Source organism: Ruegeria sp. K11 (assembly GCF_056531905.1).
In genome coordinates, this window is record NZ_JBQFMP010000012.1 from 1 (window position 1) to 57,671 (window position 57,671).

The following is a 57,671-nucleotide window of genomic DNA, read 5'->3' on the forward strand; positions in this document are numbered from 1 at the left end:
CTGCGCATCCGTCAGCCAGAAAAGATCAGACATGGTCACCGCTCGGTTTTCAAACCGTGAATCATGCCGAACCACTGATATCAATGGGTCCTGAGCCTAGAAGGTTGTGGAGTATTTTCTGTGGAGGTATGGATTGTCTATCCCGTCCAATACGTCTTGAAAATAGAGACGCACACAAAATTTGAGGGCAGAGACACACATAATTGCTGGTTATCGGCCTTGTGAGGTGTTTTAAGTTATTGTAAATAAAGAGATATACCTTACCGCGCCAAATTACTCGATCTTCGCAACCCGCACCACTCTGATGTGTCACCACAAATTGGACTATGTTTGCACGGTTTAAGCCGTATATCCGGTGTTCGGCATTCACACCGACGACTCAGTGACCTTCGCGCCTTGGCGGTTCGGTGCAGCGTCATTGCCCAACGGCCGACACGCTGTTGCCCGGATCAAGGTTGACACGCTTATGACAATTGGATGACGTCTCTCTATCTCAATTCCGGAGGGGTCATGCGGATCGCGACCAGATACCCTAGGCGCAGTATGCATCGGGTTTTTGTGCTCGGTTCTTTGCGGGCTGCTAATAAAGCCGCCAGCGGGCCGACCACCATGCAAAAAACACGCATGGCCTTCTACACTCTGGCTCGGGACATCGGCGAATGAGAGGGTTCACGCAAGCAGAGTTTGAGGACAGGACCCGACGCGCCCAAAAGATGATGGAAAGGGCCGGTATATCCGCCCTGTTACTGACGACAGAACCGGACCTGCGCTATTTCACCGGATATTTGACCCGCTTCTGGGAAAGCCCGACGCGTCCATGGTTTCTGATTGTCCCGCTGGCCGGAAAACCCATTGCCGTCATCCCGTCTATCGGCGCTGCCCTGATGGCACAGACCTGGATTACCGACATCCGGACCTGGGTTGCCCCTGATCTGTGCGACGACGGGGTCTCGCTATTGGTTGATACGATACGGGAAAAGACACCTTCTGACGGGGTGATCGGCGTGCCTGATGGCCACGAGACCCACATTCGTATGCCGTTGGCAGACTTGACACGTGTGCGAACGGCACTTGGCGCGCGACTCATCGACAGCGATCAGGGTATTTTGCGCCAATTGAGGTTGGTCAAGTCCGAGGCCGAAATCACCAAAATCAAAACCGCCTGCGATATTGCGGGCCGGGCTTTTGCACGCATACCAGAGATTGCGGCCAAAGGAGTCGCTCTGGACAACGTGTTCCGCAAGTTCCAGATTCTATGCCTTGAGGAGGGTGCCGACTGGGTGCCTTATCTGGCCGGTGGCGCCGAGCAGGGTGGATATACGGATGTAATCTCGCCTGCCCGTCCCGAACCTTTGAGAACGGGCGATGTCCTGATGCTCGACACCGGTCTGGTCTGGGATGGTTATTTCTGCGATTTCGACCGTAACTGGTCTGTTGGCCCCCCCGCGCCGACCGTGCGCGACGCGCATTCCAGATTGATCGAAGCCTCGGACGCCGCGTTTGAATTCGCCCGACCCGGAACAACGGCAGCAAATCTGTTCGAGACAATGAATAAGGTTCTGACGGATGGCAACAGCGGAACGGACGCCGGACGCTTAGGTCATGGACTGGGAATGTCATTGACCGAATGGCCCTCTTTGATTCCAACCGATCACACGGAATTGCAGCCGGGAATGGTACTGACCCTCGAGCCGGGAATTGAAGTGAACGGAAAGATCATGGTGCATGAAGAGAATATCGTGATCACAGAAACGACCCCTCAATATCTCAGCCCGCGTTCTGAATCGGAGATTCCTCAAATATGACCATGATGCCTTATCGTCTGGACGAAAATGACACGCACCCCAATCCCATGGGGCTGATCGTATTGCAGGCTGACGAAACCATTGAACCCGAATTCCGAACCTGGTTCGGCGATGGTTCGGACCCGCTCTATGTCACGCGGATACCCAGCGGCGCGAATGTCACGACCGACAGTTTGTCCCGGATGGAGAAAGACTTGCCCCGGGCGGCGGACCTGCTGCCCAAGTCCCAACCTTACCGGGTTGTAGGATATGCCTGCACATCGGCGAGCTCTGTCATTGGTTCTGACCGGGTTGAAGAAATGGTCAAGAAAACCTGCAATGTGCACACGGTAACAAACCCGTTGCGCGCGGCCGTCGCCTGTGCAGCCGATCTGGGGGTGTCGCGATTTGCGCTGTTGTCACCCTATGTGGAAGAGGTCAACACACCCCTGCGTCAAGCCTTTGCGCAGCAGGGTGTTTCCATGGATATCTTTGGCACATTTGGAGAATCTGAGGAAGCCAAAGTCGCCCGCATCACCCCCCAATCAGTCCTCGAAGCTGCCGTCGCGCTGGGATCGGATCCTTCAGTTGAAGCTGTTTTCCTGAGTTGCACAAACCTCAGGACTGCCGCAATCCTTGCACAGGTCGAGGCGCGGCTGGGCAAACCTGTCTTGTCAAGCAACCAGAGCCTTGCCTGGCACATGACACGTCTTAACACGCTAAAAAATTAGCAGAAATTCATTTCGTTACCGGTAAACGAACAATTCCGTCTTGCCAGTTCCGCATTGCTGCGTCTTTAATGCAGGCCATGATCAATGAAATCCGGACCAAACCGGATCATAAATTGACGCAACAGGGGGTCTTGTGACCGACACGAATAATGATGCCGCGTTTGTTGAATTTCAACGCGTCCAAAAGTCTTATGATGGCGAGAACCTCGTTGTAAAAGACTTGAACCTGGCGATGCCAAAAGGCGAATTCCTGACCATGCTGGGGCCGTCCGGATCGGGCAAGACGACCTGCTTGATGATGCTGGCCGGTTTTGAAACTGCCACCCATGGTGAAATTCTGCTGGATGGAAGCCCCATCAACAACATCCCTCCGCACAAACGCGGTATTGGGATGGTGTTTCAGAACTACGCCCTGTTCCCGCATATGACCGTGGCCGAAAATCTCTCGTTCCCGCTGGAAGTTCGGAAAATGGACAAATCCACGCGCGAGGCAAAGGTCAAGCGCGCGCTGGACATGGTGCAGATGGGCATGTTTGGCGGCCGTCGTCCTGCACAGCTTTCCGGGGGGCAGCAACAGCGGATCGCGCTGGCCCGCGCACTGGTTTTCGAGCCCGAGCTGGTCCTGATGGACGAGCCTCTGGGCGCGTTGGACAAGCAATTGCGCGAACATATGCAGTTTGAAATCACCCGTCTGGCGCATGAGTTGGGCATCACCACAGTCTACGTAACCCATGACCAGACCGAAGCGCTGACCATGTCCGACCGCGTTGCGGTGTTCGACGATGGACGCATTCAGCAACTGGCCCCGCCGGATCAGCTTTATGAAGAGCCCGAAAACAGCTTCGTCGCGCAGTTCATTGGCGAAAACAACACGCTGGAAGGTGTGGTGAAATCCATCGATGGTGACACATGCCTCGTTCAGCTGGACGACGGCTCGGAAATCGACGCAGTGCCGATCAACGTGCATAATGCGGGCGATCGCACAAAGGTTTCGATCCGGCCCGAACGCGTTGAATTCAACAAGGATCGGCTGCATGCTGACGCGCATACGCTGAAAGCGACGGTCAAGGAATTCATCTATATGGGTGACGTGTTCCGCTTCCGCATGTCGGTGGCCGGCAATGACGAATTCATTGTCAAGACACGAAACGCCCCCGATGCCATCCGTCTGAAACCCGGCCAAGAGATCGAGATCGGCTGGCTCGCACAGGATTGTCGTGCGCTGGACGCATAGACCAAGCCGCGCAGGACAGATGCGGCTTCACTGAGGGACCGGCTGGCGAAAACCCGTGCGTCAGCTGACCATACAACAAACGGGAAGTACTGGGAGTAACACATGAAACCAACCAAAACACTGCTGACCGCAGCGGCCCTTGCGACGGCTGCTGGCGGCGTTTCCGCCGAAGAGATGACACTCGTGTCCTGGGGTGGAGCCTATCAGAAATCACAATCCAAGGCGTATGCTGAACCATTTATGGAGATGAATCCTGGCGTGACCATCGTCTGGGACGAAAGCTCGCCGGAAGCGGTCGCAAAACTGCGTGCGATGAATGAGGCTGGCAACATCACATGGGATCTGGTGGACGTCGTTGCGGCGGATGCAATCCGTCTGTGTGACGAAGGTCTCGCGATGGAAATTGATCCCAACGAGCTGCTTGCCGCAGCGCCCGACGGAACATCGGCAGAAGATGATTTTGGCGACTTGCTGGTCAGTGATTGCTTTATCCCCCAGATCGTCTACTCGACAACGGCAGCCTATCGCCCCGATTTGCTGCCATCTGGTGCCTCTGCCCCTGACTCGATCTGTGCAATGTTCGACCTTGAAGCCTACCCCGGCAAACGTGCTCTGGAGAAGCGCCCGATCAACAACATGGAATGGGCGTTGCTCTGCGACGGTGTTGCCAAGGATGATGTCTACGATGTGTTGGCAACAGAGGAAGGGCAGCAACAGGCGCTCGATAAGCTGGGCTCGATCAAAGATCAGGTTGTCTGGTGGGGCGCTGCGGCGGAACCTCCTCAGCTCCTGGCCGATGGTGAGGTTGTAATGGGCACGTCCTACAATGGCCGCTGGTTCTCGGCGATCGAAGAACAGGACCAGCCGTTTGCGATGCTGTGGGATGCACAGGTGTTCGATCTGGACGGCTGGATCATTCCGGCTGGGCTGAGTGAAGATCGCCTCGCCAAGGTCAAGGAATTCGTAAAGTTCGCTACGGATACGCAACGTCTGGCGGATCAAGCCGCTTACATTTCGTACGGCCCGGCCCGTGCTTCGTCGGCTCCGCTGGTCGGTCAGCATGCCGAACTGGGCATCGACATGGCGCCGCATATGCCGACCGATCCGGAAAACGCCAAGAACACGTTCCTGTATAACTACGAGTTCTGGGCCGACTACCGCGACGACATCGACGCTAAATTCCAGGCGTGGCTGGCGCAATAAACGTCTGATTTCATGATACAGTCGGGGGCGGTGCGCCGCCCTCGGACCAAAGAAAACCCAAGGGGCACCGATGACTGACGCAAGCCAAAACGCCGGACCTATGTTGGCCGCGGACGGAACGCCGCTCAAGCAATCGCTGGCACGTTCATTACGGCGGCAAAAGCTGCGCGCGCTGATGCTGGTGGCCCCACTGCTGCTGTTTGTCCTGTTCTCGTTCATCGTTCCGATTGCTTCGATGCTGTTCCGGTCGGTGGAAAACAGCATTGTGCAGGAAACCCTACCCCTGACGGTCGAAGCCCTGCAAAACTGGGATGAAACCAGCGGCGAGCTGCCGGATGAGGCGGTTTATGACGCCTTTGTCCGCGACATGGTTGTGGCGGTCGACAACAAGACACATACCCGACTAGGCTCGCGCCTGAACTACGAAGAGACAGGCATGTCCTCGATGTTCCGCCGCTCGGGTCGGAAAATGGGCAAGCTGGACCCCGAAACCGATGGACCATTCAAAGATCAGGTCATCGAAATCCACGAGGGTTGGGGCGAGCCGCAGACTTGGGCGGTGATCAAGACGCACTCTCCTGCCGTCACCAATGGTTACTTCCTGAACGCGGTTGATATGCGCCGCACGCCCGAAGGCGCGCAATCGCAGCCCGAGGACAAGCAGATCCTGATCAAGCTGTTCGGGCGTACGCTGTTCATGTCGCTGGTGATTACCGGGGCCTGTATCCTGTTGGCCTATCCGGTGAGTTATCTGCTTGCGACGCTGCCGATGCGGGTGTCGAACCTGTTGATGATCCTTGTCTTGTTGCCCTTCTGGACCTCGCTTCTGGTGCGGACCTCGGCATGGAAGGTGATGTTGCAACAACAGGGGGTGATCAACGAAACGCTGGTCTGGCTGGGGCTGGTGGCCGATGACGCGAGACTGGTGATCATCAACAACCAGATTGGCACAATCACGGCGATGACCCATATCCTGCTGCCGTTCATGATCCTGCCGATGTATTCGGTGATGCAGACCATACCCGAATCCTACACCCGTGCCGCTAAATCCATGGGCGCGACGAACTGGACGACCTTCTGGCGCATCTATTTCCCGCAATCCATCCCGGGCATCGGCGCGGGCTCGATCCTCGTGTTCATTCTGGCGATCGGCTACTACATCACGCCGGAAATCGTCGGCGGCACCAAGGGCGTCTTCATCTCGAACCGGATCGCCTACCACATCTCGTCCTCACTGAACTGGGGGCTGGCGGCTGCGCTGGGTACGATCCTGCTGGGCGTCGTGCTGTTGCTCTACTGGTGTTACGACAAGATCGTCGGCATTGATAACGTGAAGCTGGGATAATCGACATGGCCGCACTTACTCCGATATCCCGCAAACCTCTGTCGATGGTCCTGCCCAGCGTTGCGCTGGCAGGGGCCTTTGCCGGTATTTTCGTCGGCGCAGGCAACGGCTCGATCCTTCTGGGCATCATCGCCGGGGCCGCCCTGATCGCCGCGCTGGCATGGGTCTACATCACCGTCCTCAAAAACGAGACGCTGGCCCGCTGGATCACCATCCTTGGCTTTGGCATCTTGGGCTTCTTGGCGTCCGGCCCGATGGGCGGCGTTCTGGGCCTGCTGGGCGGCTGGTTCTTTTCGTGGTTCATCTATTGGCTGTACGAAGGCCGTTATCGCCGCAAACTGCTGCCCTATCTGACGCCGAAGCAGGTTTTCTATCACTACCTGTTCCGGGTCATCTGCGGCGCGATCTTTGTCTTCCTGATCACCCCGATCCTTGTGGTGCTGCCGCTGTCGTTCAACGCGCAGGACTTCTTTACCTTCACGCCGGAAATGCTGCGTCTCGACCCAGAGGGGTACTCGCTGAAGCATTACCGCGACTTCTTCACCAACAATGAATGGCAGCGCAGCTTCAAGAACTCGCTGATCATCGCCCCGATTGCGACGGTGATCTCGGTCTCGCTGGGCACGCTGGCGGCCATCGGCCTGAGCCAGAGCCATGTGCCCGGTCGCCGTGCCATCATGGGCATCCTCATCTCGCCCATGATTGTGCCGCTGATCATCTCGGCGACCGGCATGTTCTTTTTCTACAGCGACATCGGCCGCTTTTTGGAGGGCACGCTGGGCATGAACAAGAACTTCGTGGGCTATGTGAAAGTGATCCTCGCCCACGCTGTTCTGGGCATTCCCTTTGTCATCATCACCGTGACAGCAACGCTGGTGGGCTTTGACCGCTCGCTGACGCGGGCGGCGGCGAATATGGGTGCGGGTCCGGTGCGGACGTTCTTTTCAATCCAGATGCCGCTGATCCTGCCGGGCGTGATCTCGGGTGGCCTCTTTGCCTTCATCACCTCATTCGACGAGGTGGTCGTGGTACTGTTTGTCGGCTCGGCCAGCCAAAAGACCCTGCCGTGGCAGATGTTCACCGGCCTGCGCGAACAGATCAGCCCGACCATCCTGGCGGTGGCGACGATCCTTGTGGTGATCTCGATCGCGCTGCTGACCACGGTCGAATTGCTGCGCCGCCGGTCCGAGCGTCTGCGGGGGCTTTCCCCCGCTTGACGCAAGCGCAGGCCTGATCTAACGATTTAACCGTTCATCCCAGCCGCGATGGCGTCGCGGACGCACTGGAATGATCGGCTCTCGGACCCCGAGACCGCCTGTCCTGAACGCCGGGACAAGTGGCCGGGTTTGCCGCCCGGCAAAGATGAGAGACCAGACCATGACAAATCGCCCCGAATTCTTCACCTGCCACAATGGCGACAAGGCTCCTCTGCCGTTCAGCAAAGGCGAATACGACCGCCGTCTGGGCAAACTGCGCGCCATCATGGCAGCGCGGGATATTCCGGTGGTCCTGCTGACCTCGATGCAGAACATCGCCTATTACTCGGGCTTTCTTTATTGCGCTTTTGGCCGACCCTATGGCTGCGTGGTCACGCAGGACGCCTGCACGACCGTTTCAGCCAATATCGACGCAGGTCAGCCGTGGCGCCGTTCGGTCGAGGACAACGTGATCTATACCGATTGGAAGCGCGACAATTACTGGCGCGCAGTGGCCAGCTTGATTGGCAGCGCGAAACGGATCGGGATTGAAAGCGACCACCTGACTCTGGCCGCGCGGGACACCGCTTTGGCGATGCTGGGCCAGCCTGAACTGGTCGACATCGCGCCCGACACCATGGCTGCCCGGATGGTGAAATCCGCCGAAGAGATCGAGCTGATCAAAGGCGGTGCTCGCACCGCTGATGTCGGCGGGGCTGCCATCCACGCCGCCATCCGCGAAGGCGCAACCGAGATCGAGATCGCCATGGCAGGCCGCGACGCGATGGAGGCTGAGATTGCTCGCGCCTACCCAGATGCCGAATACCGTGACACATGGGTCTGGTTCCAGTCCGGCCTCAACACCGATGGCGCGCATAACCCGGTCACCAAACGCGCGCTGCAAAAGGGCGATATCCTGTCGCTGAACACTTTCCCGATGATCTCGGGCTATTACACCGCTCTGGAACGGACCCTGTTTCTGGGCGAGCCTGACGCCGAAAGCCTGCGCATCTGGAAGGCCAACGTCGCCGCCCACGAACTGGGCCTGAGCCTGATCAAACCCGGCGCGACCTGTTCCGGCATCACCGCCGAGATCAACCGGTTCTTTGAAGATGAGGGCCTGCTGCAGTACCGGTCCTTCGGCTATGGCCACTCCTTCGGCGTTCTCAGCCACTATTACGGGCGCGAGGCCGGTCTGGAACTGCGCGAGGATATCGACACGGTTCTGGAACCCGGCATGGTCGTGTCCATCGAACCGATGCTGTGGATCCCCGAAGGTCAACCCGGAGCCGGAGGCTACCGTGAGCATGACATTCTGGTGGTCGAAGAAGATGGGGCCGAGAATATCACCGGCTTCCCTTACGGTCCCGGCCACAACATCATCGGGGCGTAAGAGAACACGTAGGGATCAAGATCAGCCTTTTGCAGAAAGTCGAGCAGGCATAAGAAACAGGGCTCGGAGCGCATTGTCCGCTTCGAGCCCAAGTTGCAGAATGCTGCGCCGTGCATCAATGCCGGAAGTGCAGACTATAGCTGCTGTTGATTTTTCAATACCATTGGCAATCTAACGATCAAGTCGCAGCGTTCTGTGAGAAAGCCACCACTACACCATCTTCACTTTTTGGGTTGTGCTTTCGATCACAACGGGTGTCTCATACAAATTGTAATGTGATCATTGGATCTTAGCCGTGTTCGACGCATCGACATACCTCGCGATAACATCGATCGCAGTCATCGGCACTGTTCACGTCTTCTGCGTGTCTTTTTACCGGAGATTCCCTGCCCTAGCAGCCTGGCTTTCTGATTTTTCATCCGGGATCGGACTTGGCTATGCCTTCCTTTTCTTACTGCCAAAAATCGGTGAATTGTCGGCCGATTTGGCTGCAAATGGGAAATGGGAAAACTCGCTGTTCGGTTATTCGCTCCTAGGATTTCTCATTTACTACTTGCTGGAAGCCAGTCGCTACACGGGGGCCGATAACAGGTTGTCGCTTGGCTTGGACACAGTCGCGCTCGGAACCTATAATTGCCTGCTTGCCATTACCGTCATGCAAACAACGGGAACATCGCCTGAGCTCTACGCGATTGGAACGTTGGCCTATTCCTTGCATTTGTTTGGGGTGAATATCTTTCTCTATAAGACCCACCCCGGACACATGTCTGGATGGCTACGCGCATACTTTGTCGCGTCGCTTGCAGTCGGCATATTGATCGGTCTCAACGCAGACAAAAGTAGCATGATCTATTCAGTTGCGACTGGGTTGACAGGGGGTATGATCATAGCCCTGTCTCTTCGGGTTAAACTACCCAGCCTTTCGGCGGTGAATACAAAAGCTCTGTTGATTGGTGTGGTGTTTGCGGCGGTCGCGGTAGAGGTCACCCGGTACTAACCCGACGACCCTGTTAAGTCTTTCCGTAGTATTAGCCGAACCATTTGGCTCAGCTTACTAGATTAAGATAATCTGAAATTCATTTACTCAAAGTCTCTGCAATGCCTTTCATCGCAACCATCGAGTCCAGATACATAGGCGTATTTTGAACGTCTGGCTGGCTTGATAGCTTCAACATAACCACATTGGCTTTTTGGTTCACATACAACAGCTGCCCATAGACACCAATGCCGTAAAACGCACCTTTTTCTCTGTCTTTAACCCAGACTTGGTTACGGTAGTGGAAGCCCTCAAACACCTCTGCATATGCGCTTTTCTCATAAGCTGCGATGACGTCATCATTTGCTTGAATCGTGTCAGCTATCCAATCCGGAGGAATAACCTGAGTGTCGTTAACCTTTCCGTTGACCAGCATCATTATGCCAAATCGCAATAGGTCACGAGAGCTGGTAAATAACCCACCACTCGTTTGCACAATCCTTTTGGGCCCTAGTTCGCTATATGCAGGGTCCTGACCACCGATGTCCTGCCACAACTCGGCAAGTACATCCAGATAGCTTTCTCCAGTTGCCGACTCGATAACCATACCCAGCAGTGCAGATAGCACTGAACGGTAACTATAAACTTCACCGTCTTCCACCAAGGTCTCGCGATCACTCAGAGAGATCATGTACTCCTTGACGCCAGACTCTGTATCACAAACTTCTACTTTTTCTGAGAGGTCCTGACCAAACGCACAGAACAGATCACCGGCATCGTCTAAATAGCCGCTAGAAGCATCTTTCCAATCAACAGCAGCGGTCATATCAAGGAGGTGTCTAACCGTTGTATTTTTGAATGCTGGGCCTTCCAACTCTGGCAGGTATTCGGTGATCAGCTTCTTAGGATCTAATTCTCCCGCCTCAACCGCCAGCCCTGCTGCCATGCCCAACACTGTCTTGGTGATCGAGTGAATGCGGTGAGGCGTATCAGCTCTCATGCCATTGAAGTACTTTTCAGCGACCAATTTGCCATCGTGATAAATCAAAAAGCTATCGGTATGCGTTTGGTGCAACCAATCGTTGATGTTCTGTTCTTCATTATTGCTAGCTGTAAAAACAAAAGTCTCAAGCTCAGTTGGGTATGCCGTTTTTTCCAGAGTACGTACCCAATCTGACGGTGGAACTCGTGCCAATTCGCCAAAAACATTTGTGCCTTCAAATATCCAAGGGCTTCTATCCACAGACTCAACGGTTTCATCCCAGAAATACCCAGCCTCTGCGCTTGCTGGTTTTGTAGAAGCAGTAAATACCGAACCCGAGGCCAAAAGAGCGATAGTGGAAATCACTAACAGCTTGTTTGCATTACTTTTCATTTTGGGTATCTCCTCAGAGCAATGGAAGCACTACACAGTCTCTCTATATTTCAACTCCGGTGTTCAGTCACGTCGAGCAATCGTCGCTTGGTCCCGCGTTGCGGATATCCATCACCAAAAAATTCGCCCAAGGTGCATCACGAATTGCGAAAGGCCATTGCGACAAGCCCGCCTTTATCGTTTGGCGCGTTCGTGAAAGATGAACCCCAGAAAATTCAGCAACAGCTGGGCCGCCAGAATCTGGGTGCTTTCGGTCGGATCATAGGCCGGGGCCACTTCGACCAGATCGATACCCACAACGTCCCCGCGTTTGGCCAAGCCCTGTAGGATCTCAAGCACGTCGTAGTAGAGAAACCCGCCATGGTTGGGCGTTCCAGTGCCCGCTGCTATCGACGGACAAAACGCGTCGATATCTATCGTCACATAATACCGCGCACCTTGCGGGATACGCGCCAGTACCCCTTCGGTCCCCAGCTTGCGCACCTGCCGAACCGACAGGATATCCGACCCGCGTCGGCGGGCATCTTCGTACCCTTCTTTCGCAGTCGATGAGACATTTCGAATACCCAGCTGCGTCATGCCCGAGACATGATCTTTCTCGATCGCCCGTCTCATCGGGTTGCCATGCCCGGCAGTCACGCCGTGGCGCTCATCGACAAAATCCAGATGCGCATCTATTTGCACCACATGGATCGGCCCGTTCTGAGCACAATCCTCGGCAAAGGCGTTGATGCAGGGGATGTTGATCGAGTGATCTCCGCCAATGGTCACGGGCAACGCACCCGCTTGCAGGATTTTGCCTACACCATACGCAATGTTGGCATGGCTCTCTTCGGTCTTGGTGTGGATGATATCAGCATCACCCAGATCGATCATTCGCACCGAACCATCCAGATAGGTCGTGTCATCCTCGTGATCATAGGCTCCGGCATGGCCAAAACTGAACAGGGTCGAGGCCTCGCGTACCGCCCGCGGTCCGAACCGCGCACCTGGTCGCCACTGGGTGCCGAAATCAAACGGTGCGCCGAGAACGGCGATATCGGCATCAATACTGTCCCAATCTGCAAGGTATGGAGATTTGGCGAAGGTGGAAATGCCAACAAAGGGCAGATTCAGCCGCCCGGCCTTATACCCGTGATCCTGCAAAATGCTAATCTCCTGTTCACCCGATCAACCACGGCCAATACAATCCGTGTGGCGCCATCTTTGACACGCAAACCAGCCATGTCGAGAGGGGGCGTGTGGCCTGTTGAGACAATCTTATCCTGGGTGGGCGGACAAAACTCCTTCAACGCCACTCTGCCTGCACCAGCGCGCCACGCATCCAGTATATAAGGTAACTATGGCCAAATTCCGCCGCTGCAGTAGGACCTAAGGTGTACGATTACATAACCGCGCCGATTTGCCAGGGAACAAATTCAACCCCGCCAAAGCCAAGCGCCTCGCTTTTGGTTTTCTCGCCCGAGGCCACGCGGATCAGTATCTCGAACAATTCCTCGCCCTTGGCTTCGATACTGATCCCGTCAGTGACAATGTCGCCGCAATTCAGGTCCATGTCGTCGGCCATGCGCGCATACATCTCGGAATTTGTCGCTAGCTTTATGCAAGGCGTCGGCTGATAACCGGAAACGGACCCGCGCCCGGTGGTGAATACAATCAGGTTCGATCCCGAAGCCACCTGTCCCGTCACCGAGCATGGGTCAAACCCCGGACTGTCCATAAAGACAAAGCCTTTCTTGTCGACGATCTCGCCAAATTTATAAACGTCGCGCATCGGAGCAGTTCCACCCTTGGCAACCGCACCCAGCGATTTCTCGAGAATGGTCGTTAACCCGCCACGTTTATTGCCCGGGCTCGGGTTGTTGTCCATCTCGCCGCCATTGCGTTCGGTATAGTTTTCCCACCAGTGGATACGGTCGATGAGTTTTTTGCCCACATCAACGGTTTCCGCCCTGCGGGTCAGCAAATGTTCCGCACCATAAACCTCGGAGGTTTCGGACAGGATCGTCGTGCCGCCATGACGCACCAGCAAATCCGAGGCATAGCCCAAAGCCGGATTCGCGGTGATGCCGGAATACCCGTCCGAGCCGCCGCATTGCATGCCAACCGTGATTTCGCTGATCGGTGCGGGCTCTCGTTTCACGGCATTCGCCAACTCGGCGATCCCGCGAATTTCAGCCAGACCACGCTCGATGGTTTTGCGCGTACCGCCTTCATTCTGAATGGTCATGTAGCGCAGCACCCCGTCTGAACGAATGGGACGCCCTCCCACAAGATCGGCAACCTGCATCACCTCACAGCCAAGACCAATAAGCAAAATTCCAGCAAAGTTCGGATGCTGGGCGTAGCCCGCCAAAGTCCGGAACAATGTGGCATAGCCTTCGTCCTTGCCCGACATCCCGCAGCCTGTACCGTGCACTATTGGCACAACGCCGTCGACATTGGGGAAGTCATCCAGCAAACCGCTCTTTTCGGCGGCCTCAGAAATAAAACGCGCGACAGAACCCGAACAATTGACAGTTGTCAGAATGCCAACGTAGTTGCGGGTTCCGACCTTCCCGTCGGCCCGGTGAAATCCCTGAAAGGTTCGTTGTTGGGCAATTTCGGGCAGTGGTTTGTTTGCGCTTGCGTGGGCATAGTCCTGCTGATGCGCTCCCATGCCCAGATTATGGACGTGAACATGCTCGCTCGGCGCGATATCGGATTTTGCCTGCCCTATGATCTGGCCATATCGGATAACATTCTGACCCGCCGCGATCGGGGCAACGGCGATTTTGTGTCCGCGCGAGATTGCGCTTTGTAAACGCTCGGGCACACCGGATGGTTTTTCCCCTGCCGACAAATCACGCAGCGCAATGACAACATTGTCGTCCGGGTTCAATCGAACAACATCCCGGGTCGGCATCTCTGCGGCCCTAGTTCCCTGATCTGTTTGCATCTCATTCCCGCTAAATTGGCAGCAGTGCTAAACCGCCCCTCACCACTTGTCAACTAACATGTTAGTATGGTAACCGGCAGCTTATGAGCAAACCCCAGGACATCAACGCGCTTCTCCTCAGAGACATCTCTTCCGGTTCAGGATCGCTTGGTCAAAGGGTCTATAAAGCAATTAAGCAAGCCATTTTATCCCTGGACTTTGCACCCGGAGAAATCCTGAGAAAAGCCCCGATATGTGGGCGTCTCGGCGTGTCGCGCGCGCCTGTAGCCGAAGCGATTGCCCGGCTGGCCTCGGAAGGTCTGGTGGATGTTGTACCGCAGTCCGGAACGCGCGTGTCTTTTCTGTCGATGGCCGAAATTCGTGAAGGCATGTTCCTGCGCGAGGCGCTGGAATTGGCAACCGTAGCCAAGGTAACCCGCGATCTTACGGAAGACCAGAACGTCAAACTGAATCGCAACATGCGTCTTCAATCTCTTTTGGTCGAAGACCAAGACGTCCGGGGCCTTTATGAAGCGGATGAAGAATTTCATGCACTGCTCATGGAGTTTACGGGTTTTGCCCGTCTGGCGGATGTCGCGAAAACCGTGTCGTTGCAGGTCAGCCGCGCCCGGCTGTTGCTGTTGCCCACGCCCGGACGCGTCATCGAAACGCTGGGCGAGCATCGCGCAATTCACATAGCCATTCAGAACCGTGACGAGCACGCCGCGCAGGCGGCGATGCGGCGGCATCTTGGTCAGTTGTTGCCACGGATCGAGCTGTTGCAACAGGATCAACCCCATCTTTTCACCCAATCCACGCAACCGACCCGAGAGGCAGGATGACTGTTTTAAGCACCGAACTTCTGAACAACCGCACAATGCGCCCGGTTCCCCTGACCCGTATGGGATTTGGCGGTGCAGGGCTGGGGAATCTGTATCGAAAGGTCTCGGAAGAAGACGCACAGGCGGCGTTACAGACCGCCTATGATGCAGGCATCCGTTTTTTTGACACCGCGCCCCAATATGGTCTGGGCCGGTCCGAGACCCGCTTTGGCGATGCAATCCGGCGCTTTGGGCGCGAGAACATTCAGCTAAGTACCAAGATCGGGCGGTTGCTGTTGGACTGTGAACCCCATGAGGTGACGCCGGAATCCTTTGTGGACGTCCCGCAAAAGCGCATTGTGTTCGACTATACCTATGACGGTGTCATGCGATCATATGAAGCCAGCCGGGACCGCATCGGAGTGGCGAACGCAGATATTCTGCTGGTCCACGATGTGTGTGTCTTCAGTCAGGGCAGTCAAGAGATGTCGGACGCCAAGGTCCGCGAACTGTTTGACGGAGGCGGGTACAGGGCATTGGTCGAGTTGCGCGACGCTGGGGAAATCGCAGCCATCGGTGCGGGTGTGAATGAATGGCAGGTTTGCGAAAAACTTCTGGGGTTGGGTGACTTTGACGGCTTCCTTCTGGCCGGGCGCTATACTTTGCTGGAACAGGAGGCATTGGACAGTTTTTTGCCGCTTTGCGAAAAGCGCGATGTCGGCATTATTCTGGGCGGGCCTTACAATTCCGGCATCCTTGCCACAGGGGCCGTACCCGGTGCCAAATACAACTACACCGACGCGTCGGAGCAGATCCTTGATCGCGTTCGCAAGATCGAGACCGTTTGCGCCTCACATAGCACGCCCCTGATCGCCGCTGCCCTGCAATTCGTTCTGGGCCACCCCAGCGTCAAGACAGTGATACCCGGCGCCGTAAACGCCGCCGAGGTTCAGGCGAACGTGGCCTTGCTGAACCACGAGATTCCGGCTGACCTGTGGTCCGACCTGCGCAGCGAAGGTCTGATCCGCCCGGACGCCCCATTACCGTCGGAGGCCGCTCATGTTGCGTAACATTGATCCCATTCTGTCGCCGGAATTGCTTTTCACCTTACGGGCTATGGGCCATGGCGATGAGATCGTGATCGCGGATGCCAACTATCCGGGCTCCAGCACAGGTCCTACGTGCATTCGGGCGGATGGCTCGACAGCCAGCGATGTCTTGCACGCCGTGCTGAGCGTCATGCCTCTGGACCGATTTGTCCCGGACCCGGCCCTGACCATGCAGGTCGTCGGCGACCCTGACGCCACGCCGGATGCCGTAACCGATTTTCAGCGCATCATCCATGAAATGGCCGACAACCCGGTACAGATTCAGAGTTTGGAGCGGTTCGCATTCTATGACCGCGCCTCTACGGCTTTTGCAATTGTCCAGACAGGCGAGCGCAGACTCTATGGCAATATCATCCTCAAAAAAGGTGTTGTGGAATGAGACTGGATGCGCATCAGCATTTCTGGGCCTTGTCCCGCGGCGATTATGGCTGGCTGACCCCAGAGCTGGCACCTCTTTACAGGGATTTCCTGCCGGACGACCTAAGCCCTCTTCTGGCGAAAGCCGGGATCGAAGGGACTGTGCTTGTTCAGGCCGCCCCGACGCGGGCGGAAACCGAATTCATGCTGTCGCTCGCAGACCAAACACACTTCATCAAAGGTGTCGTCGGTTGGGTCGATTTCGAAGCCGCAGACGCTCCGGCGCGGATCGCGGATTTTGCTGCGCATCCCGCTTTGGTAGGGCTGCGACCGATGATACAGGACATCGCCGATCCGAACTGGATGACAAATGACGCGCTGGCACCCGCGTTTGCGGCCGTTCAGCACCATAACCTGACCTTTGACGCGTTGACCCTGCCCCAGCACCTTGCCCCATTGCGAAAGCTATTGGCGCGGCACCCTGAGATGACAGTTGTCATAGATCACGGGTCCAAACCTCTGATCAAGGACACCGTAATGGACGGCTGGGCAGACGACATGGCGGCATTGGCCCGAGACACGACTGCATGGTGCAAACTGTCCGGCCTGGTAACCGAGGCGGCGTCAGACTGGAAAACCGAGGATCTGACACCCTATGTTCAGCATCTGCTGGACACATTCGGGCCGTCCCGACTGATCTGGGGCAGTGACTGGCCGGTCTGTACACTGGCCAGCAGCTATGATCGCTGGGTCGACACAACGGATACGCTGCTGCGCGCCCTGTCGGACAGCGAGCGCCGCGCAGTGCTGGGCGGAAACGCTGCAAAAGCATACAACCTGAGAGATTGAAATGACTTCACTGAATCTGGAACCCGGCGGATTGTGGCTGGGCCGCATCGAACGCGCGGATATTGGCCCCTGCGTGGTAACACTGCGCGACGGCCAGATCATAGATATAACATCCAAGACAGCCCCAACCGTCCGGGACATTCTGGAAAGGGAAGACGCTGCGGAATATGTCCGCAATGCAAAAGGGGTCTCACTCGGGCCGCCGGACGCAGACCACCAATGGCTGGCGCCCTGCGATCTTCAGGCGGTCAAAGCCTGCGGGGTAACTTTCGCCCGCTCCATGGTCGAGCGCGTCATCGAAGAACAGGCGGCAGGTGATCCGGCCAAGGCCGAGGAAATCCGTGCCAGAATAGGCGCGCGCATAGGAGACAGCCTGTCGAACATCATTCCGGGCTCACCAGAGGCCGCAGCGGTCAAGGATGCGTTGATATCGGAGGGGCTGTGGAGCCCTTATCTGGAAGTTGGAATAGGCCCGGACGCTGAGGTTTTCTCGAAAGCACAGGTTCTGTCTTCCGTCGGCCATGGTGCCCTGATCGGACTGCACCCGATCTCGACCTGGAATAATCCCGAGCCCGAAGTCGTGCTGGTGGTCACGTCCAAGGGCGAAATCAAAGGCGCAACGCTGGGCAATGACGTGAACCTGCGCGATGTCGAAGGGCGATCGGCCTTGTTGCTGAGCAAAGCCAAGGACAACAACGCATCCTGTGCGATTGGCCCGATGATCCGGCTGTTCGACGACACGTTTACGCTCGACGATGTCCGATCTGCCGAGTTGACTTTGACTGTAACGGGGTCCGATGGTTTTGTGCTGAACGGGCATTCATCCATGTCTCAGATCAGCCGCGATCCCGTCGATCTCGTCAACCAGACCATTGGTCGGCACCATCAATACCCTGACGGATTCCTGCTGTTTCTCGGAACACTGTTTGCACCGACACAAGATCGCGACACGCCGGGCAGCGGATTCACGCACAAGCTTGGTGATATCGTCACGATAACCAATGACAAACTGGGCGCACTGACAAACACGGTACGCCTGTCGACCGAATGCCCCGAGTGGCAATTTGGGGCCTCCCACCTGATGCGAAACCTGACCGCTCGCGGCCTGATTTAAGAAAGACCTGTATATGTTGACCGGAAAACACCTGATTGCGGGAGAATGGGTAGATACAGACACCAAGTTTGCTTCCCAACCCGCCCATGGGCCAAGTCGCGAATTCTCGACAGGAACTGCTGCGCATGTCGATGCCGCCGTCAGAGCCGCAGAAGAGGCGTTTGTGTCATACGGGTGGTCCTCTCGGGCGGAGCGTGCCGCGTTCCTGCACAAAATTGCCGATGAAATTGACGCACGCGGGGACATCATCACCGAGATCGGTTGCCAGGAGACCGGACTGCCCGAGGCGCGTCTACAAGGAGAGCGCGGTCGAACCGTCGGGCAGCTTCGCCTCTTTGCGGATCATATCGAGCAGGGAGATTATCTGGACCTTCGTCGCGACCCGGCAATGCCGGATCGCGCGCCCCTGCCCCGTCCGGACCTGCGGATGATCCAGCGCCCGATTGGCCCGGTTGCGGTCTTTGGCGCATCGAACTTTCCACTGGCTTTCTCGGTTGCGGGTGGCGACACCGCTGCGGCACTGGCTGCGGGTTGTCCGGTCGTCGTCAAAGGCCACCCCGCCCATCCGGGCACCGGAGAGATAGTGGCACAAGCGATTGAGGCTGCGGTGAAAGCAACCGGGCTTCATCCTGGCGTTTTCTCGTTGGTTCAAAGCGACGGGATCGAGGTGGGAACCGCTTTGGCTCAACATCCGCTGATCCGGGCTGTCGGGTTCACGGGATCACTGCGCGCCGGGCGTGCGCTGTTCGATCTTTGTGCTCAACGCCCGGAACCCATACCGTTCTTTGGCGAACTCGGCTCAGTTAATCCGATGTTTGTTCTGCCCGAGGCCGCCCGGACCCGCGGTGCTGACATAGGCTCTGGTTGGGCTGGATCGTTGGCCATGGGAGCAGGCCAGTTCTGCACCAACCCCGGAGTTGCAATCATACTTGACGGAGATGGTGCCGAGGCACTCCAATCCGGCGCTCGGACGGCTCTTGAGGACATGGCCGAACAAACCATGCTGACCGAAGGGATCGCTGCGGCGTATCAGGCAGGTGTGGCCCGAATAGCTTCCGCATCAGGCGTTGCGCAAGTGGTTCGGATGGACAGCACTCCGCGCTGTGCCGCCCCCAACCTTTTTGTCGTTTCGGGCGACGACTGGTTGTCAGACTCCAATCTTCATGCAGAAGTCTTTGGACCCGTTGGGATCATTGTTCGTGTGCGAGACGCCGATCAGATGCTTGAGGTGGCCCGATCCATCGAAGGGCAACTGACTTGCACCCTGCACATGGACGATACCGACGCCGCGATTGCGAAAAAACTGGTGCCTGTACTGGAACGGAAAGCGGGCCGTTTGCTGGCCAACGGTTTCCCCACTGGCGTTGAGGTTTGCGACAGCATGGTTCACGGCGGCCCCTACCCCGCATCTACCAACTTCGGGGCTACATCGGTTGGTACCTTGTCCATTCGGCGTTTCCTGCGTCCGGTTTGTTACCAGAACCTGCCGACAGGCTTACTTCCCGAGGCAATGGGATAAAACGAAATATGGGTTGAACCCCGAAAAACCTGCGGTGTTCCGGCACCGCAGATGCCGGCTTGCGAGTATCTTCGGTACTCAATTGGGGCAGCGGCGCCGCCGCGCGCCAGTATTTCTTTGGGCCCAAGCTAGGTTTTAGTCGTGCAATGTGCAGGCGACTGGCTGTAACCTGTCCTGAATGCGTCTTTTCGGGAGGACAGGTCTTGTTGCAGAACTTTGATGCGTTGGGGCCAAACACGGCCAATTTCGTTCCACTTTCACCCTTGTCATTTCTGGCGCGTGCGCGCGATCTGCACGCAGATCGCGTGGCTGTCATCTATGAGGATGTGCGCCGCAACTGGTCTGACATCGTGGACCGCTCCTATGCGATCGCCAGCGGATTGCGCGCAATAGGGATCAAAAAAGGCGACACGGTCTCTGTGTTGTGCCCCAACATTCCCGAGCTGTTCGAGCTGCACTTTGCCGTTCCCTTATCCGGCGGGGTTCTGAACACCATCAACGTCCGTCTCGAAGCGGAAACAGTCGCCTATATTCTGGATCATGCCGACAGCCAACTGGTGATTGTCGACCGCGAATTTGTTCCACTTCTTTCACAAGTGTTCGAACGGATGGGACGTAAGATCCCGGTCATTGAAATCACCGACCCCAATATCGGATCGACCGAAACGCTTGGGGGCCGCGACTATGAGGATTTGGCAGCGGCCGCGCTTGATCCAACGCTCAGTGATTTACCCGAAGATGAGTGGGACGCAATTGCCTTGAACTATACCTCGGGGACATCTGGACGGCCGAAGGGTGTGGTTTACCATCATCGCGGCGCATATCTGATCGCGATGGGCACCGTTGCAGCCTGGCAGATGCCGCATTATCCGGTCTATCTGTCCGTGGTTCCGATGTTTCATTGCAACGGCTGGGGTCATCCCTGGGTCATGGCGATCCTCGGGGCAACATCCGTCTTTACGCGCATTCCCGCCGCAGATCGGTTGTTGAACGCGATCCGCACGCACGGTGTCACACATCTGGGGGCAGCGCCAATCATCCTCCAGATGATGGCTGAAAGCGAGGATGCGGGCGACGTGCCCTTTGATCCACCGATCAACGTTCTGACAGCGGGCGCACCACCGCCGCCCTCGATTCTGGAAAAGACCAGAGCAATGGGGCTCGACGTCATGCATGTGTACGGACTGACCGAAACCTACGGGCATATTTCGCAGTGTCTGTGGCAAGCTGAATGGGAGGACAAGGACCCGGCGGAACAAGCCCTGTTGCAGGCCCATCAGGGCATCGCGCTTCCGGTTGTCGAGGCCGTGACCGTCGTCGACGAGGCAACGGGAAAAGAAATTGCGCGGGACGGAGAAACGCAAGGAGAAATCGTCATTCGCGGCAATACAGTAATGAAAGGTTACTACAAGGACCCTGAAGCCACCAGCCGAGCCTTCAAGGATGGTTGGTTCTGGTCCGGCGACGCGGCGGTCATGAAGCCGAACGGTTATATTCAGATCAAGGACCGCTTGAAGGACGTGATCATTTCAGGAGGCGAAAATATCTCATCCGTTGAGGTCGAAGCTGTCTTGTACCGCCACCCCGCGGTGCAAGCTGCCGCTGTAGTCGCAAAGCCCGATTCCAAATGGGGCGAAGTGCCTTGTGCCTTTGTTGAATTGCGACCCGGGCACGAAGCCCGGGAAGAGGATCTCATTGCCTTTTGCCGCGACCATCTGGCTGGTTTCAAAACACCAAAGGCAGTCGTTTTCGCCGAGTTGCCCAAAACCTCCACCGGTAAAATTCAGAAGTTCCAGCTTCGAGAAATTGCCAACAGGACAACGACCTGAACCAGCGGCGACCGGACCAGACTGCTGGTCCGGCCAACCAGGCCAAAAGCACAGTTTCATGATCGGACTGACGGCACCCAAATACGCAAAATCTTAAGTATTAAGTATTAAGTTCCAACTTGTGCCTCGTGCATAACCGGGGCAATTCCCGTTTTCGCGCACTTAGCTTACTGTTTTGGTCTTACCCTCAAGCTCAATGCCAAGCACCATTGCCAGATAAGTCAGCACCTGCCTTTTTGATTTGTCGCGCGTGAACCTGGCTGGATACATCAGCATGTTCAGCCAAAGCCCGTCAAACATGCCCTCAAGCGTGAGTGCGACCTGTTCGGCATCCGCTGTGGTGGCTTTACCTTCAGCAATGATGTTGCCAATCAGGAACGTGCAGATGTCCTGCCGTTCCATGTCGATCCGCGAAGTGATCGCCCGGTAGGTCATGCGATGCCCTGCTTCGCCAAAGAAAGCAAACCAAACCGCCAACTTCTTTCGGGTACATATACGCGGGTGAAACTGCGCGGCGACGATCAAAGAGAGCTTGTCGATATCCGAAAGATCATTGCGCCGTGCCCCCTCCATCCACATTTCGCGATGTTCCGCAGCGAGGTGCTTAAGCGTTTCGGACAACAACGCTTCCTTACTTTTGAAGTGAAAATTGGCCAATCCAAGCGACAGCCCGGCTTCAGTTGCAATGGCTGTCAAAGTTGTCCCGGATATCCCTTTGCGGGCAATGCAGTTGATCGTTGCATCGATCAACTGCTTGCGGCGCACCTCTGGCGGTGCCGTTCGCTTTTTTCGAGGGCGCTCGTCCGGGGTCATTTTCTTTCTCTATTGAATGTTTATTCAATCAATAATTTGATTTTTGACCCTCGTCAAATGTAGGATTTGACCAAATCTCGATTCGCTTAGCGCCAGGAAAACCCGATGAACAAGCCCCTTCCCAAACATGCTCAGACAGTCATCATCGGCGGCGGCTCCATTGGCTGCAACACCGCGTATCACTTAACAAAACTAGGCATGTCGGACGTTGTTGTTCTGGAACGGAACCAGCTGACATCCGGCACAACCTGGCACGCGGCGGGCCTGATCGTTGCCGGTCTGCTACCGTCCGAGGCAGAGTGTGAAATCTACACGCATGGGCGAGATCTTTATGCCAGGCTCGAGGCCGAAACAGGTGTCCCAACGGGATTCCGCGACGTTGGCTATTTGCAGGTCGCCAGCAATCAGGAGCGCGTGCACGAGATGCGCAGGCTGGCCCCTTTCATGCGACGCCACGGTATCAATATCTACGAGGTTTCGCCCAAAGAAGCGGCTGATCTGTTTCCCATCGGGGACCTCAGCGACGTTCTGGCCGGATTTTATATCCCCGAAGACGGACGCGCCAACCCTGTGGACGTGACCATGTCATTGGCAAAAGGTGCTCGCATGGGAGGGGCGCAGATTTTCGAGGGGGTAACCGTATCAGATATTCTGACACGCAACGGCACCGCCACAGGGGTCCGCACGGCGGATGGGCAGTCGATAGCCGCTGAAAATGTGGTGATCTGCGGTGGAATGTGGTCGCGCCAATTGGGGTCGAAAGCCGGCCTGAACCTGCCGCTGCAGGCTGCAGAGCATTATTACCTTATTACCGAGAATATCGACGGGCTCAGCCGCGACCTGCCTGTTTTGGAAGACCCCTCAACCTATACCTATTACCGCGAAGAAGTGGGCGGACTAATGTTGGGCCTGTTCGAACCGGGGGCCGCACCATGGAAACTGGACGGTATTCCCGATACCTTCGCCTTCGGCGAGATTGAGCCCGATTGGGACCGGGTCGGCCCTCATCTTGAGAAAGCCTATTCCCGCGTTCCCGACGCGCTCAATGTCGGTGTTCGGAAATTGTTTTGCGGACCAGAGAGCTTTACCCCGGACCTTGCCCCGCTGGTCGGAGAAACCCCGGAACTGCGAAACTGTTTCGTCGCCTGCGGCATGAACTCATTGGGTATTTTGAACGGTGCTGGCACGGGTAAAGTACTGGCACAGTGGATTGTCGACGGCCATCCGCCGATTGATGTGACCGGTATAAATGTCAATCGCTTTACCCGCCATCAAGCAACCCGTGCGTTTCGCCGGGACCGTGGTCCCGAGTTGTTGGGAAAGATGTTCGGGCAACATTTTCACAACGAAAGCTACCACACCGCACGCGACTTAAAACGATCTGTTTTGCACGACCGGCTTGCAGCCAGTGGGGCGTATTTTGTGGAAGGACACGGCTGGGAAATGCCGGACTGGTTCGCGCCGGCACCTGGCGAGGCCAAGATCGAAAAATTCAGTTGGTTCCGCCAGAACTGGTTCGAATGGCATGCCGAAGAACATAGGGCCGCCCGCGAAGACATCATCATCATGGACATGTCCACAATGTCCAAGTTTCTGGTTGAAGGCCCCGATGCGCTTGCCCTGTTGGATCGCTTGTCCTGCAACGACATCGATGTTGAACCCGGCCGGGTGGTCTATACCGCTTGGGTCAACGCCAAAGGCGGATTCGAAGCGGACCTGACCGTGACCCGTCTGGCCCCGGATCAATTCATGGTGGTGGTTGGTGAAAACAGTCACGGGCACACTCTGATGCGCATGAGGCGGCACATTCAGACCGGTGAAACAGTCGTTATCACCGACCTGACGCCGGCCATAACGCAGATCAATATCCACGGGCCAAAAGCGCGGCTTTTGATGGAGAAGGTGACATCTGCCGATATGTCCAACGCGGCCTTTCCGTTCATGACCTGGCAGGATATCGACGTCGGATATTGGGTTGTACGGGCGTTGCGCGTCACCTTCGTGGGTGAACTGGGCTGGGAGCTTCAGGTTCCCTCCTACGCGGCCGTTCAGGTCTATGACCTGTTGAAAGAGGCCGGTCGCGATCTGGGTCTTCGGGACGCGGGAATGCAAACTCTGAACTCGCTGCGGCTTGAGAAGGCCTATCGGGATTTTGGTCTGGACGTGGACAACACCGACAACCCTATCGAGGCCGGGTTGGGGTTCGCTGTGAAAATCGACAAACTTGGCGGGTTCATCGGCCGTGACGCGCTGGCCGCAATCAAATCGCGGGGTGTTCCGAAAACAAGAATGCTGCAATTCCTTTTGATGGATCCCGAACCGCTGCTGTATGGCAACGAAATGCTTTATCTGAACGGCGCAGAGGTCGGGCATCTGCAAATCGGCGGCTATGGGCACAGTCTGGGTGGAGCCGTCGGTATAGGCTTCGTCGAACTCGACCAACCACTGACCCAATCCCGCGTTCAGGACGGAACGTGGGAGGTCGGAGTAGCGGGCCGCCGAGTTAAGGCCACAGCCTCTCTCAAGCCGTTATACGATCCCAAGATGACCAAAGTGAGATCGTGACCCGCGCTACAGGCATTGCTCAAAACAGTTGGGCCGCATCGCTGGGTCATTGAATACAGTTGAACCCGTGATAGGTCGCGCTAAAGTCACCATGTGGGTTATGGAACACTCGACATGTGTGGCCACTAGCTCAACGACCGAGGCGATTTCAGGCGGACGACCACGTCCAACGGTTCTGCATCAGTGAGAGCAATGATCGCCAATCGCGCGCGCCCAGAGCAGTTCCGAATTCCCGACCTGTAGGGATTCTAAAAGCTACGTTCAAAACGGTCGCAAGCAGGAATTGGACGTACTTCTCCATCTGAACGCCGTCACAAATGCAATTCTGGCATCATTTTTTGCTTCGAATAAGTCCATGAGACCAAAGCTCACACTTTCAATCACGGCCTACGCACGGTCATCTCGTTCGAACTTACCCAGTAATAAGGGACAGCCAACACAGGCTGTCCCTCGAGGATAACATGACGCTCATCTGATACCGCTGATTGGGCAATGCATGGCAGAACATGTGGATGGCGGCGTCCGGCGCAGGATTGAACCCTTCGCGAGCCAGAAGCACGACGTCAGACGTGCCCAGACAAACAAATCCGCCCCCTTCGTGTCTGAAAATCATAGGCGCTTTGACTACACAAACCCAGATATGACCAAGGGTTATTGCGAACAACTCTGTCCCACACTCCAATGGTGTCAATTGCGATCTTCGCGTCATTGGCACCGACACTCTCACGCAAATTGATGTATCTGAGCAAAAGCGCGGCTCAAAGATCAAGCTAGACGATGGGGTGTCAGGCCGAGCAAGACAACAGAACGGTTCGGGATACATGAAGGCACTGTAAGAAACTGCCGTGACATCCCGGACACCAAAATTAACGACATTTTGCCATCACTCATTGCTAACATCAGGGCACACGTGAACCCATTCAAGTGATGCTGAAATCAGCACCAGCTCCACTGATAGTGCCTATGTTTCTATGGGAAATTCGGTCTCGGACAATACCGCGCAGGGTCCATAATCATCGACACGTAAATGTCGTGCCGAGGCCGAGTCAAACTCTCTGCCACCGAGGCAATTCGTCTTTTCATCACAAAAAACCAGCCCCGAGTTGCAAGATGCAACTCGAGGCTGGTCGGTTGGTAAACCTGATCAATCGCCGTCGGCGACACCCTCGGCACGAGCCCGGGCGCGGCGCTGGCGGTAGCTCGGAAGAACCACCAGAACGACCGCGAGGATCAGCAAACCCAGGGTCATGGGGCGCTGCCAGATGAAGCTCATGCCATCGTAAAGCTGCATCGCACGTGAGAAGTTGTTTTCCAGCAATGGGCCCAGGATGAACCCGATCAGCAATGGTGCAAGCGGATAATCCGCAAACCGCAAGATCGTGGCGCAGACCCCGAACCCGACCAGAATAAGAAGCTCTGTCGAATTGTTCTGCCCGATATAGGCCCCCATCAGAGTGAAGAACAAAATGAACGGGATCAGGAAGTTGCGCGGAACGGCCAGAATTTTGGCGATGTAGGGAATGAGCGGCAGGTTCAGGATCAGCAGAACCAGATTGCCCAGATACATCGAGATGATCACGGCCCAGAAAATCTGCGGCTCGTCCACCATCAGACGCGGCCCGGGCGATACATTCAGCGCGATCAATGCACCCAGCAGGATCGCGGTTGTTCCCGAGCCCGGAATGCCGAGCGTCAGCAGCGGTACAAAAGAACCCGTGCAGGCCGCGTTATTGGCGCTCTCCGGTGCCGCGATCCCTTTGACCGAGCCTTTTCCGAACTGCTCTTGTTCTTCTTTTGAGGCGATGTTGCGCTCAACCGCGTAGCCTAGGAATGAGGCAATGGTCGCCCCTGCCCCGGGCAAAACGCCGATAAAGAACCCTTGGATGGACTGGCGACCGATCACCGGCGTGATTTTGCGAGCTTCTTCGCGCGTGATCCGCAGATCCTTGATCTCGCCTGCATTCTCGCCGTCACCGGTTTTGGAACGGTTGGGGTCCAGCACCAGATAGATCGCCTCGGGCAGCGCGAACATCGCCATCGCCAGAGTGATGAAACCAAACCCGGATTGCAGGTCCATGATCCCCATCGTGAAACGCGGCGCGTTGAACAGGACACCTTCACCGACGGTCGCCATGATCAGGCCCAGAAAGGTCATCAAAAGCGCCTTGCTGACCTGCCCGGTTCCTGCAAAGGCGGCAATCGCGGAAAGACCCACTACCATAAGCGCAAAATACTCGGACGAGTGGAACAGAAGGGCCACCGACGCCAGCGCCGGGGCGAAAATCATCAACAGGACAGCGCCGATACTGCCACCCGCAAAGCTGGAAATCGCGGCAACCGTTAGTGCTTTGCCGGCCTTGCCTTGTCGGGTCAAGGGATAGCCGTCAAAGCTCGTTGCCACGGTTGAGGCCACCCCGGGCGCGTTGATCAGGATCGATGAGGTCGAGCCCCCGAAGACCGCGCCATAATACACCCCCGCCAACAGGATCAGGGCGGCAGAGGGATCACCGATGGTGATGGCGACGGGGATCATGATGGCGATGATCGACATCGGGCCAAGACCCGGCAGCATGCCGATAAAAGTCCCGATCAGACAGCCGCCGATCACCATCAGGATATTCGTGAATGTAAAAGCCGTAGACAGGCCTGTCATAAGTCCTTCAAGCATCTCAACCTCCGTTCAGAAATGAAGGCAAAGGGCTCAGGAAGATGCCCAGCACGGCATCAACCAGATACCAGATGCTACCTGCAGCGATTGCCGCGACCACAGCCATCAGCACATAGCGGCGTTCCCCCAAAAGGAAGCTGCCACAGGTCAGGAACAAGAATGTTGCCGCCAGAAAACCCAGTGGTCTGAGCAACAGAGCATAGGCCACCATCAGACCCAACAGAGACAGGGCTTGCCCGACATTGTACTCTCCCAACCGGGACAGGTTGATGTCTGCAGCGTCTTCTTTTTTCTCGGTCTTTTCCACACCCAGCAAAATGGCCAGAGACAACAGAATTCCGCCCGCTGCGAGGACCTTAGGGAACGTAGACGGCCAAATCGGCCGCTGCTTCATGATTGGCGGCAAAAGCCCGTCCATTGTGAAATAGGCCGCATAGCCGTACGCAAGACACAGCAGCAGGATGACAAGCGCAATCCAGCGATCTATCGCCATCGTCCCCTCCCTCGTTTATCGTTGCTGCGTCCGGGCAAACCCGGACGCATGAGTGGTTTTTTGGAGCTTTCAGAGCGGGCTTACAGGAAGCCCAGCTGGCGCATCAAATCACCGATGACCTGTTCCTGGTTTTCGAGGAAGGTCTGGAAATCAGCGCCGGGGTTGTGGATGTTCACCCAACCGTTACGCGAACGAACCTCTTCCCACTCGGGGGTGTCGTACATCTTGGCAATTGCGTCCTGATAGGCCGCAAGCTGATCGGCCGGCAAATCCGGTGCCGCAAAGAACCCACGCCAGTTGACAAAAGTTGTGTCATTGCCCTGTTCGACCATGGTCGGCGCGTCCGGATATGCCTCGACACGATCCGAGGCTGTCACGCCGATGACGCGAACCTCACCCGCCTTGGCCAGTTCGACCGCTTCCGAGAACCCGGTCGACACGGCCTGAACCTCGCCGGACAGCAGACCAGCCATGGTTGCGCCGCCACCATCGTAGGGGACGTATTTCATCGCAACCGGATCAGCTCCCGCGGCCTGGAACACCATTGCCGCGACCAGATGGTCCATACCACCCGGCACCGAGCCTCCACCGACGGCAACACCGGACGGATCTGCGTTAAAGGCCTCGATCAGGCCATTCACATCCTGAATGTCGCTGTCCGCAGCCACAACCAGAGCCGCGTAATCGCCGATTGTCCCGGCCACCAGTGTCAGATCGCGGAAGCTTTGTGGAAACACCCCGGTCAGCGAGCGGATCACGATGGGGGTCGAGTTTACCATCAGCGTGCCGTGATTGCTGGCCGAGTTCTCGATCAGGTACCCGATGGCCTTGCCACCGCCACCACCAGACATATTCTCGTAGCTGGCCGTGCCCACGAGGCCGGACTTGGTCAGCGCCTCGCCGGTTCCGCGTGCAGTGCCGTCCCAACCACCACCGGCACCGCCGGGGATCAGAAAGTGGATACTGTCAACGACTTGCTTGTCATCCGCAAAAACCGGGCCCGCGAGACCCAGTGATGCAACGGCAGCAATTACGGCGCGACGGCCGAACTTGAATTTCATTACGATTTCCTCCCATTTGACAACGGCCGTTCTTGCCGCTCATGTTTTGGGACTTTGACAATCTAATCTGACACGGACCTGACACAGGCCCAGAGAGCCGAATCCGACGATGCGATACCTGCTGATCGAAGACAATGAAACGCTGGCCCGCGCCGTCGTGGACCGCCTGAGCCTGGACGGTCACGTCGTGGACCACGCTGCAGATCTGGCAACGGCACATGACTTCACGGCCACAACCGATTACGATTTGATTTTGTTGGATATTATGCTTCCAGACGGGGACGGGCGCACCTTTTTGGCAGGCCGCCGCGAAGCCAAATCCCGCACGCCGGTTATCGTGTTGACCGCGCGATCCGAGGTCTCGGACCGGGTCGGGTTGCTGGATCTTGGTGCCGACGATTACATGGTGAAACCGATCGACTTTTCCGAGCTGGAAGCCCGCTGTCGCGCCGTGTTAAGACGTCGGGGAGGTGAAGCCCGGAACGTGATTTCCTTTGGTGATCTGGAATATGATTCTCTGGCCGGAGCACTGAAGATCGGTGGTTCCGAGGTGCGCCTGCGCACCCGAGAGCTTCGCCTGTTCGAAGTTTTCATCAACGCGCCCAACCAGCTGTTTTCCAAATCCAAGCTGGTTGACCGGTTGTTTTCCTATGACGAGGAAGCCTCGGAAAATGCAATTGAGGTCTATGTCGGGCGTCTGCGCCGGTGTCTTGAGGGTTCAAACGTGGCCATCACGACTGTGCGCGGACTGGGCTATAAACTGGAACAGAGATGACGGCCCCGAAGACCAAAGGATCCATTCGTCGGCGCTTGTTGATCCTGCTGTTGTTCAGCGCAGCGGTGCTGGGGGTTCTTTTATATGTCGTGGTTCAATCGGTTGCCCGGCAGATCGCGCAGGAAAGTCAGGACAATATTCTGGCAGCATCAGCGATTTCGATACTCGATAGTGCACGCGTGACAGATGGCGAGGTCTCGATCGATCTTCCCTATTCGGCACTGTCGATGCTGGACAGCGTGACGGACGAAAAAGCCTTTTATGCCATGCGGCTAGACGATGAGTTTCTGTCCGGATATGAAAACCTTCCGAAATCCGGAGACTACGCAAGGGGCGATACGGCCTTTCGCTCGGCTTCATATCTGGGTGAGGACATCCGCATCGCATCCACCCGGCGTAGTTTCTCCACCGATGAAGGTCAGGCCTTTCTGGAAATATCCGTGGCTCAGACGCTGACCGGGCTGAACCGCACGTTGGCCCGAATTTCGCGTATTTCACTCGGCGTTGGTCTCAGCTTTTTTGCGCTGTCGACCGTGCTGGCGGTGTTGATTGCACGCAGCACCATTGACCCGTTGCACCGGTTGACGGCTTCGGTTTCGCGCCGGGGGCCAAGCGATCTGCGCCCGGTCGCGGCCCCAGTGCCCAGCGAAATGGCCCCGCTGGTATCATCGCTGAATACCCTGATGGGCCGTCTGCAACATTCCCTTTCCCGATCCGAGGATTTCATCGCCGAGGCCGCTCATCGTGTGCGCACGCCGCTTGCCATCGTGCGCACTCAGGCCGAAATCACACTGCGGCGGGTCGAGAAACCGGAAAACAAACAAGCGGTCCGCGAGATGATCCGGGCCATTGACGAAAGTTCCCGGACGGCGGGCCAATTGCTCGATCACGCAATGGTAACGTTCCGCACCGATGACCTGTCCAAAGAGACCATCCGCCTCGATACGCTGGCGCAGGAAACGGTCGCGCGTCTGCAACCGCTGTCCGAGATGAAAGAGGTTGAAGTCAGAACCGTCCGCCTTGATCCGGTCGTCATTCGTGGCGACGCCATCCTTTTGCAGAATGCAATGCACAATCTTCTGGACAATGCGCTGAAATACTCGGCCCGGGACAGCCTAGTCGAAGTTTCGGTTGAGAAGGGTCCATCGGACATTACCATTCAGGTATCCGACACTGGATTGGGCTTTCCCGATCTGGAAGTGGACAAACTATTGGACCGGTTTGCACGGGGTAAGAACGCGCAGGGCGTGGTCGGATCCGGGCTGGGTCTGACCATCGTTGACGAAGTGGTCCGCGCGCATGGCGGCACGATGAAGCTGACAAACAAAGCAGGAGGTGGCGCATGCGTGGTCTTATCATTTCCCTTGGAATGATCGTCTTGGCGTCGGCGTCCAGCGCCTTTGAAGTCGAGGATCACGCGACTTTCGGCAAAGAGGACGCCGACCAGGTTTTGCGGATCATTTCCACCGCCGATATCAACTTTTTCGAACCCATGATCCGGTCTTATCTGGCAGACCACCCCGATGTCGCCGTCGACTACACAGTGGCAAGTTCAACCGAGTTGATGCACGCCCTTTACGAGGAAGGTTTATCGTTCGATCTGGCCATATCCAGCGCCATGGATCTGCAGACGAAGCTCGCAAATGACGGGCTGGCACAACGCCACAGCTCGAACGAAACCGAGGATTTACCCGATTGGGCCGTCTGGAACGAAATGGTATTTGCATTCACACAGGAACCTGCGGGGATCGTCGTTTCAAACAGGTTCTTTGCAGATATGGACATCCCGCTGCCCGAAAACAGGCAGGAGCTGATCAATATCTTGCGCCAAAACCCCACGGCTTTCGAGAAACAGGTAGGCACCTATGACATTCGCGAATCCGGGGCCGGGTATCTGTTCGCAACACAGGATGCGCGGGCCTCGGACACCTATTGGCGCCTGACGGAAGTCATGGGAACGCTGGACCCCAAGCTTTATTGCTGCACGTCTGACATGATCGACGACGTCATCAACGGTGAGTTGGCAATCGCATATAACGTCCTCGCGAGTTACGCCGAGAAAACCGAGCAGTCAGATACCTTTACCATCGTTTTGCCGTCCGATTTTGCGCTTGTAATGCTGCGAACCGTTCTGATCCCCTCTACGTCAGAAAACCCCAGACTGGCAGCCGGATTTCTGGACTTCGTTCTGGCGCAAACCTTTCCACGAGGCACTTCACCGTTGTTGCAATCCACCATGTTGGAGGATGCGAACGAAAATGCGTTGCGGCGCATCAGGCTTGGACCGGGTCTTTTGGTGTATCTTGACCAATTCAAGAACCGAAATTTCATCGCGGAATGGGAACGTGCAATTCTACAGGACTGAGTAAGCGGGATCACCGCACACTCACCTCGGCGAACACGTTTTGGCCCGGGAATGCAAATTCGACACGAGCTTCCGTAAAAACTCGTTTGATTTCAAACGCAAGGTCGTTACGCGCGCGCAACTCAGCCTCCCACTCGTTCGCGCCCACGAAGCAATCCACAAGCAGCGTAATCCAGCAGTCTTCAACTGAGAAAACCGTCACGAAATTCTGCGTATCTGCATCTTTCTGGAATTGCGGGTTTGACTCGATAAAGCCAGAGATCCGGGTACACACCTCGCGGATGCGCTCTGGCTCTGTGTCAAATGGCACGCCGATCTTCCATTGCAGCCGGCGCGCTGTACGGGACGAGAAGTTTATCAGCGGGGCATTTGCCAGCTCTGCATTCGGGACATGAATGACCGAGCGGTCGAATTTCCGGATCACCGTCGATCTGAGCTGAAGTTTCTCGACAATTCCGTCCGTGCCCGCCCCGAAATTAACCCAATCACCCTCGGAAAATCTCTGTTCTCCGGCGATATTCACTCCGGCAATCAGATTACGGATCAGATCTTGTGCGGCCAAAGCCACAGCAGCCCCGGCAATGCCGAGACCGGTCAGGGCCGGTCCCAGATCAATGCCCCAGTTTTTCAGAAGGACAACGAGCATGAGAATGGCAAGCAGCAGTCGGATGAATTGCGGCAGCCAGGTTTTGCGGATGACTTGGGTTCCCGTTCCCAGATCGGAAACCTGCGCCAATGCACATTGGAGAAACGCATCAATCAGCCAAAAGACCGAGAACACCAAAAGGAGGCGCACAATGGTCTCCACCCAGCCCGCTAGCAGGCCCGGCAGCGTGAGTACCTGGAACGAAAGAAAAGCTGCTAGACAGACGCATAAGGCAGATGCCGCGGGCTTTGCGCCTTCCTGCACGTCGCGCGTTATGGAAATTTGCAGTTTCGAAGCTGCAAGCGCAACCAGACCGGTTGTTATGTTCGCAAAAACGCCGCGCATCAGCCAGACAGCCACCGGGAAAAGCAAAGCGGCAACTACAACACGCGGATCAGCAGAATCCCACCAATGTGCGAGAAGACCGATCTGATTTTGTATCGCTGCAACTTCCATCTGCCCCCGCACTTGATGACTGGATCTGGGATGCGCTAACGTTCAAGGAGACGGCGTCCGGCTAGTCGCCTGCGAATTGGATGGTGATTTTCTGGTTCAACGGCAATGAGATCGAGGCGCCTTCTGCTTTGTACGTCGCCACGATTGAAACGCATTCGGAATTCACAAGCTGAATATCCCCTTTGGCAAGTCCCGGAATAAACGCACCAGCACCGCCTTTGTAATGACCAATGAAGCTGTCCAGCGAGGTCATTCCATAGACTGTGCCTTCAATTTCCCCACTGCGTAATCCCCCTTCGCCCACCTTCAGACCGCGCGCGGTGAACGGAAACTCCTGCCCATTCTCTAGTTTCAGAATGCCTTCTCCCCATCTATACCCAGCGATGAAAGCCACCGTGTTTCCCGAGAATGTGAGCGTCGCAGATTTTTCCGGATTGGCAGGGCACTCACTTTGCGCCTGAACACCCCCGGGCGATATTGAAATCATGAAAGCTATCGCTGCGGCACACCATTGGGATCGCAAAATGCCGGACATGTATTTCTCCTTTTCCTTATTCCTTTTGTTTCAGCTTGACTTTGATCCCCGGTCACTGAGAACCCGGTGTCAAAACGTCCAGTGTCCCTTCGACCGTTACGGCAATCGTCTGACCCAGCCCCAGTTTCGGACCGTCGTTGAAGCTGGCCCCGGATTTGATGGACTCTCCTATCAATTGGACCACTTGCGGTGAATTCTTGAACTTGGAATGCGACAGGGAATCCGCGTCTTCCACATCGCTGAGGTCGATAGCTATGACCCCAAGTTCGGACAACTCGCTGACATCGCTCTGCCCCAGCCTCGAGACTCCTCCAGCCACACGTCGACTTGCACGCAGGGCTTTGTCGTCATTGGACACAAGTACAATTATGTTGCGCTGATTTTCCGGGATCAGCTTGATCTGCTCCTTGAACAGATCAATGTCGATGTCGGGCGCGGCCAGAATGACATTGTTCACCTTGCCGGTTGGATTCAGCCCGGTAGTCATGACGATTTGGCGCGAAGCTTCCATGACAAGAAAGGTTCCCATGGAATGTGCGACAACATCGTAACCCTGCACGGCGGGTATATCCATTGTCTGAAACATACTTACAAGGTCATCACGAGCGACCAGCGCACTATTCAGGTCGTAGACATACTTGAGCGTGTTTGCGCTTGACGCCCAGGTAAACAGCACCGGCACCCCGTCATAGCCGGTATCTTCGACGAACTGGGTAATCTGCAGGATCGCTTCGGTAGTATTGGTGTTGTAGCCGTGCACATACAGCAAGATCTCTCTCTGATCGGCGGGCCGCGCCCTCAGATAGGCTGCCAAATCCCCGCGAAATGCGTCACGTTCTTGGAACCGAACCGGGTCATCGATCACGAAATGCCTGGTCGGATCAGCAGGTGGTCGCGACGGCGTCTTGACCGACCCTGTCTTTCTGTTCTTTGGGACGGACACTTCGACCGCAGCAAACTGTAGTCCGCTGCCGCGCTGCCCGGAAAACAACTCATTTGGATCAGAAGACGCCGCTCGCGACGTTGCGATGAAAATGCGGTGTTTGTTGAGGTCAGGGGTGGTTTCGACCGGAACAGTCGTCTCAATCCCAACCAGATTTGGCGCCTTGCCGCACCCTGCAAGCAGAGCACAGGTCAAAAAAACAGTGACAGATTTTTCACACGGCCTGAGGAGCCCGCATCTCCAATTCCGCAGCGCCCCGGTCAGGTTTCTTGAAATGTCACGCAATGCGGTCCAGCTTTTCGATATCGAACGCATTGATACCCTCAGAAACTGTAGCCAAGTCCGATGAACGGTCCGTGCTGTTGGACATCATAGCCAAACAGCCCATCGGACCGGTTGGTCTCAAAATCCATGCTGTAATAGCGATAGCCTAACCGTATCGATGTCCGGTCGCTGATTTTCCCGCTGAATGCCCAACTGGCGCTGAAGGCCAGATCGTTGTCTTCGACACCAAACCCGCTGGCATCCAGAATGACTGCGGTCGTCCAGTCATCCGTCAGCGTCATGGCCGCACGCGCGCCTATCACCGGCTCGAACCAGGTCTCGGTTCCGCCCAGATCGATGGAATTTGACATCGGACCCGTGATCGATACTTCCTGGCGCAGGTAGTTGTACCTGACACCGGCCGAGACATCGAAGATATAGGACTGACCCGCCGCTGTAACGCCGCGCCCGAAACGGTAGGCACCCATCAGGCTCAGCCAATTCTGTTCGGTTTCGACATCCACATCCAGACCAGCGCCGACAGGTCCGGGCAACGTGACCGCCGCGTCATCCGAGATACTGAGGTGATTTCCTTCAACAATCAGGCCCCAGCTTTCGCTCCACCTTTCGTACCGCCCCGAAATCGTGAAATCGAGCACATCGAGGGCGTCTGAAAGGTTCAGGTCGATATCCGCACTCTGGCCTGCGACGGTCGACGTTCCAGTGGTCGATACAGGCGCAAAGAGATAAAGAGTCAATTCCGATGAAACCGTTCCGCTGTCGGAAAACACCGCCGTTTCTGCGATGGCCGTCGCGGGAGTCCACAGAACAATCGCTAAGCCCAAAAGGTAAGTACGCATCTTCTCTGCACCTTATCCATTTCGTTTCGTTGTTCTTCTGAACGGAATCTACTGCTGGACCGCAGCGCGCTTTACGTTGAACTGCTGGACTGCGGCTTGCGTTTCTGGTCGCAGATTCTCGATTCCCTCATATGGTACGTCTTTTGCGTTTTCTTCGTCCGGGAACTTCTGCTTCCGCGCCATGTGCCGCCCGAGGATGCGCACAAACTCCTGACCACCCCACGCGCCAACTTCTGTCGAAACGGGGTATTTCTCGTGCGTATCCCGGAAGATATCAAAGAAATCCGCGCCAATCGGATTCTCGCCCGGACCCGGCAAATTCAGTTTGAGCTTGTCTTTCACGATGGCCTTCGGAACGTTACCCGAGTAAACGATGACGCTGTCCCGGCGGGCCTTTTGTTCATCATTGAACAAAATCGTAGCCGACTGATCGACTCCATCGACAAGTCGGTCACGCGGGATGTAGTCCGTCGCGCCTGCCAGCCGCGCAAACGTGGTATAGAGATCCGAGACATGGATGATGCTGTTAAGGTTCGCGTCAGGCGCAATCATACCGGGCCAGCGAATAAAAGCATCCACACGAATTCCACCTTCGGTGGTGTCGCCCTTTCCCCCGCGATAGATCATCGGTGTGAACCCGGACTGGGGTGAGTATTTTGTAAAATGCCCATTGTCGCCCATGACAACAACAACCGTGTTGGATTCGAGGCCCAGCGTCTCAAGCTCGGCGAAAATCTCACCAAAATAGCTGTCGAGCAGTTGCATCTTGTCGACATAAAGCCCGCCATTTGCACTTTGCGGCCCGGTTCGACCGGCGCGGGTGTTGTCCAGCGGGATCATCGGCCAATATTGCAGGAAAAACGGCGCGTCCTCGGCGGCTAGACGGCGAAGTTCTTCAACGGTCTTGTCCTGAAACGCCTGGTTCATTTCATCGTATTTTTCCGCATTCCAGCGTTCGCCGGGCGTCATGCGGATTTCGTTTATGGGACCGCCCGCCTCGCCTTCAATGACCGTTGCCATGGCCGAGGCATCGGGGCGAAAAAAATCGTCAATCGTGTATTCGGGTGTGAAATCTCCGATGCCGACAGACACCTGTTCGCGAATGGCGTCATCGTTGAAAATGGTCAGCTGCCCTTGCTGGTGCACAGCGTGTTGAGCATAATCAAACCCCTGGTTCATCGCCCAGCTTTCGCGAATGTCGCCCATGTGCCATTTCCCGACATGGCTGGTGTTGTACCCGGCCTCTTTTAGGACCTCAGCCAGCGTGACTTCTTTGCCCGGAAGTCCGAAACCGGCAATATCAACGGCCGTGTCACCCATATTCATACGCACCGGCAACCGGCCTGTGGTGAACGCAACACGTGTCGGGGTGCATGAGGGCTCTGTATACATGCGCACCATCCGCATGGCCTCATCCGAGAAGGCATTGATGTTTGGTGTTTCATATCCCCTGACGGCGTTCAACTCGGGGATGCCCATATCTCCGAAACCAAGGTCATCGATCAGAAGATAAAGGATGTTTGGCGGCCTGCCGTCATTTCGCGACCGAAACTCTTCAAGGGCCGCATCGACAGCCGCATTGTCCGCAGCCCATTGATCTTGGTGCTGCGCTGCCAGGATATAGTACTCGGCATCATGTGAAATTGGATTTTCCTGAGCCGAAACAAACGCCGGTATAACCGCAGCGACAACTGCGGCAACGGTAAAACGATATACTTTTTTCAAATCGGAACCCCTCTCATTTCAGATGGCCGAATGGCCTTGGTCATGCTGAAACCGCACATCCGAAGCCTCGTTTGCCAGCACAGTTTCCCCGTACAGAAAGACCCGCAGATCGCTCTGGCAGTCGCGTGCCATGGTTCCGTTGCCGTTCTGCGGCATCGGATAACACTTGATTGATCTTGGCTGCCCCAGTTAACCTGCGAATTACCAAAGAAAATTGCCTCTAAGGGCAGCAGATCAGATTCAGATGGACGGAAGCATCAAAAATTCGCCAACTGAAGACTTCGCGCCGAATTTGTCGCGGCGTATGCTGTTGCGCCCGGAGCATCCCAACATGCTTGACAGGTTCACGCCATGGGATCTGGATTTCAGACAATTGGGACCGGGTGATCTGCGATCAAAGGTCGTTCTGCACGGCGTGGCCGACTGCATGGTCAGCAAAATCCAGATGAACTGCGCTGTCCATCAGACCGGCGCTCCTCCGCAAGGGTATCTGACCTTCGGAATTCCCGACACAGATGGCCTCGACAACTGGCAGGCACAGGAGATATCCGGCGATCCCTTGCTGACTTTTGGTTCTGTCACCGGGTTTGAGAGTAGCAGCAACGAACGCCACAAAGGCTTGAACCTGGTTTTTTCTGAAGCCATGTTCATCGACTTTGCCTATGCGATCGGACTGGACGTTCCGGAGCGTGTCATGTCCACAACTGCATTTGACCCGGACGAACAAACCAATCGGTTACGTTTTCTGAAACAACGGATCGAAAACCTACTGTCATCAGAAACCGTACTCTGGACGAAACCACTGATGGAAAGCCTGGCCCTTGACGTTTTGTCCATTTTATACGGTGGCGCAGCCGAGTATGACGACCGCCCGGTGCACAACCGCCGCTATGTCCTTGGCAAAGCAGTCGAACTGATGGCCCTTTCCGAGGAAGACATAATCCCGATTTCAGAATTGTGTCGCAAAGTCGGCGCATCGTGGCGCACCATCAACCGCGCGTTTCTAGAGGAATTCGGGGTTGGCCCAAAGGCGTATTTCAATCGTCTGCGGCTCAACCGGGTGCGATTTGAATTGGTCCGCACCAAGGGGGAGATATCTGTCGCTGAGGCCGCCAACCGATTTGATTTTTGGCACATGGGGCAATTTGCAAAAGATTATTCTGCTCTGTTTGGCGAGTTACCATCACAGACCTTGCGCCGCCTGAAATCGCAACCCGACCCGGGCTGGCGCTAAAGACATCCGTCTTTTGCAGCCTCATTAAGGCGCGCGTTAAGTGGATTTGTTCATACTACAAGCTACACGCATAGATATTGCAACAAAAACAACGCGGACCACGATACGCCAGATCACTCAAACCGCCTCGCTCAAATACGATTGCATTGCTGCACGGCTCCCTTCGTCCCAAATCTGACGCAGCCAACGGGTAAAAGCAGCCTTAAATTGCGCGTCGTTCGCCAGGTTGCCATAAAATTGCTCGGCTTCAATCCAAATACGAGGGTTATGACGTGCGGCCGTCGCCCTGCCGTGAAGAACATTCCAAAGCGGATCATTGGCGACAATCGCCGACCCATCTTCACGCGTTCCCGCACACATCCGGCACCAGAATGCCTCTGCCAGAGCGAGACCCCGAATTGATGCCTTGGCAGCCAGCGCTTCGCGCAAAGTGGGCAATAAGAAACCGGGATGCCGGGATGATCCGTCGAAAGCCACGCGTCGTGTTGTGTCTCGAATAGAGCGGTTCGCGAAACGTACGCCAACCAGTTTCAGATATTCCGAAGGAGTCATTCCCGGCACCGAGTCCACATGCCCTAGAATATCCTCGGTCTGAACTTTTTCGAAAAAAGAAGCAATCTGCGGATCATCCATACAATCGGAAATCGTTGGCATGTTGAGGATTTCCCCTACATTGGCCAGCAATTGATGACCCCCATTCAAAATCCGCAACTTCATTTTTTCATAGCTGTGTACGTTCTTTGTGATCGTTACCCCAACGTTTTCCAAAGGCGGCCGACCCGCGCAGAAATTGTCTTCAATGACCCACTGACGAAAGTTTTCATGTGTGACCGGTGCAAGATCATCAATCCCCAACGCGTGGCATTGATCCAAGACCTCATTGGTGGTCGCGGGAACGATACAATCGACCATTGAATTGGGGAATGCACCGTGCTGCTCGATCCAATCGGCAAGATCGGGATTGGACAGGCGCGCCAGCCTGACCACGCAATTTCGCAAAATCGTTCCATTGCCCTGTAGATTGTCGCAGCTTAACGCCGTGAACGGCGCCAACCCCGCCAACTTACGCCGGTTCAGCGCCGCGACCAAAGCGCCAAACACCGTACGGGGCTGATCGGGGTTTCGCGCGTCATACTGGATATCAACATGGGTCTCATCGAATACACCGGTGTTGGCATCCAAATAATAGCCCCCCTCTGTCACCGTGAGAGACACAATCCTTATAGCAGGTTCAGCCATCTGTTGGATTAGCGGTCCATTATCGGCCTGAATTGGCAGATAATCTATCATCGGCCCGATAATTTCGGCCGAGACACCGGATGGGTCAAGCTCGATCAGCGTGGTCAAATAGTCTTGCGCACGCAGATTTTCCCGCATCTGCACGTCATAATCCCGAACCCCCGCGCCGATCAGCGCCCAATCCCGCGCCTGACCGAGTTGCATCAATTCGTGGATGTACCACGCCTGGTGCGCGCGATGGAAATTGCCTACACCAATATGAACGATACCCGGAGACAGATCCTCAAATCTATAAAGCGGTGTCCTTATGTCTGAAGGCACCTCCTCTAACCGGTCGCGGCGCAACCTGGCCGTTATGTGTCTTTGCGGCACGGGTTTCATCATTCGAGCCGTAAGCCTTCCGCATCAAAACGGTGGATTACGTCCGCACGTGGCGTCAGGTGGATGCGGTCGCCATGACGGAACCCGACCTCGCCATCGGCGCGTACAGTGATCGTTTCAGCCAGCCCGGTTTCATGTACGTGAAAGAACGTGTCAGAGCCGAGGTGTTCCGATACACTGACTACGCCCGACCATGTGCCGTCGCTGTCTGATACAGCGATATGTTCCGGACGGATGCCGATGGTGTGGGCGTTGTGTTTGACGGCTTCATCTCCCTGAATGAAGTTCATTTTTGGCGAGCCGATGAACCCGGCAACGAACAGGTTGCGCGGTGTTCTATAAAGCTCTAGCGGAGTGCCCACCTGTTCAATCACACCGGCCTGAAGGACGACGATCTTGTCGGCCATTGTCATGGCTTCAACCTGATCATGCGTGACATAGATCATCGTGGTTTCAAGCCGTTCATGCAGCTCGCTGATCTCAAGTCGCATACCGACGCGCAGAGCGGCGTCAAGGTTCGAGAGCGGCTCGTCGAACAGAAAGGCCGCTGGTTCGCGGACAATGGCTCGTCCGATGGCCACCCTTTGGCGCTGGCCGCCGGACAGTTGGCCCGGACGGCGATCAAGGTAATCGGCAAGGTTCAGAACACTTGCCGCGCTTTCGACACGCCGATCGATCTCGGCCTGTTCCAGTTTTGCCATGCGCAGTGGAAACGCGATATTCTTGCGCACCGACATATGCGGATAAAGCGCGTAGGACTGAAACACCATCGCCAATCCGCGTTTGGCAGGCGGTACATCGGTGGCATCCGCCCCGTCGATCTCAATATGGCCACTGGTGATGTCCTCTAACCCGGCGATCAGGCGCAGCAGGGTGGATTTACCGCAACCCGAGGGGCCGACAAAGACGGTGAACTCGCCATCTTCAATGGTCAGGTCCAGCGGTGGAATGACCTGCACGTCGCCGAAGCTTTTGGTCACGGACTTGAGTTGGATGCGTCCCATGTGTCGTGTTCCTTATTTCACAGCGCCGAAGGTCAGGCCGCGGACAAGTTGTTTCTGGCTGAACCAGCCAAGGATCAGGATTGGTGCAATCGCCATGGTCGAGGCCGCGCTGAGCTTAGCAAAGAACAGACCCTCGGGGCTGGAATAGCTGGCGATAAAGGCGGTCAGTGGCGCCGCATCGACAGCGGTCAGGTTGAGGGTCCAGAACGCCTCATTCCATGCCAGAATGAAGTTCAGCAGCACGGTTGAGGCGATGCCAGGGATGGCCATGGGGGTGAGGACATAGAGGATTTCCTCTTTCAACGTCGCACCGTCCATCCGCGCGGCTTCCAGAATTTCGCCCGGGATTTCGCGGAAGTAGGTGTAGAGCATCCAGACGATGATCGGCAGGTTGATCAGCATCAGGACCACCACCAGTCCTCCGCGGCTGTCCAGCAGGCCCAGCTGGATGAACAGCAGGTAGATCGGATAGAGAACGCCCACCGCAGGCAGCATCTTGGTGGACAGCATCCACAGCAGAATGTCCTTGGTGCGTTTCGAGGGCACAAAGGCCATCGCCCATGCCGCAGGGACGGCGATGATGACGCCCAGAATGGTTGAGCCGCCCGCGATGATGACCGAATTCCACAGGAACCGCATATAATCCGAGCGTTCCTGAACGATGGCGTAGTTCTCCAGCGTCCAGTCGAAATTCAGGAACAGGGGCGGGCTGGCAATCGCCTGCGCCTCGGTCTTGAAGCTGGTCAGGATGGTCCAGAGGATCGGGAAAAAGATCAGCAGACCAACGGCCCAGGCGAGGGCGGTGTTCAGCGTTTTGCGGCGGGTTGTGACAGCGCGGGCCATGGGTTTACCTCCTCACGCGTCCAGGTTCTTGCCGACGATGCGCATCAGGAAGATTGCAACGATATTGGCAAGGATAATGGCATAGACACCTCCGGCTGATCCGAGGCCGACATTCTGGCTTTCCAACACGCGCTGGAAGATCAGGTAGGTGAGTGTACGGGTGCCGAACGCGCCACCGGTGGTCACGAAAATCTCGGCGAAGATCGACAGAAGGAAGATCGTCTGGATCAGGATCACGATGGTAATCGCGCGGCTCAGATGCGGCAGGATAATGTGGTAAAAGCGTTTCAGCGGTGGCGCGCCATCCATCTCGGCGGCTTCCAGCTGTTCGCTGTCCAGCGACTGGATCGCGGTCAGCAGGATCAGCGTGGCAAAGGGCAGCCACTGCCATGATACGATCATGATGATCGAGGTCATGGATGCCTCAGACAACCACGAGATCGGCTCGGCCCCGAAAAAACGCCACAGATGGGCCAGCAGGCCGTTCACCGGGTCCATGAACATGTTCTTCCAGACCAGCGCGGATACGGTGGGCATCACGAAGAACGGGGCAATCACAAGGATACGAACAACACCTTGCCCCCACATCGGCTGATCCAGCAGCATTGCCAGCAAAACGCCCAGAACAACCGTTATGACCAGCACGCCTCCGACAATCAGCAGGGTTGCCTGTACAGCGGGCCAAAAGGTGCTGGATGAGACGAACCGGACGTAGTTGTCAAACCCGACCCAGCCCAGATCGCCACCGCGAAGCGGCAGGTATTTCTTGAAGGAGAAATACAGAGTCATCGTCAGCGGCACGAGCATCCAGCCGAGCAGCAGGACCACTGCGGGTGCCATCATCAGGCGGGCAACGGATCTGGAATGTTGGGTAGCCATGACGCAAGACCTCTCTGTTCAGGCATAACCTAGCCTGCGAGAAAAACGCGGAGTGTGGAAGTGGGGAGCAGGGGACAGATTGCCTGTCCCCCACTTGGGAGGATGCCTCAGTACCCTGCGGCTTCCATTTCTTCGGCGGTAAAGGCCTGTGCTTTGGCAAGCGCTTCCTCAACCGTTTGCTGTCCGGCATAGACCGCCGAGAATTCCTGACTCACCTGCGTGGCGATGCCTGCGAATTCCGGGATCGCAACAAACTGGATGCCGGTATAGGGCGTCGGTTGCGCGCAGCAGTTTTGCGGGTCGGCCAGAAGGATGGATTCCAGCGTCATTTTCGCGAACGGAATATCCTTGTAGTTGTCATTCTCATAGAGCGACGTCCGCGCGCCCGGAGGTACGTTGGCCCAGCCTTCGTTTTCGGCCACCAATTCTATGTAATCCTTCGAGGTCGCCCACTCGATGAACTGCTTGGCTGCATCCTCTTGCTGGGTCCCTGCCGGGATCGCCAAGGCCCAGGCCCAGAGCCAGTTTGCGCGCTTGTCTACGCCTTCCGAATTCGGTGCCAGTGCAAAGCCGACCTTGTCGGCCACGGTCGAGTCATTTGGGTTGGTCACGAAAGATGCCGCAACCGTCGCGTCGATCCACATGCCGCACTTGCCCTGCTGGAACAGTGACAGGTTCTCATTGAATCCGTTGGTCGCATAGCCCGCCGGGCCGGATTCACTCATCATATCGACGAAGAAGGTCAGCGCCTCTTTCCATTCGGGCTGATCAAACTGAGGCTTCCAGTCTTCATCAAACCAACGCGCACCGAAGGAATTACCGGTCACAGTGATGAAGGCCCCGCCTTCGCCCCAACCGGCCTTGCCGCGCAGGCAGATACCGTTGATGTCATTGTCCCGGTCAGTCATGGCCGCAGCCGCTTCGCGGATGAACTGCCATGTGGGGGCTTCGGGCATCTCCATGCCCGCCTTTTCCATAAGATCGGTGCGATACATGATCATCGAGCTTTCGCCATAGAACGGGGCAGCGTACAGCGTTCCTTCGTGGCTCAGCCCGCCGGCCATCGCAGGCAGAAGATCGTCAACGTCATATTCGGCGGACATCCCGTCCAGCGGCACCAACCAGCCATTTGCGCCCCAGATCGGCGTTTCGTACATGCCGATGGTCATGATGTCGAACTGGCCGCCCTTGGTGGTGATGTCCGTGGTCACGCGCTGACGCAGCACGTTTTCTTCCAGCGTCACCCATTCCACATCAATGCCGGTCGCCTCGGTGAATTTGTCGGTATAACCCTGCATCCGGATCATGTCGCCGTTGTTCACGGTCGCGATTGTTATGGATTGCGCATGGGCTGCTGCCGTGGCGACGAATGTCAACGCAGTCGCCGCACGAAGTGCGTGTTTCAAATACATCCCTGTCCTCCCTGAGCTTGGATGTGGTGCAGGGACCGTAAATGATATCTTGTCGCGCCGTCAATAAAAACTTTACGCGCGTTAATTTTTAGACTTAGGCAGACTCCCTTAAAACAAGCCGCGCCGGGAACAACGTTTCGGTGCGCTTATCAAATTTCCCACCACTTTCAATCAGTTCGAACAAAGCCTCCACACTGCGACCCGCCACATTGTCATAGTCATGCGCGGCCGTTGTCAGCGACGGACAGGTAAACTTAGAAAATGGATGATCATCGTTCGAGGCGACCCGCAACGAACAATTCGGCTGTCGGCCAACGCGAATCCCCATTTCGTAACTCGCGGCCAAAAAGCCGATGGCCAAACGATCATTGCTGCATAGGACCGTGTTGGTTTTTAGTATTTTCTGTTCAAGAACCTTTCGCGCACCTTGATGGCCAATCTCTTCAAACTTCCACCCTTCGCCGTCGATCCTGATGACATGAGGCTCGAATCCCAGGTTTTCCATAACCTCAATAAACGCGTGACGTCGCTTGTTGGCGTTTGGATTTGCAGGGGTTCGCATCTCGAAAAATGAGGGGGGTTCTCCGGTGCGGGTCAGATACTCGACCGTCTGGGACACAAAGCTGAAATTGTCCGAGCCGACAAAAGCCGCCCCGAGCCCTTCGAGGTTGCTGTCAAACAAAACGGTCGGAACATTGGTGCAGAACTTTTCGATCGCCGATCTGTCTGACGCGCGCCCCAATGGTGCCAACAAAACGCCTGCCGGCTTCATGGACCGCAGACTTTCGAGAATTTCGTTCTCCAGTTTTTGTTCGCCATGCGAGCTAAAAAGCGTGGGCCTGTAACCCGCCGCAATACAGGATTGTTCAAGATATCTGGCGATTTCGGCAAAAAACGGATCTGCCAGATAAGGCACGACAATCCCGACATTCTTTGTCAATTTCCGATTTTGGTTAATGGCATAGATATTCGGTCGATAGTCGAACCGTTCCAGAGCTTCTTCAATACGCGCGCGGGTACTGGCGCGAACACTGTCGGGATCGTGAAAATATTTGGAGACGGTCGGTCGCGAAATACCGCTGAGCGCCGCGAACTCCTCCATGTTTCTTATCTTGGTCATGGCCTCGGATGTGCGCGTGAATTTATCGTAACTTTACATAATATTTCCGCGCGGAAAAAATCAATCGTTATCCGTCAACCGCCAGACATCCTGCTCGCCAAAACCTCGGATTGGTTTGGCCCCCACATTCTCCAGGTCGAACTGATCTCTTAGGACCCGTGCGACTTCGTCCTGAACTGAAATCTCCATCGGCTCAGAAAACTCTTGAAGGCGGGACGCCAGGTTAACAGCGGGGCCGAATATATCGTAGACGTATTTTTGAATACCAACCACGGACCCAACGACCGAACCAGAGGCAAGCCCGATGCGGCAGCGCCATTGATGGGGATGGCTCAGGTTGCGGCGCGTCAGATAGCGGACAAAGCGGATGGCGGTATTGGCGATGGCCTTGGCGTGATCCGGTGTTGGATCAGGCAACCCTGCGACCGTGATATAAGCATCTCCGATCGTTTTGATCCGCTCGCAGCCAAATTGTTCGCCAATGCGGTCAAAGGCGCTGTAAATGTCATTCAGTTCGGTGACCGTGACACTCGGGTCTTGCGATGCAACCATGTCGGTAAACCCGACAAAGTCCAGCATCAGAACCGAGACCGGATCGTACAGTTGAGGTGTGACAACGCCGAATGTCTTGTATTCCTCGTAAACAGACCGCGGCATCAGGTTCAGCAGTAATTTTTCGACCTGCTCTTTTTCCCGCTTCAGTTCGCGCGTGTTCCGCTCAACCATCATCGAATAGGAATCTATCATCGACTCCAGCTCTTTGATACGGGTGATGTTTTGGCAAACCAGTACAAGGACGTCATCTTGCGCGACCGTGAAATCCAGCGCAATCACCATCGTTCTGCGTTTTTTCTTGAAGCTGATCTCGGAGGTGTGACGCCCGGTTTCGACAAGTCCAGCCTGCACCGTATTAATATCCAGATCAGGGAAAAGCTGCTGAAGATGGCCTGCGTTGTCTTCATTGCTGAACCATTCGTCAAACGTGTCGTTGCAAAACCCGAACTGTAACGTCTGACGGTCCAAAAGCGCCACGCCGACGCCTATGGCGCGGAGCAGCTGTTCATTGATGGCTTCGATAGTCATGATTTACCTAACGATCAGAGGACGGCGTTTTTCGAATTCTGCGACAACAGCATCGATATCTTCTGCCGCCACACTGTGTTTTTCCAACGCATCCTGAAGCACGGTCTCCAGTTCATCAAAATGGGCGTCCGTGATTTCAAGATGCGAATGAAGCTGACGCAACTGATTGTCTGTATAAGACGCAGGCCCCCCAAGAAGTGACGCAATGAACTTTGTCTGATGGTCGACCATCTTGGACATATCAACTTCGTCAAAGAACGGACCAACCTCGTCATTGTCCAGGAGGGTGTCATAGAACGAGATCACGATCTTGCTGATCTTGGAAAACCCGCCGTATTTTTCATAAAGTGTACGTTCGGCCATCATTAAACCCCCTCTAAAAACTGGTACCCTAAAAGCGTTATGAATGCCGCAACCACCGGTGTTCAACGCCCTGGGATTTGGGCATTATAGAGCGTTGAACACAAACTTCACCTTATCAGCGACGTTTTACAATAATCTCTGCATATTCGGACGCGATACACAGCGCGTCATTGGTCGAGATGTCGAACTTGTCGATCAGCGCAATGATATCGGCCTTCAAGGCCGCCTGCCCGTCCGCGTCCAGAGCACCAAAGGCCTTTTGCATGGGGCCATAGAAGGTCCGGAAGTATTCCAGAAAGTGCTCGGCTGACCGGTAGCGGAACATGAAATTTTTTCGCTGGAACGAAACAACGTCACACTGTGCGCCAAAGGTTTCATCAATCCAATCGCGGTTGCCCCACATAGCAGGCGAATTCACACCTGCAGGCGGCGGCACGTGCTTGCCGATGGCTTTGAACAGCAGCCCAATGAAACTCTCTGGCGTCCAGTTCGCCATTCCGATCTTGCCACCGGTTTTGACCATGCGCTGCAGTTCAGTGGCCGATTGCTGCTGGTTTGGTGTAAACATCACCCCGAAGGTCGAGACGACTGCGTCAAAGGACTGATCCGGGAACGGTAGGTTCTCGGCATCGGCGACCTTGTAGGTGACGAACAGACCTTCGGCCTTTGCGCGTCTTCCGCTGGCATCCAGCAGAGCCTCGACAAAATCGGTCGAGGTGACATCGCAAAAACGTCTGGCGAACGCCAGGGTGGCATTGCCGTTTCCGGCAGCGACATCAAGAACTTTGGCATTTGGCACCATATCCATGGCTTCGGCCAGTTCTTCCCCTGTAATTTGCAGAGTCACCCCGACCTTGCCGTAATCCCCGGATCCCCAGGCGGCATTCTGCTTGGCCTTGATGGCTGCAAAGTCGGTCGTTGTGTCGATGTTTTTTTGGAGTCCCATAGTCTTTAACCTCTTGGAGTTGTACCGGCCTCACACCCGGCGGTTTCATCGAATTTCGACAGGTTACGCGGCTTCCTGATCAGGCCAGCTGACATTGGCGGCGGACCGTTCAACGCTGGCCACATGCTCGAAGATTCTCGAGTTGACCCATTCAGGTTGCGAAATCGGTGCCATATGCCCTAGCTCGGGAAGCAGCGCGATCCGTGCGTTGGGCAGCGCTTGGGCGATCGCCCCTGATACGTGCTGCGTGATTTCCGGCGATTCCAGCCCTGTCATCACCAGCGACGGGATATCGAGCCCGGACAAATCCTTCAGTTCCCAGTCTTCCGCCAACCCGTTGGCGAAATCGGCCTTCACGGAGGCAAGCATGCCCGCAAACCGATGCTTGGCTGCTGTTGGAAGCGCGTCCCAAAATCCTTCTTCGTTCCAGAAGTCCAGAAAGCGCTTCAGGCCTGTAAACGGATCACCTTTTTCGACCGCCGCAGCCACCACATCGGACAAGGTTTGGATTTGCTTGAACATCGGGTTTTCCTGCGCGAGGAAATGGAAGGACGCAGGTTCATAAACTGTCAGGCTTTTGACAAGGTCAGGGCGCATCAAGGCAACCTTGATCGCAATCCCGCCACCGTTCGAGTGGCCCACCAAGTGCACAGCCTGCCCCAGCGCTTCAATTTCCCGAATAACCGGCACTGCCGAAATGGCCGTTCCTGTCTGCGAAGTGTCACCAACCAAAGGCGTGCGCCCGTAACCGGGAAGGTCAATGGCGTGAACATCAAAACGCCCCTCGAGATCTGCGATCAGCTGGGCCCATTGTCCGCCACTGGATGCAGAAGAATGCAATGCAACAATAGGCGCATTGGAAACGTCGGAAGATCTAAATGGAATAGTCATCGTTCTTACCCATTTGCGTTTGGAATAGGCAAAAACTGACCGTTATTTGTTTCAAAGAAATTTCGCAAAGCGGTGTGACGTGTTTCATTTGTACTATGTGAAATGGGTCACTTAATGGCGTAAACATATAAAAAATAGAGGATAAATCGCCTCGGATGATTATTGAATTCTCAAGTCAGAAACAATTGAAACCTACGGCTTCGGTTCTGGCCTCCTTTATTACGCTTAAGAACTTTGACGCAGCCCCCAGAAATCAGGCCACAGAGGAGTTATTCGTCAGACTTCGTGTCTGACGACCACGACAGCGGCCAGCAGTTCCGAATGTAGTCCACCGTGAATGACTACACGCGCGAGACGTTGGCAACTGTCGTGGATCGAACATTGTCGGGTGAGAGGACTGGATGAGCTTACGGGCAGGCGTGGGTCGAAGTCTTCTGACATGGCTCGTTGAAGACCAAACAGTGTGAAACCAACTCAAAACAAAGCTATTCGAAGTTTTAGAACCGTTTGCTTTTCTGGCTTCACCGGAAATGCCAACCGATTTTCAGTCAAATAGGTTGAAAACACTCAACCTCTTTGCTGCAACATCCAATTCCAACTCGTCTTGCACATATCATCAAGCCCTCGCGAAGCCTTGAAACCCAGAAGTTGATTTGCATGAGTGGGGTCGGCAACAACAGAATCCACATCCCCCGGACGGCGAGGCATTAACCTGTAAGGTAGCTCTCGCCGACATGCCTTTTGGTACGCTTCATGCATTTCAAGAACCGAATATCCTCGTCCGGTGCCAAGGTTGGCTATATGACTTCCAGTACCCTCCAGAAGTTCCGCAAGTGAAAGCACGTGCCCCTCAGCCAAGTCCATCACATGAATGTAGTCTCGCACTCCAGTTCCGTCGGGCGTATCATAATCTGTTCCGAAGACGCGGAGATGGGGCAGATCACCCGTGGCAACCCTTGCTATGTAAGGCATCAGATTATCCGGTGTGCCTTTCGTCGATTCTCCGATTAACGCCGAGTCATGAGCACCTACAGGATTAAAGTACCGCAAAACGCCAATTTTCCACCTAGGGTCGAATTTCTGTAGATCTGCAAGCAGTTCTTCACTGACCAGCTTCGTAAAACCATAAGGGTTAGTGGAACTAAGCGGCGCGCTTTCCTTGACTGGCAAGATGTCGGGAATGCCATAAACCGTTGCCGATGAGGAAAAAACGAGGTTGAAGACCCCCGCAGTTCGCATTTCATTTAGCAGAGAGATCAATCCAGAAACGTTATTGTCGTAATATTCGACTGGCATTCGGGTCGACTCGGCAACCGACTTCTTCGCAGCAAAGTGTATGACAGCATCTATTGTGTGCGTCTTGAAAATTCGACGTATTGCGGCTCGATCTAAAAGGTCGTCTGCAAAGAACGTAACTTGCCCGCCTGTCAGTTTCTCCAATCGCTGGGGCACGTCCGCAAGCGCATTCGAAAAGTTGTCGACAATAACAACTCCATAGCCCGCCTCTACCAGAGCGGCGTATGTGTGAGAGCCGATATAGCCCGCACCTCCGGTTAATAGAACGGTGGGCTTCATATCTGCGTCTGCTCCGATCGATTTAACTCTTCGCTCATCACCCAATTGTTTTTTTAATTTTTCGCTTCAAAGACCAAAGCATGTACTTTTTTCTTTTGCCAGAGAGTCCTTTAGCGCCCTTCTTGAAGCTTCGGAGCATCGCTCTGGCACGGCGCACATCGTTCGTTTCCTCGAAATGCTGAATAGAATTTGACACCACCTCGCCAAATTGGTAGGCGAGTTGAGGTGTTGAAACCAGTCTTGTCTCTTCTGAAACATCCGCGGTGCCTAAAAAATTCTGTAGTGCATACGCCAATGCCACAGGGTCGTAGATTCCGGCGGCTTTATTACGTTCAATCAGGGTATTGGCCCAATTGCTGTATGCTAACAACTCGTCCTCCCGAAATCCACGATAGTTCGACGAAATAGCCTCAATAAACTTCATATCGGTCTGCGACAACTCTCCAACGAGATGACTGAAGTTTTTCTCGATCACAAATGCTCTGGTTGCCGTTTGAATGCCCTCTCTTTGAGAGGTTATCGAGCCCTCGTGTTTGCGATAGTAAACGACAGGAATTGGCAGAACGTGGCCCTTCGAAGCACTATTTGCTGCCATGTTCCGACTGACCCAATCGAAGTCAACGCCGGCTGCCAAACTCTCATCAAATGGCTCGAGAAAAAACCTACGCCGAAACGCGTAACTCGGAAAACGGCCTGCCATGCCTGCCAGCAATCGTGTTCTCAGATCGTAAAAGTTCTTGTCTCTCGGTCTGGAACCTATGTTATTTAGGCAATCCTCACCAAATGTAGAGAACGAGACCACGTCAGCATCCGGAAAGGCATCAAAATACTTCAATGTCAGACTCAGCCTGTCCGGAGCACTAATATCATCGAAATCGGCAACGACAAAAATGTCGCCCGTGCCTGCATGAAACGCTGTATTTAGCGCAGCAGACCGTCCTTTTCCGCCGCCGTCTACAACGACAAAGCGGTTGTCATCATTTGCCAACTCACGAATTTTCGCAAGTGTTTCATCGGTGGACCCATCATCAACGATGACAACTTCGTAGTTGGAATAGTCTTGGGTTGTCCATGATAGTGCATAATCATCCAACCAACGCTCACCATTCCTGACCGTGGTGACAACCGTGATTTTGCGAGACTTCCCGTCGGAAGTAGCCGCCGCAAGTTTGTTGTCTATTGCAGCGCCGGCCGCAGTCGCCTCGGGAAGGTGACCCTGCTTGCGTAGCATGCCGTGAAGACCGAAACAGTCCGGGGTTACCGTCTCCACATAGCGTTTCAAGGCCGCGTATCTTTGTTTCTTTTCTTCTAGATGCGCTTCGCCTTTTGAGTAGTCGTGCAAAAGTACCGCGTTCGGCTCGTACACAAACCCCCGTGGACCATAAAATCGCCACATCCGGGCGCAGAGCTCGACACCTTCGTGACCGGCTAGAACGGGATCAAATCCATCGTGCCGCAAGAAATCTGCTCGGAGCACGCAAGATACGCCCTCACCGTTCAAAAACGAGAGGCTGCGAAAATCTCCCAGATCGTAGTTGCTGGGTGCCGAGTCCAAATCCAGCGTTAGCGGCCTGATTCTGCCCCGAACCATAGGCGCGCCTGTTTCACGGGCACAACAAAGCAGGTTTTCAATACAACCTTCTTCGACGAGCCCGTCATCGTCCAGAAATATCAACCACTTGCCACGGGCAATTCGTGCACCGATGTTACGGCCCATACTACAGCCAACAACAAACGGTGTATCTATGTTTTGAAAAGCACCAAAAAACCGTTGAGCACGGGCTTTGAGATTATCGTTGCCATTGCTGACAAGAATTAGTTCTAGGTCATCGCGAAATTGGTTTGACACCCTTTCCAGGGCTTCACCTATCCGTTCATTGTCTTTGTGGCTCAATATCACAACCGAAGCGGTAATTTCTTGGTCCGGTCTATCATCGTCTCCAACACGCTCAACATTGCATTCTGCCAAAAGATTTGCTTCCACATGTCGTAATTTTCTTTGAGCGTCGAGATAGCGACCTTCGGCGAAGCTTGTTTGTGCCTGCGAAAAATTCTTTTCCAAGGTATCGAGCAATTTATCTCTCCTGGACGCAACGGGTTTTTGGGCCCGTCTCCGTGTCTTAAAATCGTGCACCACACAACTCAATTGAGTAGTAAGGTCAAGGACAAATTTCCAGGACATAGCCGTGGTGACCGCCGCCACCCAACCCCTGACGATACGGCGTGGCGGCTTGCCATAATAGGATGTCTGGTCTTGGTTCCTTGCACCAGAATTGTTGGTTTGACAGGATTTGGACGGCCCGTTTCCTTTTTCTCCCTCAGAAATCAGGAACATCCGATATTTGTCTGACTGCGGCCGAACAGCTGGCAACGTGCGGTTGCATACAGCATCCTTTTAACCACACTACGTCTACAGACCTGACAGGTGGTTTCTTGCTTTTTCGTCAATCAACAGCACGTGGCGCATGACAAATGTATCCAGACCGCTTTGAGCCAAGACGAATTCCCTTTTCTCCAAGTCGCGACACGACACTGTAAAGTTACCTATCACCATGATCTTCATAATCTCCGGAGTCGGGACGACTCTGCTGCCGCCAACGGCGGTGGCGCTGACGGCGATAATGCGTTGAACTTCATGGGACCGCTTCGCTCGAACGGTTTTTTCTGAAAGTGCTTGGATAAAATTGGTTGAGGATATCACTGGTGACCGTGGATCAGCCGGGGTTTCTCTCAAGATGTCCAAAGCAGAGGCTACGGAACCATGGCCCGACGTGATCCGGTCCAGAAGAGCTGCATTCATGAGATGACCTTCAACGATGGACGGCCGCCGCGATCTACACGCTCTGCCTTTGGTCAAACGATATTCGAACGCTCCTGGCGAGCGCAGAGGAAGGAGTGTTTCAGCACTGACCCGGGCATGGTGCCTGAAACAACCGACGCCCGGAGCAGCCGGTTGTGATGCGCGGTCCATAAGTTCCGTGCATTGGGCAATTTTGGCCCCCGTCAGGGTACTTGTCCAGCGACCTGTCGTTCGTAATCCACGGCATCGAACCAACCCAGTGAATTGGTGATGCGACATTTTTCGTCCAGTTCCCATTCTTCCCAGCCGCTGGCCTTCACGAGATTACCGGTATCCGCGTGATGCCCTTCAAGCGTCCAACCAAAGATCGCATGGCCCCCGGCAAGTCGCACAAAGTCCCTTGTCAGTTTCAAGTCGGGGAAAGAGGCCATGAACCCACCAGCCATGGCGATCATAGCATCGCGTCCGAATTGGTTCTCTCCGCGATTGATCGTGATACCCTTATCAGGAGCATAGTGATCAGCCACGGCCTCGGGGTTGCCTGAGTTCCATGCCGTAGTATAAGTCTCGGTCATTTTCTCGAACAATTTTATATCCAATCGCATTCCATCTTTCCGATCTGCAAATTCCGAAACAGCCTAGTTGGCATACCACTTACATGTCCACCAGCCGGTGATTTCCTTCAGGTGTCATCAATTCGGACATTTCAACCTCTGGGGAATACTCGTTGCCCAATTCGTGCTTATCGGAAACACTACAAATACAGCACGATCGCAAAGGGCCACGAAACTCATGTCCGATCTCGCCGAATGGCTGACACGAAATAGGCTCCTTAAACTGGAACCGGTTTTGGTTGAAAATGAGATCGATCTTGATGTCCTTTTTGACCTGACGGATGAGGATTTGCGTGAGATCGGCCTCTCAATGGGTGCGCGTAAACGGCTCCGTACAGCTATTGAGGCCAATGAACCCGATCAAGCCAAGTCCGACAAACCAAGTGTGCCCGAGATCAAACGCGAAGCCGAGCGTCGCCATCTGACGACGTTGTTCGTCGATCTTGCCGGCTCGACGGCACTCTCGGCACGGCTGGATCCTGAAGACATGGGCGAGATGATCAAGCGCTATCAAAATACCGTGGCGGGCATCGTCACTCGCTATGAAGGAAATGTGGCGAAATACATGGGTGACGGCGTCCTGTGCTATTTTGGCTGGCCTGTGGCGCATGAAGACGACGCCGAACGTGCTGTGCGATCAGCGTTGGAAATTGCGACGTCGATCAGCGAAATGCAATCGCCAGATGGGCAGACCCTGTCTGTGCGGGCCGGAGTGGCGACGGGCATGGTGGTTGTTGGTGACCTCATCGGTGAAGGGGCGTCACGGGAAGAAACCGTTGTTGGAGATACGCCAAACCTTGCCGCGCGTCTTCAGGCATTGGCAGAACCGGGACAGGTTCTGGTTCCGGAAGCGACGAAGCTGCTGATCAAAGACACGTTCGAACTGGAAGAGTTGGGTCGCTTTAACATTAAGGGTTTGGATACGCCGGTGCCAGCGTGGAGGGTCGGAAGCGAGCGCAGTCTAGAGAGCCGGTTCGAGACTGAGGACCTCAATCCTGTCCTACCTATGGTAGGTCGCAGTCACGAACTGGGACTAATCATGGAGCGCTGGCAACGCGCAATTTCCGGAGAAGGTCAAGTCGCAGTGCTGATCGGTGAAGCGGGCATCGGCAAGTCCAGACTGACACGTGCCGTTATTGACGCAACCGCGGCGCAGGATCACTTCCGGATGAATTATCACTGCTCGCCCTACCATACGGATTCGAGTTTCTACCCGGTCATCCAGCAACTGTTACACGCCATGAAAGACCTGGAAACCGACACGACAGACCAAAGGACCGCGAAGCTTCGCCAGCAACTTCGCGCCGCTGATCCAGCGATCATTGCTGAGCTTCTTCAGATTGAACCGAGACCAACTGCCGAAAAACCCGATCTGACACCACAGCAGCTTCGGGTCAGGATCATGGAAGAAACATCGGCAGAATTGCAGGCGCTTTCACGAGAAAAACCGGTTCTTCTTGTCGTGGAAGACGCACATTGGTGCGATGCCTCGACACTCGCGATGCTCGAGGCGTGTCTGGATCGGATTGCGACCGAACGGGTCATGATCCTGATTACAGGAAGGCCGACATTCCAGCACGCGTTTGGAGGTCATCCAATCGTATCCAAGCTTACGTTGAACCGGTTGGGATCAGAGCAGATCCAAGCCATTCTCACCAAGATATCGGGCGGGAAATCGCTTCCCGACGAATTGATCAAGGAAATCGTCCACCGAACCGACGGCGTGCCACTGTTTGTAGAGGAGTTGACAAAAACCATATTGGAATCGGGCGACCTGATTGAAACCGAAGACTGCTTTCAGCTGGCCGGCCCCATTGATCGGGTGACCATCCCGGCGACCTTGCATGACTCCCTCATGGCCCGAATTGACCGCCTTCAACCAGTGAAGGAAATTGCGCAGATGGCCGCTTGCATCGGGAGAAGTTTCGACTGTGTGTCATTGGCAAAGATCGCTCGGGTTGATGATTTGACGCTCAACGATGCACTGGAACAGCTTGAGCGCAGCGAGCTGGTGTTTCGACGGGGGATACCTCCGGACGCAACATATGTCTTTAAGCACGCCTTGGTTCGGGATGTCGCCTATGAAAGCCTGCTGAAACGTCGACGGCTCGAAATCCACCACAGACTGACTGAACTGTTCGAGGCCGACCCGACCGCGCCTCCGGAGTTGGTTGCATATCATGCGACTGAGGCCGGGTTGATGGAAAAGGCCGTTACCTTGTGGGGCGAGGCCGCCAGAAAAGCTCAGGCCCGACCGGCTTATGTTGAAGCAAGCAATCATCTGAGAAATGCCCTTTCGCTGGTTGCGGATTTGCTGGACAAACCGGTATGGCGCGAACGAGAGTTGGCGCTTCTGGTACAACTCGCCCAAGTGCATATCGCCAAGGACGGCTATGCATCAGCGGAAGCCAGCGAGTCATTCTCACGAGCGTTGGAACGGATTGAGGCGACCACGGATCCCGAACTCAAGGTCGCAATCTACTATGGGACCTGGATCGCACCTTACATCGGCAACGATCTGAACAAAGCGTTCAATCTGGTTTCAAGACTTGTCGATGACATGGCGAATGAACCTGACCCGATTCCAAAGCTGATCTCGCGCCGGATGCGGGCCGCGACCCTGATCGCCAAAGGCTTCTCTGCCGAAGCTCTTCAGGATCTTGAAACCGCATACGAGCTTTATCAGTCGGCCGAGATCGTGGATTTTTCGACCAAGTTCGCACAGGATCCGGGTGTTCAAATCTGGTGTTACATGCTCCTTGCGCAATGGATGTGCGGCGACGCAGATACGGCGCAACAGACCTGCGACAAGGCCCTTGCCCGCGCTCGCGAGCTCAAACATGCGAACACCATTTGTTATGCGGGTCTGCACGCAGTCACTCTGTCGATCTGGAATGGCGACATAGAAAGCGCGACCGAGATCAATGAGGAAATGCGTCAGGTATCGGATGAACACGACATGGAATTATGGAAGGACTTTGTTTCTATTCATGACGCTGTCCTGGCTTGTATGACGGATATGCCTGGCGCGGCCCATCAGTTGGACAAGGCCCTGGAAGAGTACCGCGCAAAAGGGTGCTGGCTCTGGGTAACGCTCTATTTGGCCGAACAGGCGAAAGCCCTGCTCAGGGCCGGTGATCCTGACGCAGCCCACCAAGCAGTGGATCGTGCGTTGCGAGAACAGGATATCACAGGAGAACATTGGGCTGAGGCTGAGTTGCTCCGTATCAAAGGAAAAATCAGAGCAGCACGGGGCGATTCCGAGTCAGCGATTGCCGCTTTTGACCAGGCTATCGCAGTTGCGCGGGCACAAAAGGCCCAAATGTTGACCGAGCGCACGTTTCGTTCAAAACACGCTCTCTGCGA

The 57,671-nt window shown here is 55.4% G+C and carries 48 protein-coding genes (1 of these 48 running past the window's edge); 21 read left to right on the forward strand and 27 right to left on the reverse strand.

All coding sequences use genetic code 11. From position 1 onward, the window contains the following. Positions 1 to 659 precede the first annotated feature (659 nt). The 8 genes from ACR0K4_RS17760 to ACR0K4_RS17795 all read left to right on the forward strand — a co-directional run bounded on the left by ACR0K4_RS17760 (position 660) and on the right by ACR0K4_RS17795 (position 9,883). Positions 660 to 1,805 carry a M24 family metallopeptidase gene (locus ACR0K4_RS17760; RefSeq protein WP_480855045.1) on the forward strand — a complete coding sequence of 382 codons (1,146 nt, stop codon included), beginning with the start codon at positions 660 to 662 and terminating at the stop codon, positions 1,803 to 1,805. Next, positions 1,802 to 2,515 (forward strand): maleate cis-trans isomerase family protein, encoded by a 714-nt coding sequence (locus ACR0K4_RS17765; protein ID WP_480855046.1) that lies wholly within the window; start codon positions 1,802 to 1,804, stop codon positions 2,513 to 2,515. The genes ACR0K4_RS17760 and ACR0K4_RS17765 overlap by 4 nt, the downstream gene beginning before the upstream one ends. Before the next feature lie 133 nt (positions 2,516 to 2,648). Next, complete coding sequence (locus ACR0K4_RS17770) at positions 2,649 to 3,749, forward strand: ABC transporter ATP-binding protein (RefSeq protein WP_480521787.1); 1,101 nt, start codon at positions 2,649 to 2,651, stop codon at positions 3,747 to 3,749. Between the two features lie 102 nt (positions 3,750 to 3,851). Further along, positions 3,852 to 4,952, forward strand: a complete 1,101-nt coding sequence (locus tag ACR0K4_RS17775) for an extracellular solute-binding protein (RefSeq protein ID WP_480521788.1) — start codon at positions 3,852 to 3,854, stop codon at positions 4,950 to 4,952. 70 nt (positions 4,953 to 5,022) lie between these two features. Further along, positions 5,023 to 6,297 carry an ABC transporter permease gene (locus tag ACR0K4_RS17780; protein ID WP_480521789.1) on the forward strand — a complete coding sequence of 425 codons (1,275 nt, stop codon included), beginning with the start codon at positions 5,023 to 5,025 and terminating at the stop codon, positions 6,295 to 6,297. Between the two features lie 5 nt (positions 6,298 to 6,302). Next, positions 6,303 to 7,514 carry an ABC transporter permease gene (locus ACR0K4_RS17785; protein WP_480521790.1) on the forward strand — a complete coding sequence of 404 codons (1,212 nt, stop codon included), beginning with the start codon at positions 6,303 to 6,305 and terminating at the stop codon, positions 7,512 to 7,514. A 160-nt stretch (positions 7,515 to 7,674) separates the two neighbouring features. Then, on the forward strand, positions 7,675 to 8,886 hold the full coding sequence (locus tag ACR0K4_RS17790) for an aminopeptidase P family protein (protein ID WP_480521791.1): 1,212 nt from the start codon (positions 7,675 to 7,677) through the stop codon (positions 8,884 to 8,886). Positions 8,887 to 9,181: 295 nt separating this feature from the next. Next, positions 9,182 to 9,883 carry a hypothetical protein gene (locus ACR0K4_RS17795; protein WP_480855047.1) on the forward strand — a complete coding sequence of 234 codons (702 nt, stop codon included), beginning with the start codon at positions 9,182 to 9,184 and terminating at the stop codon, positions 9,881 to 9,883. 79 nt (positions 9,884 to 9,962) lie between these two features. Here ACR0K4_RS17795 and ACR0K4_RS17800 read toward each other — a convergent pair whose 3' ends face one another. The 3 genes from ACR0K4_RS17800 to ACR0K4_RS17810 all read right to left on the reverse strand — a co-directional run bounded on the left by ACR0K4_RS17800 (position 9,963) and on the right by ACR0K4_RS17810 (position 14,142). After that, positions 9,963 to 11,237: a serine hydrolase domain-containing protein gene (locus ACR0K4_RS17800; RefSeq protein ID WP_480855048.1), complete on the reverse strand. Its 1,275-nt coding sequence runs from the start codon at positions 11,235 to 11,237 to the stop codon at positions 9,963 to 9,965. Positions 11,238 to 11,411: 174 nt separating this feature from the next. Then, the gene (speB, locus tag ACR0K4_RS17805) at positions 11,412 to 12,383 is read right to left on the reverse strand and encodes an agmatinase (protein WP_480855050.1); all 972 of its coding nucleotides are present in this window, start codon (positions 12,381 to 12,383) and stop codon (positions 11,412 to 11,414) included. A 238-nt stretch (positions 12,384 to 12,621) separates the two neighbouring features. Beyond that, a complete protein-coding gene (locus ACR0K4_RS17810) occupies positions 12,622 to 14,142 on the reverse strand; it encodes a UxaA family hydrolase (protein ID WP_480521796.1) in 1,521 nt (506 codons plus the stop codon). Positions 14,143 to 14,258: 116 nt separating this feature from the next. Between ACR0K4_RS17810 and ACR0K4_RS17815 the strand changes: the two genes are divergently transcribed. The 7 genes from ACR0K4_RS17815 to ACR0K4_RS17845 all read left to right on the forward strand — a co-directional run bounded on the left by ACR0K4_RS17815 (position 14,259) and on the right by ACR0K4_RS17845 (position 21,752). After that, entirely contained in the window at positions 14,259 to 14,996 is a 738-nt protein-coding gene (locus ACR0K4_RS17815; RefSeq protein ID WP_480521797.1) for a GntR family transcriptional regulator, read from the forward strand. Next, positions 14,993 to 16,045, forward strand: a complete 1,053-nt coding sequence (locus tag ACR0K4_RS17820; protein ID WP_480855051.1) for an aldo/keto reductase — start codon at positions 14,993 to 14,995, stop codon at positions 16,043 to 16,045. Before ACR0K4_RS17815 ends, ACR0K4_RS17820 begins: the two co-directional genes overlap by 4 nt. Then, positions 16,035 to 16,463: an RbsD/FucU family protein gene (locus ACR0K4_RS17825; RefSeq protein WP_480855052.1), complete on the forward strand. Its 429-nt coding sequence runs from the start codon at positions 16,035 to 16,037 to the stop codon at positions 16,461 to 16,463. Before ACR0K4_RS17820 ends, ACR0K4_RS17825 begins: the two co-directional genes overlap by 11 nt. Further along, complete coding sequence (locus ACR0K4_RS17830; RefSeq protein ID WP_480855053.1) at positions 16,460 to 17,290, forward strand: amidohydrolase family protein; 831 nt, start codon at positions 16,460 to 16,462, stop codon at positions 17,288 to 17,290. Before ACR0K4_RS17825 ends, ACR0K4_RS17830 begins: the two co-directional genes overlap by 4 nt. 1 nt (position 17,291) lies before the next feature. Then, positions 17,292 to 18,404, forward strand: a complete 1,113-nt coding sequence (locus ACR0K4_RS17835) for a fumarylacetoacetate hydrolase family protein (RefSeq protein ID WP_480855054.1) — start codon at positions 17,292 to 17,294, stop codon at positions 18,402 to 18,404. 13 nt (positions 18,405 to 18,417) lie between these two features. After that, positions 18,418 to 19,923: an aldehyde dehydrogenase (NADP(+)) gene (locus tag ACR0K4_RS17840; RefSeq protein ID WP_480855055.1), complete on the forward strand. Its 1,506-nt coding sequence runs from the start codon at positions 18,418 to 18,420 to the stop codon at positions 19,921 to 19,923. Between the two features lie 203 nt (positions 19,924 to 20,126). After that, positions 20,127 to 21,752 (forward strand): AMP-binding protein, encoded by a 1,626-nt coding sequence (locus ACR0K4_RS17845; RefSeq protein ID WP_480855056.1) that lies wholly within the window; start codon positions 20,127 to 20,129, stop codon positions 21,750 to 21,752. Positions 21,753 to 21,914: 162 nt separating this feature from the next. On the opposite strand, the gene ACR0K4_RS17850 is transcribed toward ACR0K4_RS17845, so the two are convergent. Then, complete coding sequence (locus tag ACR0K4_RS17850) at positions 21,915 to 22,565, reverse strand: TetR family transcriptional regulator C-terminal domain-containing protein (protein WP_480855057.1); 651 nt, start codon at positions 22,563 to 22,565, stop codon at positions 21,915 to 21,917. Positions 22,566 to 22,670: 105 nt separating this feature from the next. Between ACR0K4_RS17850 and ACR0K4_RS17855 the strand changes: the two genes are divergently transcribed. Further along, positions 22,671 to 25,130, forward strand: a complete 2,460-nt coding sequence (locus tag ACR0K4_RS17855; protein WP_480855058.1) for a GcvT family protein — start codon at positions 22,671 to 22,673, stop codon at positions 25,128 to 25,130. Positions 25,131 to 26,274: 1,144 nt separating this feature from the next. Here the strand turns inward: ACR0K4_RS17855 and ACR0K4_RS17860 are convergent. The 3 genes from ACR0K4_RS17860 to ACR0K4_RS17870 all read right to left on the reverse strand — a co-directional run bounded on the left by ACR0K4_RS17860 (position 26,275) and on the right by ACR0K4_RS17870 (position 29,352). Further along, complete coding sequence (locus ACR0K4_RS17860) at positions 26,275 to 27,798, reverse strand: tripartite tricarboxylate transporter permease (protein WP_480521806.1); 1,524 nt, start codon at positions 27,796 to 27,798, stop codon at positions 26,275 to 26,277. 1 nt (position 27,799) lies between these two features. Next, positions 27,800 to 28,291, reverse strand: coding sequence for a tripartite tricarboxylate transporter TctB family protein (locus tag ACR0K4_RS17865; RefSeq protein WP_480855059.1), 492 nt, complete (start codon positions 28,289 to 28,291; stop codon positions 27,800 to 27,802). An 80-nt stretch (positions 28,292 to 28,371) separates the two neighbouring features. Further along, positions 28,372 to 29,352, reverse strand: coding sequence for a Bug family tripartite tricarboxylate transporter substrate binding protein (locus tag ACR0K4_RS17870; RefSeq protein ID WP_480855060.1), 981 nt, complete (start codon positions 29,350 to 29,352; stop codon positions 28,372 to 28,374). 109 nt (positions 29,353 to 29,461) lie between these two features. Here ACR0K4_RS17870 and ACR0K4_RS17875 point away from each other — a divergent pair, with 109 nt between their 5' ends. The 3 genes from ACR0K4_RS17875 to ACR0K4_RS17885 are packed head-to-tail and all read left to right on the forward strand — an operon-like array spanning position 29,462 to position 32,492. Then, on the forward strand, positions 29,462 to 30,127 hold the full coding sequence (locus ACR0K4_RS17875) for a response regulator transcription factor (protein WP_480521809.1): 666 nt from the start codon (positions 29,462 to 29,464) through the stop codon (positions 30,125 to 30,127). Then, positions 30,124 to 31,500 carry a sensor histidine kinase gene (locus ACR0K4_RS17880; RefSeq protein WP_480521810.1) on the forward strand — a complete coding sequence of 459 codons (1,377 nt, stop codon included), beginning with the start codon at positions 30,124 to 30,126 and terminating at the stop codon, positions 31,498 to 31,500. The genes ACR0K4_RS17875 and ACR0K4_RS17880 overlap by 4 nt, the downstream gene beginning before the upstream one ends. After that, positions 31,470 to 32,492, forward strand: a complete 1,023-nt coding sequence (locus ACR0K4_RS17885) for an ABC transporter substrate-binding protein (protein WP_480521811.1) — start codon at positions 31,470 to 31,472, stop codon at positions 32,490 to 32,492. The genes ACR0K4_RS17880 and ACR0K4_RS17885 overlap by 31 nt, the downstream gene beginning before the upstream one ends. A gap of 10 nt (positions 32,493 to 32,502) precedes the next feature. On the opposite strand, the gene ACR0K4_RS17890 is transcribed toward ACR0K4_RS17885, so the two are convergent. The 6 genes from ACR0K4_RS17890 to ACR0K4_RS17915 all read right to left on the reverse strand — a co-directional run bounded on the left by ACR0K4_RS17890 (position 32,503) and on the right by ACR0K4_RS17915 (position 38,077). Further along, on the reverse strand, positions 32,503 to 33,288 hold the full coding sequence (locus ACR0K4_RS17890; protein WP_480855061.1) for a mechanosensitive ion channel family protein: 786 nt from the start codon (positions 33,286 to 33,288) through the stop codon (positions 32,503 to 32,505). Between the two features lie 367 nt (positions 33,289 to 33,655). Next, positions 33,656 to 34,129, reverse strand: coding sequence for a hypothetical protein (locus tag ACR0K4_RS17895; RefSeq protein ID WP_480521813.1), 474 nt, complete (start codon positions 34,127 to 34,129; stop codon positions 33,656 to 33,658). A gap of 52 nt (positions 34,130 to 34,181) precedes the next feature. Continuing rightward, on the reverse strand, positions 34,182 to 34,994 hold the full coding sequence (locus ACR0K4_RS17900) for an alpha/beta hydrolase (protein ID WP_480855063.1): 813 nt from the start codon (positions 34,992 to 34,994) through the stop codon (positions 34,182 to 34,184). Between the two features lie 401 nt (positions 34,995 to 35,395). Then, entirely contained in the window at positions 35,396 to 36,196 is an 801-nt protein-coding gene (locus ACR0K4_RS17905) for an outer membrane protein (protein WP_480521815.1), read from the reverse strand. A gap of 48 nt (positions 36,197 to 36,244) precedes the next feature. Beyond that, complete coding sequence (locus tag ACR0K4_RS17910) at positions 36,245 to 37,921, reverse strand: sulfatase-like hydrolase/transferase (protein WP_480855064.1); 1,677 nt, start codon at positions 37,919 to 37,921, stop codon at positions 36,245 to 36,247. A gap of 18 nt (positions 37,922 to 37,939) precedes the next feature. Further along, complete coding sequence (locus ACR0K4_RS17915; RefSeq protein WP_480855066.1) at positions 37,940 to 38,077, reverse strand: hypothetical protein; 138 nt, start codon at positions 38,075 to 38,077, stop codon at positions 37,940 to 37,942. Positions 38,078 to 38,252: 175 nt separating this feature from the next. On the opposite strand from ACR0K4_RS17915, the gene ACR0K4_RS17920 reads away from it, so the two are divergent. Beyond that, entirely contained in the window at positions 38,253 to 39,155 is a 903-nt protein-coding gene (locus ACR0K4_RS17920; protein ID WP_480855067.1) for a helix-turn-helix domain-containing protein, read from the forward strand. 117 nt (positions 39,156 to 39,272) lie between these two features. Here the strand turns inward: ACR0K4_RS17920 and ACR0K4_RS17925 are convergent, their stop codons facing one another. The 14 genes from ACR0K4_RS17925 to ACR0K4_RS17990 all read right to left on the reverse strand — a co-directional run bounded on the left by ACR0K4_RS17925 (position 39,273) and on the right by ACR0K4_RS17990 (position 54,296). After that, on the reverse strand, positions 39,273 to 40,775 hold the full coding sequence (locus ACR0K4_RS17925; RefSeq protein WP_480855126.1) for a mannitol dehydrogenase family protein: 1,503 nt from the start codon (positions 40,773 to 40,775) through the stop codon (positions 39,273 to 39,275). Next, entirely contained in the window at positions 40,775 to 41,779 is a 1,005-nt protein-coding gene (locus ACR0K4_RS17930; RefSeq protein ID WP_480855068.1) for an ABC transporter ATP-binding protein, read from the reverse strand. Before ACR0K4_RS17930 ends, ACR0K4_RS17925 begins: the two co-directional genes overlap by 1 nt. Positions 41,780 to 41,791: 12 nt before the next feature. Further along, a complete protein-coding gene (locus ACR0K4_RS17935) occupies positions 41,792 to 42,622 on the reverse strand; it encodes a carbohydrate ABC transporter permease (RefSeq protein ID WP_480855069.1) in 831 nt (276 codons plus the stop codon). A gap of 12 nt (positions 42,623 to 42,634) precedes the next feature. Continuing rightward, positions 42,635 to 43,501, reverse strand: coding sequence for a carbohydrate ABC transporter permease (locus ACR0K4_RS17940; protein ID WP_170712197.1), 867 nt, complete (start codon positions 43,499 to 43,501; stop codon positions 42,635 to 42,637). A gap of 107 nt (positions 43,502 to 43,608) precedes the next feature. Continuing rightward, a complete protein-coding gene (locus tag ACR0K4_RS17945) occupies positions 43,609 to 44,913 on the reverse strand; it encodes an ABC transporter substrate-binding protein (RefSeq protein ID WP_480855070.1) in 1,305 nt (434 codons plus the stop codon). Between the two features lie 94 nt (positions 44,914 to 45,007). Then, complete coding sequence (locus tag ACR0K4_RS17950; protein WP_480855071.1) at positions 45,008 to 46,033, reverse strand: LacI family DNA-binding transcriptional regulator; 1,026 nt, start codon at positions 46,031 to 46,033, stop codon at positions 45,008 to 45,010. Between the two features lie 60 nt (positions 46,034 to 46,093). Then, complete coding sequence (locus ACR0K4_RS17955) at positions 46,094 to 47,116, reverse strand: adenylate/guanylate cyclase domain-containing protein (RefSeq protein WP_480855072.1); 1,023 nt, start codon at positions 47,114 to 47,116, stop codon at positions 46,094 to 46,096. Positions 47,117 to 47,119: 3 nt separating this feature from the next. Next, positions 47,120 to 47,479, reverse strand: coding sequence for a group I truncated hemoglobin (locus tag ACR0K4_RS17960; protein ID WP_480855073.1), 360 nt, complete (start codon positions 47,477 to 47,479; stop codon positions 47,120 to 47,122). 115 nt (positions 47,480 to 47,594) lie between these two features. Next, on the reverse strand, positions 47,595 to 48,425 hold the full coding sequence (locus tag ACR0K4_RS17965; RefSeq protein WP_480855074.1) for a class I SAM-dependent methyltransferase: 831 nt from the start codon (positions 48,423 to 48,425) through the stop codon (positions 47,595 to 47,597). Between the two features lie 63 nt (positions 48,426 to 48,488). Beyond that, on the reverse strand, positions 48,489 to 49,316 hold the full coding sequence (locus ACR0K4_RS17970) for an alpha/beta fold hydrolase (RefSeq protein WP_480855075.1): 828 nt from the start codon (positions 49,314 to 49,316) through the stop codon (positions 48,489 to 48,491). 567 nt (positions 49,317 to 49,883) lie between these two features. Then, entirely contained in the window at positions 49,884 to 50,891 is a 1,008-nt protein-coding gene (gene galE / locus ACR0K4_RS17975; protein WP_480521826.1) for a UDP-glucose 4-epimerase GalE, read from the reverse strand. A 37-nt stretch (positions 50,892 to 50,928) separates the two neighbouring features. After that, on the reverse strand, positions 50,929 to 53,226 hold the full coding sequence (locus ACR0K4_RS17980; RefSeq protein WP_480855076.1) for a glycosyltransferase: 2,298 nt from the start codon (positions 53,224 to 53,226) through the stop codon (positions 50,929 to 50,931). Between the two features lie 75 nt (positions 53,227 to 53,301). Next, entirely contained in the window at positions 53,302 to 53,691 is a 390-nt protein-coding gene (locus tag ACR0K4_RS17985) for a hypothetical protein (RefSeq protein ID WP_480855077.1), read from the reverse strand. Between the two features lie 203 nt (positions 53,692 to 53,894). Then, the gene (locus ACR0K4_RS17990) at positions 53,895 to 54,296 is read right to left on the reverse strand and encodes a DUF1348 family protein (RefSeq protein WP_480521829.1); all 402 of its coding nucleotides are present in this window, start codon (positions 54,294 to 54,296) and stop codon (positions 53,895 to 53,897) included. A gap of 187 nt (positions 54,297 to 54,483) precedes the next feature. Between ACR0K4_RS17990 and ACR0K4_RS17995 the strand changes: the two genes are divergently transcribed. Beyond that, positions 54,484 to 57,671: the 5' portion of an ATP-binding protein gene (locus ACR0K4_RS17995; protein WP_480521830.1), read on the forward strand. Its footprint extends 13 nt past the window's final position; 3,188 of the gene's 3,201 nt are visible here — the first part of the coding sequence; the start codon lies at positions 54,484 to 54,486; the stop codon falls past the right edge of the window.

Coding starts and splice junctions, on each gene's coding strand:
- ACR0K4_RS17760 (WP_480855045.1), top strand. CDS start 660: ATGAGAGGGTTCACGCAAGCAGAGTTTGAGGACAGGACCCGACGCGCC.
- ACR0K4_RS17765 (WP_480855046.1), top strand. CDS start 1,802: ATGACCATGATGCCTTATCGTCTGGACGAAAATGACACGCACCCCAAT.
- ACR0K4_RS17775 (WP_480521788.1), top strand. CDS start 3,852: ATGAAACCAACCAAAACACTGCTGACCGCAGCGGCCCTTGCGACGGCT.
- ACR0K4_RS17780 (WP_480521789.1), top strand. CDS start 5,023: ATGACTGACGCAAGCCAAAACGCCGGACCTATGTTGGCCGCGGACGGA.
- ACR0K4_RS17785 (WP_480521790.1), top strand. CDS start 6,303: ATGGCCGCACTTACTCCGATATCCCGCAAACCTCTGTCGATGGTCCTG.
- ACR0K4_RS17790 (WP_480521791.1), top strand. CDS start 7,675: ATGACAAATCGCCCCGAATTCTTCACCTGCCACAATGGCGACAAGGCT.
- ACR0K4_RS17800 (WP_480855048.1), bottom strand. CDS start 11,237: ATGAAAAGTAATGCAAACAAGCTGTTAGTGATTTCCACTATCGCTCTT.
- ACR0K4_RS17810 (WP_480521796.1), bottom strand. CDS start 14,142: ATGCCGACCCGGGATGTTGTTCGATTGAACCCGGACGACAATGTTGTC.
- ACR0K4_RS17815 (WP_480521797.1), top strand. CDS start 14,259: ATGAGCAAACCCCAGGACATCAACGCGCTTCTCCTCAGAGACATCTCT.
- ACR0K4_RS17820 (WP_480855051.1), top strand. CDS start 14,993: ATGACTGTTTTAAGCACCGAACTTCTGAACAACCGCACAATGCGCCCG.
- ACR0K4_RS17825 (WP_480855052.1), top strand. CDS start 16,035: ATGTTGCGTAACATTGATCCCATTCTGTCGCCGGAATTGCTTTTCACC.
- ACR0K4_RS17830 (WP_480855053.1), top strand. CDS start 16,460: ATGAGACTGGATGCGCATCAGCATTTCTGGGCCTTGTCCCGCGGCGAT.
- ACR0K4_RS17835 (WP_480855054.1), top strand. CDS start 17,292: ATGACTTCACTGAATCTGGAACCCGGCGGATTGTGGCTGGGCCGCATC.
- ACR0K4_RS17840 (WP_480855055.1), top strand. CDS start 18,418: ATGTTGACCGGAAAACACCTGATTGCGGGAGAATGGGTAGATACAGAC.
- ACR0K4_RS17850 (WP_480855057.1), bottom strand. CDS start 22,565: ATGACCCCGGACGAGCGCCCTCGAAAAAAGCGAACGGCACCGCCAGAG.
- ACR0K4_RS17855 (WP_480855058.1), top strand. CDS start 22,671: ATGAACAAGCCCCTTCCCAAACATGCTCAGACAGTCATCATCGGCGGC.
- ACR0K4_RS17860 (WP_480521806.1), bottom strand. CDS start 27,798: ATGCTTGAAGGACTTATGACAGGCCTGTCTACGGCTTTTACATTCACG.
- ACR0K4_RS17865 (WP_480855059.1), bottom strand. CDS start 28,291: ATGGCGATAGATCGCTGGATTGCGCTTGTCATCCTGCTGCTGTGTCTT.
- ACR0K4_RS17870 (WP_480855060.1), bottom strand. CDS start 29,352: ATGAAATTCAAGTTCGGCCGTCGCGCCGTAATTGCTGCCGTTGCATCA.
- ACR0K4_RS17875 (WP_480521809.1), top strand. CDS start 29,462: ATGCGATACCTGCTGATCGAAGACAATGAAACGCTGGCCCGCGCCGTC.
- ACR0K4_RS17880 (WP_480521810.1), top strand. CDS start 30,124: ATGACGGCCCCGAAGACCAAAGGATCCATTCGTCGGCGCTTGTTGATC.
- ACR0K4_RS17885 (WP_480521811.1), top strand. CDS start 31,470: ATGCGTGGTCTTATCATTTCCCTTGGAATGATCGTCTTGGCGTCGGCG.
- ACR0K4_RS17895 (WP_480521813.1), bottom strand. CDS start 34,129: ATGTCCGGCATTTTGCGATCCCAATGGTGTGCCGCAGCGATAGCTTTC.
- ACR0K4_RS17905 (WP_480521815.1), bottom strand. CDS start 36,196: ATGCGTACTTACCTTTTGGGCTTAGCGATTGTTCTGTGGACTCCCGCG.
- ACR0K4_RS17915 (WP_480855066.1), bottom strand. CDS start 38,077: ATGCCGCAGAACGGCAACGGAACCATGGCACGCGACTGCCAGAGCGAT.
- ACR0K4_RS17920 (WP_480855067.1), top strand. CDS start 38,253: ATGCTTGACAGGTTCACGCCATGGGATCTGGATTTCAGACAATTGGGA.
- ACR0K4_RS17925 (WP_480855126.1), bottom strand. CDS start 40,775: ATGAAACCCGTGCCGCAAAGACACATAACGGCCAGGTTGCGCCGCGAC.
- ACR0K4_RS17930 (WP_480855068.1), bottom strand. CDS start 41,779: ATGGGACGCATCCAACTCAAGTCCGTGACCAAAAGCTTCGGCGACGTG.
- ACR0K4_RS17935 (WP_480855069.1), bottom strand. CDS start 42,622: ATGGCCCGCGCTGTCACAACCCGCCGCAAAACGCTGAACACCGCCCTC.
- ACR0K4_RS17940 (WP_170712197.1), bottom strand. CDS start 43,501: ATGGCTACCCAACATTCCAGATCCGTTGCCCGCCTGATGATGGCACCC.
- ACR0K4_RS17945 (WP_480855070.1), bottom strand. CDS start 44,913: ATGTATTTGAAACACGCACTTCGTGCGGCGACTGCGTTGACATTCGTC.
- ACR0K4_RS17950 (WP_480855071.1), bottom strand. CDS start 46,033: ATGACCAAGATAAGAAACATGGAGGAGTTCGCGGCGCTCAGCGGTATT.
- ACR0K4_RS17955 (WP_480855072.1), bottom strand. CDS start 47,116: ATGACTATCGAAGCCATCAATGAACAGCTGCTCCGCGCCATAGGCGTC.
- ACR0K4_RS17960 (WP_480855073.1), bottom strand. CDS start 47,479: ATGGCCGAACGTACACTTTATGAAAAATACGGCGGGTTTTCCAAGATC.
- ACR0K4_RS17965 (WP_480855074.1), bottom strand. CDS start 48,425: ATGGGACTCCAAAAAAACATCGACACAACGACCGACTTTGCAGCCATC.
- ACR0K4_RS17970 (WP_480855075.1), bottom strand. CDS start 49,316: ATGACTATTCCATTTAGATCTTCCGACGTTTCCAATGCGCCTATTGTT.
- galE (WP_480521826.1), bottom strand. CDS start 50,891: ATGAAGCCCACCGTTCTATTAACCGGAGGTGCGGGCTATATCGGCTCT.
- ACR0K4_RS17980 (WP_480855076.1), bottom strand. CDS start 53,226: ATGTTCCTGATTTCTGAGGGAGAAAAAGGAAACGGGCCGTCCAAATCC.
- ACR0K4_RS17985 (WP_480855077.1), bottom strand. CDS start 53,691: ATGAATGCAGCTCTTCTGGACCGGATCACGTCGGGCCATGGTTCCGTA.
- ACR0K4_RS17990 (WP_480521829.1), bottom strand. CDS start 54,296: ATGCGATTGGATATAAAATTGTTCGAGAAAATGACCGAGACTTATACT.